The organism is Mesorhizobium sp. M0802, assembly GCF_040320115.1.
In the GTDB taxonomy this organism is placed as follows: Bacteria; Pseudomonadota; Alphaproteobacteria; order Rhizobiales; family Rhizobiaceae; genus Mesorhizobium.
This window is the reverse complement of record NZ_JAMYOY010000004.1, coordinates 282068-330264: the sequence shown is the minus strand read 5'-3', so window position 1 is coordinate 330264 and position 48197 is coordinate 282068. Positions and strand designations below refer to the sequence as shown.

The 48197-nt window shown below is 63.2% G+C and carries 53 protein-coding genes and 1 tRNA gene (1 of these 54 cut by a window edge); 22 read left to right on the top strand and 32 right to left on the bottom strand.

The features are described 5' to 3' along the window. Positions 1 to 148: 148 nt before the first annotated feature. The gene (gene xylF, locus NKI10_RS09715) at positions 149 to 1189 is read right to left on the bottom strand and encodes a D-xylose ABC transporter substrate-binding protein (protein WP_023670106.1); all 1041 of its coding nucleotides are present in this window, start codon (positions 1187 to 1189) and stop codon (positions 149 to 151) included. A 265-nt stretch (positions 1190 to 1454) separates the two neighbouring features. Here xylF and NKI10_RS09710 point away from each other — a divergent pair, with 265 nt between their 5' ends. After that, a complete protein-coding gene (locus tag NKI10_RS09710) occupies positions 1455 to 2690 on the top strand; it encodes an ROK family protein (RefSeq protein WP_352859661.1) in 1236 nt (411 codons plus the stop codon). 30 nt (positions 2691 to 2720) lie between these two features. Here the strand turns inward: NKI10_RS09710 and phoB are convergent, their stop codons facing one another. The 7 genes from phoB to NKI10_RS09675 form a co-directional block, all read right to left on the bottom strand. Beyond that, a complete protein-coding gene (phoB, locus tag NKI10_RS09705) occupies positions 2721 to 3410 on the bottom strand; it encodes a phosphate regulon transcriptional regulator PhoB (RefSeq protein ID WP_023822590.1) in 690 nt (229 codons plus the stop codon). Between the two features lie 16 nt (positions 3411 to 3426). Continuing rightward, positions 3427 to 4131, bottom strand: coding sequence for a phosphate signaling complex protein PhoU (gene phoU, locus NKI10_RS09700; RefSeq protein WP_352859659.1), 705 nt, complete (start codon positions 4129 to 4131; stop codon positions 3427 to 3429). Between the two features lie 41 nt (positions 4132 to 4172). Beyond that, positions 4173 to 4997, bottom strand: coding sequence for a phosphate ABC transporter ATP-binding protein PstB (gene pstB, locus NKI10_RS09695; protein ID WP_352656901.1), 825 nt, complete (start codon positions 4995 to 4997; stop codon positions 4173 to 4175). Positions 4998 to 5014: 17 nt separating this feature from the next. Next, the gene (gene pstA / locus NKI10_RS09690) at positions 5015 to 6331 is read right to left on the bottom strand and encodes a phosphate ABC transporter permease PstA (protein ID WP_352859657.1); all 1317 of its coding nucleotides are present in this window, start codon (positions 6329 to 6331) and stop codon (positions 5015 to 5017) included. After that, positions 6328 to 7788 (bottom strand): phosphate ABC transporter permease subunit PstC, encoded by a 1461-nt coding sequence (gene pstC / locus NKI10_RS09685; RefSeq protein WP_352859655.1) that lies wholly within the window; start codon positions 7786 to 7788, stop codon positions 6328 to 6330. Before pstC ends, pstA begins: the two co-directional genes overlap by 4 nt. 96 nt (positions 7789 to 7884) lie before the next feature. Beyond that, positions 7885 to 8913 (bottom strand): substrate-binding domain-containing protein, encoded by a 1029-nt coding sequence (locus NKI10_RS09680; protein ID WP_023670113.1) that lies wholly within the window; start codon positions 8911 to 8913, stop codon positions 7885 to 7887. 497 nt (positions 8914 to 9410) lie between these two features. Further along, on the bottom strand, positions 9411 to 13973 hold the full coding sequence (locus NKI10_RS09675; protein ID WP_196814123.1) for a PAS domain-containing protein: 4563 nt from the start codon (positions 13971 to 13973) through the stop codon (positions 9411 to 9413). Between the two features lie 188 nt (positions 13974 to 14161). On the opposite strand from NKI10_RS09675, the gene NKI10_RS09670 reads away from it, so the two are divergent. Beyond that, positions 14162 to 14518 (top strand): hypothetical protein, encoded by a 357-nt coding sequence (locus NKI10_RS09670; RefSeq protein ID WP_023693676.1) that lies wholly within the window; start codon positions 14162 to 14164, stop codon positions 14516 to 14518. Between the two features lie 118 nt (positions 14519 to 14636). Here NKI10_RS09670 and NKI10_RS09665 read toward each other — a convergent pair whose 3' ends face one another. Continuing rightward, complete coding sequence (locus NKI10_RS09665; RefSeq protein ID WP_352859653.1) at positions 14637 to 15395, bottom strand: DUF2865 domain-containing protein; 759 nt, start codon at positions 15393 to 15395, stop codon at positions 14637 to 14639. Between the two features lie 441 nt (positions 15396 to 15836). Here NKI10_RS09665 and NKI10_RS09660 point away from each other — a divergent pair, with 441 nt between their 5' ends. Further along, the gene (locus NKI10_RS09660) at positions 15837 to 16052 is read left to right on the top strand and encodes a hypothetical protein (protein WP_023690098.1); all 216 of its coding nucleotides are present in this window, start codon (positions 15837 to 15839) and stop codon (positions 16050 to 16052) included. 133 nt (positions 16053 to 16185) lie between these two features. On the opposite strand, the gene tolA is transcribed toward NKI10_RS09660, so the two are convergent. The 6 genes from tolA to NKI10_RS09630 form a co-directional block, all read right to left on the bottom strand. Next, the gene (gene tolA, locus NKI10_RS09655; protein ID WP_023690097.1) at positions 16186 to 16554 is read right to left on the bottom strand and encodes a cell envelope integrity protein TolA; all 369 of its coding nucleotides are present in this window, start codon (positions 16552 to 16554) and stop codon (positions 16186 to 16188) included. Between the two features lie 226 nt (positions 16555 to 16780). Then, a complete protein-coding gene (locus NKI10_RS09650; protein ID WP_023670119.1) occupies positions 16781 to 17656 on the bottom strand; it encodes a glutathione S-transferase family protein in 876 nt (291 codons plus the stop codon). Between the two features lie 25 nt (positions 17657 to 17681). Beyond that, positions 17682 to 18263 carry a VOC family protein gene (locus NKI10_RS09645; RefSeq protein ID WP_023670120.1) on the bottom strand — a complete coding sequence of 194 codons (582 nt, stop codon included), beginning with the start codon at positions 18261 to 18263 and terminating at the stop codon, positions 17682 to 17684. Between the two features lie 595 nt (positions 18264 to 18858). Then, positions 18859 to 18933: transfer RNA gene (locus NKI10_RS09640), tRNA-Glu, on the bottom strand. Positions 18934 to 19025: 92 nt separating this feature from the next. Next, entirely contained in the window at positions 19026 to 19433 is a 408-nt protein-coding gene (locus tag NKI10_RS09635; protein ID WP_023693672.1) for a VOC family protein, read from the bottom strand. A 13-nt stretch (positions 19434 to 19446) separates the two neighbouring features. Then, on the bottom strand, positions 19447 to 19827 hold the full coding sequence (locus NKI10_RS09630) for a fimbrial protein (protein WP_352859650.1): 381 nt from the start codon (positions 19825 to 19827) through the stop codon (positions 19447 to 19449). Positions 19828 to 19852: 25 nt separating this feature from the next. Here NKI10_RS09630 and NKI10_RS09625 point away from each other — a divergent pair, with 25 nt between their 5' ends. Further along, a complete protein-coding gene (locus tag NKI10_RS09625) occupies positions 19853 to 20911 on the top strand; it encodes an RluA family pseudouridine synthase (protein WP_352859648.1) in 1059 nt (352 codons plus the stop codon). A 244-nt stretch (positions 20912 to 21155) separates the two neighbouring features. Next, the gene (rpoH, locus tag NKI10_RS09620; RefSeq protein ID WP_023670124.1) at positions 21156 to 22067 is read left to right on the top strand and encodes an RNA polymerase sigma factor RpoH; all 912 of its coding nucleotides are present in this window, start codon (positions 21156 to 21158) and stop codon (positions 22065 to 22067) included. A gap of 152 nt (positions 22068 to 22219) precedes the next feature. Here rpoH and NKI10_RS09615 read toward each other — a convergent pair whose 3' ends face one another. From NKI10_RS09615 to NKI10_RS09600, 4 genes are all read right to left on the bottom strand, one after another. After that, the gene (locus NKI10_RS09615; protein WP_352859646.1) at positions 22220 to 23092 is read right to left on the bottom strand and encodes an MBL fold metallo-hydrolase; all 873 of its coding nucleotides are present in this window, start codon (positions 23090 to 23092) and stop codon (positions 22220 to 22222) included. 145 nt (positions 23093 to 23237) lie between these two features. Beyond that, positions 23238 to 23897 (bottom strand): peroxiredoxin, encoded by a 660-nt coding sequence (locus NKI10_RS09610; RefSeq protein ID WP_352538611.1) that lies wholly within the window; start codon positions 23895 to 23897, stop codon positions 23238 to 23240. A 190-nt stretch (positions 23898 to 24087) separates the two neighbouring features. After that, entirely contained in the window at positions 24088 to 24453 is a 366-nt protein-coding gene (locus NKI10_RS09605; protein ID WP_023670127.1) for a cell division protein ZapA, read from the bottom strand. Between the two features lie 12 nt (positions 24454 to 24465). Further along, on the bottom strand, positions 24466 to 24738 hold the full coding sequence (locus NKI10_RS09600) for a DUF4164 domain-containing protein (protein WP_023670128.1): 273 nt from the start codon (positions 24736 to 24738) through the stop codon (positions 24466 to 24468). Between the two features lie 273 nt (positions 24739 to 25011). Between NKI10_RS09600 and tkt the strand changes: the two genes are divergently transcribed. The 8 genes from tkt (at position 25012) to NKI10_RS09560 (ending at position 34796) form a co-directional block, all read left to right on the top strand. Continuing rightward, positions 25012 to 27003: a transketolase gene (tkt, locus tag NKI10_RS09595; protein WP_023832011.1), complete on the top strand. Its 1992-nt coding sequence runs from the start codon at positions 25012 to 25014 to the stop codon at positions 27001 to 27003. A gap of 155 nt (positions 27004 to 27158) precedes the next feature. Further along, the gene (gene gap / locus NKI10_RS09590) at positions 27159 to 28169 is read left to right on the top strand and encodes a type I glyceraldehyde-3-phosphate dehydrogenase (RefSeq protein ID WP_023683984.1); all 1011 of its coding nucleotides are present in this window, start codon (positions 27159 to 27161) and stop codon (positions 28167 to 28169) included. 210 nt (positions 28170 to 28379) lie between these two features. Then, a complete protein-coding gene (locus NKI10_RS09585) occupies positions 28380 to 30266 on the top strand; it encodes a potassium/proton antiporter (RefSeq protein ID WP_352597609.1) in 1887 nt (628 codons plus the stop codon). A 143-nt stretch (positions 30267 to 30409) separates the two neighbouring features. After that, complete coding sequence (locus tag NKI10_RS09580; protein WP_352597608.1) at positions 30410 to 31612, top strand: phosphoglycerate kinase; 1203 nt, start codon at positions 30410 to 30412, stop codon at positions 31610 to 31612. 121 nt (positions 31613 to 31733) lie between these two features. Continuing rightward, positions 31734 to 32759 carry a class I fructose-bisphosphate aldolase gene (locus NKI10_RS09575; RefSeq protein ID WP_023727302.1) on the top strand — a complete coding sequence of 342 codons (1026 nt, stop codon included), beginning with the start codon at positions 31734 to 31736 and terminating at the stop codon, positions 32757 to 32759. Between the two features lie 174 nt (positions 32760 to 32933). After that, entirely contained in the window at positions 32934 to 33674 is a 741-nt protein-coding gene (locus NKI10_RS09570; protein WP_023752897.1) for a DUF899 domain-containing protein, read from the top strand. 62 nt (positions 33675 to 33736) lie between these two features. Next, complete coding sequence (locus NKI10_RS09565; RefSeq protein WP_023683989.1) at positions 33737 to 34450, top strand: SGNH/GDSL hydrolase family protein; 714 nt, start codon at positions 33737 to 33739, stop codon at positions 34448 to 34450. Positions 34451 to 34475: 25 nt separating this feature from the next. Further along, a complete protein-coding gene (locus NKI10_RS09560) occupies positions 34476 to 34796 on the top strand; it encodes a hypothetical protein (protein ID WP_155924185.1) in 321 nt (106 codons plus the stop codon). A gap of 9 nt (positions 34797 to 34805) precedes the next feature. On the opposite strand, the gene NKI10_RS09555 is transcribed toward NKI10_RS09560, so the two are convergent. After that, positions 34806 to 34967 carry a hypothetical protein gene (locus tag NKI10_RS09555; protein ID WP_023683991.1) on the bottom strand — a complete coding sequence of 54 codons (162 nt, stop codon included), beginning with the start codon at positions 34965 to 34967 and terminating at the stop codon, positions 34806 to 34808. 204 nt (positions 34968 to 35171) lie between these two features. Between NKI10_RS09555 and NKI10_RS09550 the strand changes: the two genes are divergently transcribed. From NKI10_RS09550 to NKI10_RS09540, 3 genes are all read left to right on the top strand, one after another. After that, entirely contained in the window at positions 35172 to 35342 is a 171-nt protein-coding gene (locus NKI10_RS09550; protein WP_023670139.1) for a hypothetical protein, read from the top strand. A 182-nt stretch (positions 35343 to 35524) separates the two neighbouring features. Continuing rightward, positions 35525 to 35935, top strand: coding sequence for a hypothetical protein (locus NKI10_RS09545; RefSeq protein WP_031199867.1), 411 nt, complete (start codon positions 35525 to 35527; stop codon positions 35933 to 35935). Positions 35936 to 36061: 126 nt separating this feature from the next. Beyond that, on the top strand, positions 36062 to 36781 hold the full coding sequence (locus NKI10_RS09540) for a helix-turn-helix transcriptional regulator (RefSeq protein ID WP_023683994.1): 720 nt from the start codon (positions 36062 to 36064) through the stop codon (positions 36779 to 36781). Positions 36782 to 36844: 63 nt separating this feature from the next. Here NKI10_RS09540 and NKI10_RS09535 read toward each other — a convergent pair whose 3' ends face one another. From NKI10_RS09535 to NKI10_RS09525, 3 genes are all read right to left on the bottom strand, one after another. Beyond that, the gene (locus NKI10_RS09535; protein WP_023670142.1) at positions 36845 to 37537 is read right to left on the bottom strand and encodes a DUF1013 domain-containing protein; all 693 of its coding nucleotides are present in this window, start codon (positions 37535 to 37537) and stop codon (positions 36845 to 36847) included. A 326-nt stretch (positions 37538 to 37863) separates the two neighbouring features. Then, positions 37864 to 38004: a DUF1127 domain-containing protein gene (locus NKI10_RS09530; RefSeq protein ID WP_023670143.1), complete on the bottom strand. Its 141-nt coding sequence runs from the start codon at positions 38002 to 38004 to the stop codon at positions 37864 to 37866. Between the two features lie 325 nt (positions 38005 to 38329). Continuing rightward, positions 38330 to 39340: an NAD(P)H-quinone oxidoreductase gene (locus NKI10_RS09525; protein WP_032893124.1), complete on the bottom strand. Its 1011-nt coding sequence runs from the start codon at positions 39338 to 39340 to the stop codon at positions 38330 to 38332. A gap of 136 nt (positions 39341 to 39476) precedes the next feature. On the opposite strand from NKI10_RS09525, the gene NKI10_RS09520 reads away from it, so the two are divergent. The 3 genes from NKI10_RS09520 (at position 39477) to NKI10_RS09510 (ending at position 41302) form a co-directional block, all read left to right on the top strand. Next, complete coding sequence (locus tag NKI10_RS09520; RefSeq protein ID WP_023670145.1) at positions 39477 to 39671, top strand: DUF1192 domain-containing protein; 195 nt, start codon at positions 39477 to 39479, stop codon at positions 39669 to 39671. Positions 39672 to 39767: 96 nt separating this feature from the next. Then, positions 39768 to 41006: an MFS transporter gene (locus NKI10_RS09515; protein ID WP_023683997.1), complete on the top strand. Its 1239-nt coding sequence runs from the start codon at positions 39768 to 39770 to the stop codon at positions 41004 to 41006. A gap of 32 nt (positions 41007 to 41038) precedes the next feature. Next, positions 41039 to 41302 carry an ArsR/SmtB family transcription factor gene (locus NKI10_RS09510; protein ID WP_023822283.1) on the top strand — a complete coding sequence of 88 codons (264 nt, stop codon included), beginning with the start codon at positions 41039 to 41041 and terminating at the stop codon, positions 41300 to 41302. Positions 41303 to 41331: 29 nt separating this feature from the next. On the opposite strand, the gene NKI10_RS09505 is transcribed toward NKI10_RS09510, so the two are convergent. The 5 genes from NKI10_RS09505 to NKI10_RS09485 all read right to left on the bottom strand — a co-directional run bounded on the left by NKI10_RS09505 (position 41332) and on the right by NKI10_RS09485 (position 44149). Next, positions 41332 to 41796: an SRPBCC family protein gene (locus tag NKI10_RS09505; RefSeq protein ID WP_023670148.1), complete on the bottom strand. Its 465-nt coding sequence runs from the start codon at positions 41794 to 41796 to the stop codon at positions 41332 to 41334. Positions 41797 to 41812: 16 nt separating this feature from the next. Further along, a complete protein-coding gene (locus NKI10_RS09500; RefSeq protein WP_032893136.1) occupies positions 41813 to 42187 on the bottom strand; it encodes a nuclear transport factor 2 family protein in 375 nt (124 codons plus the stop codon). A gap of 23 nt (positions 42188 to 42210) precedes the next feature. Continuing rightward, positions 42211 to 42537, bottom strand: a complete 327-nt coding sequence (locus tag NKI10_RS09495) for an ArsR/SmtB family transcription factor (RefSeq protein WP_352859640.1) — start codon at positions 42535 to 42537, stop codon at positions 42211 to 42213. A 5-nt stretch (positions 42538 to 42542) separates the two neighbouring features. Continuing rightward, a complete protein-coding gene (locus NKI10_RS09490; protein WP_023683999.1) occupies positions 42543 to 43199 on the bottom strand; it encodes a glutathione S-transferase family protein in 657 nt (218 codons plus the stop codon). A 116-nt stretch (positions 43200 to 43315) separates the two neighbouring features. Then, positions 43316 to 44149, bottom strand: a complete 834-nt coding sequence (locus tag NKI10_RS09485; RefSeq protein ID WP_023727309.1) for an alpha/beta fold hydrolase — start codon at positions 44147 to 44149, stop codon at positions 43316 to 43318. Positions 44150 to 44264: 115 nt separating this feature from the next. Here NKI10_RS09485 and NKI10_RS09480 point away from each other — a divergent pair, with 115 nt between their 5' ends. From NKI10_RS09480 to NKI10_RS09470, 3 genes are all read left to right on the top strand, one after another. After that, positions 44265 to 44792 (top strand): winged helix-turn-helix transcriptional regulator, encoded by a 528-nt coding sequence (locus tag NKI10_RS09480; protein WP_023684001.1) that lies wholly within the window; start codon positions 44265 to 44267, stop codon positions 44790 to 44792. Between the two features lie 79 nt (positions 44793 to 44871). After that, positions 44872 to 45105 (top strand): hypothetical protein, encoded by a 234-nt coding sequence (locus tag NKI10_RS09475; RefSeq protein WP_023684002.1) that lies wholly within the window; start codon positions 44872 to 44874, stop codon positions 45103 to 45105. A gap of 175 nt (positions 45106 to 45280) precedes the next feature. After that, a complete protein-coding gene (locus NKI10_RS09470; protein ID WP_023690074.1) occupies positions 45281 to 45712 on the top strand; it encodes a GlcG/HbpS family heme-binding protein in 432 nt (143 codons plus the stop codon). Positions 45713 to 45834: 122 nt separating this feature from the next. Here the strand turns inward: NKI10_RS09470 and NKI10_RS09465 are convergent, their stop codons facing one another. From NKI10_RS09465 to NKI10_RS09450, 4 genes are all read right to left on the bottom strand, one after another. Then, the gene (locus NKI10_RS09465; protein ID WP_023670154.1) at positions 45835 to 46236 is read right to left on the bottom strand and encodes a hypothetical protein; all 402 of its coding nucleotides are present in this window, start codon (positions 46234 to 46236) and stop codon (positions 45835 to 45837) included. A gap of 193 nt (positions 46237 to 46429) precedes the next feature. Beyond that, on the bottom strand, positions 46430 to 47377 hold the full coding sequence (locus NKI10_RS09460; RefSeq protein WP_023693659.1) for an agmatinase: 948 nt from the start codon (positions 47375 to 47377) through the stop codon (positions 46430 to 46432). Positions 47378 to 47575: 198 nt separating this feature from the next. Further along, entirely contained in the window at positions 47576 to 47758 is a 183-nt protein-coding gene (gene rpmF, locus NKI10_RS09455) for a 50S ribosomal protein L32 (protein WP_008834724.1), read from the bottom strand. A 153-nt stretch (positions 47759 to 47911) separates the two neighbouring features. After that, positions 47912 to 48197, bottom strand: partial view of a biosynthetic peptidoglycan transglycosylase gene (locus NKI10_RS09450; RefSeq protein ID WP_050587122.1) — the 3' portion only. 422 nt of this gene lie beyond the right edge of the window; 286 of the gene's 708 nt are visible here — the last part of the coding sequence; the start codon falls outside the window, past its right edge; it ends in the stop codon at positions 47912 to 47914.

The window sequence follows — 48197 nt, the reverse complement described above, 5'->3', positions numbered from 1 at the left end:
TCTTGTTGCCCCCCGGGGGGGTGGTGGGGGGGGGGTTTCCCGCCCAACCCCATAAATTTGTCCCGCCGTGGGGTAAAACAAAAATTTTTCTTTAAAAAACGGCGGGGGTGGCCCCCCGGCGGCGCCTCATTTCTTCAAGTCGTCGAGATCAGTTGCAAGCCGCGACGCTGCCGGCGGCGACGCCCGTGCAGACTTCGTCCTTCTTGATCCAGCCGGCGTCGATGACGACGTTGAGGTTGTCCTTGGTGATCGCGACGGGGGTCAGGAACAGCGACTTGACGGTGTTGCCGCCAGGCGTGGTGAAGTCCTTGGCGCCGGCAATGTCGCCCGTCTTCTTGCCATCGGCAAGCTGCGAGGCGATCTCGGCGGCGTTCTTGCCGAGTTCGCGCGCGTCCTTCCACACCGACACCGTCTGCGTGCCGAGTGCGATGCGGTTCAGGGCGGCATGGTCGCCGTCCTGGCCCGAGACCGGAACCGTTCCGGCAAGGCCCTGCGCCGTCAGCGCGGCGACAACGCCGCCGGCGGTGCCGTCATTGGCCGCAACCACGGCATCGACCTTGTTGTCATTGGCGGTCAGGAACTGTTCCATGTTCTTTTGCGCGTTGGCCGGCAGCCAGCCATCGGTATAGGCCTCGCCGACATTCTTGATCTTGCCCGAGTCGATGGCTTCCTTGAGCACTTCCATCGAGCCCGAGAACAGGAAATCGGCATTCGGATCCGAGCCAGAGCCCTTGATGAAGACATAGTTGCCCTCGGGCTTCGCCTTGAACACTTCGCGGGCCTGCATGCGGCCGACTTCCTTGTTGTCGAAGGTCAGGTAGAAGACGTCCTTGTTCTCGATCAGGCGGTCATAGCCGACGACCGGAATGCCTTCGTCCAGCGCCTTCTGCACCGCCGGGCCGATGGCCGAGGCGTCCTGCGCCAGGATGATCAGCGAGTTGGCGCCCTGCGAGATCAGGCTTTCGACGTCGGTCAGCTGCTTGCCGGGATTGGACTGCGCGTCGGCGGAAATGTACTTGTCGCCGGCAGCCTCGATCGCCGTTTTCATCGCCGCCTCGTCGGTCTTCCAGCGCTCTTCCTGGAAGTTCGACCACGACACGCCGATGACCTTGTCCTTCGCCTGCGCGACCGAGACCAGCGCCAGCGACATGGCGACGCCCGCCAGCATGGCGGCTGCAAATCTGTTCATTATAACCCTCCCTGCGCCGCGCACGGCGCGACAAAACCGGCCCGAGGGCCGGCACACAGAGGCTCCATTTTTTCGAGCCTCGAAAAAATACTGGTTCAATGATAAGGCGCTGTCAACATCGATTCTGATGGATTCTGACGGCCTTGCCGGATTTTTTCGAGCTCCGCAATAAACAATGACAGGGCTGCCGGCGTCTGCCAATATTTGGCTGGTGCCGTCGAACGCCTTCACTATCATGAGGCGCGAGGAGGCCGGGAGGAAACAAATGTCGGTTGGAATCCGCCACGACGATCTGCGCCGTCGCAACCGTGCGATGGTGATTTCAGCCGTGCGCCGGGCCGGCCAGCCGTCGCGGACCGAGATTGCGGCGACCACCGGCCTCAGCCACTCGACCATATCGGCAATCTCGTCTGATCTGATTCAAGAAGGCATCCTGATTGAAGGCAAACCTGGCGAGACCGGCGCACTGAAACGCGGCCGGCCGCAGGTCGGCCTTGGCCTCAATCCGGAAGCGGCGGCGGTGATGACCGTGGTGCTGTCGCTGAACTTCCTCTCCGTCACCGTCATCGACTATGCCGGCCAGGTGGTCGCGGAAGAACAGCGCCGGCTCGACACGCTGACCATGCCGCGCGACGAACTGATCGGCGAATGCGTAGCAATCGTCCGGCGGCGTCTCGAGGACCCGGACCTGGACGTCCAGAGCATCGCCCGCATTGCCATGGGCATCCAGGGCATCACCGATTCGCAGGCGCGGGCCATGCTGTGGTCGCCAATCACGCCACTGACCGACATTGCCTTCGCCGACATGTTGGAAGCGGAATTCGGCATTCCGGCCACCATGGAGAACGACTGCAATATGATGGCGGTGGCGCTGCAATGGCGCCAGCCCGAGCGCTACCGCGACAATTTTATCGCCATCCTCTTGTCGCACGGCATCGGCATGGGACTGGTGCTGAAAGGCGAACTGTTCACCGGCACCCATTCCTCGGGCGGCGAGTTCGGCCACATGATCCACCGTCCGGGCGGCGCGCTCTGCCGCTGCGGGCGGCGCGGCTGCGTCGAGGCCTATGCCGGAAACTACGCCATCTGGCGCAGCGCCAAAATGATGGGCGAGGATGCCGAGCCGGTCGATATCGGCGACGTTGATATGCGCGCACTCGCCGCGCGCGCCCGCGAAACCGACGGCCCGGAGCGCGAAGCCTATCGCAAGGCCGGCGAGGCGCTCGGCTTCGGCCTCGGCAGCCTGTTTGCGCTGATCGATCCGGCACCCGTCGCCATGGTCGGCGTCAGCGCCGCCGCCTTCGACTTGATCGAACCGGCATTGCGCGAAGCGATCGCCCAGACCGCCGGCGGCCAGCACTCGAAATCGATCTCCTTCGACACCGAGCCCAACGAGCTGCCGCTGATCCGCGAAGGCTGTGCCATGCGCGCGCTCGGCTTCGTCGATCAGGAGATTTTCGCGCCGGGCATTCAGGCCAAATCCGGCAAGCATGTCGCCTGAATGGCCGGCAACGGCGCGACGCGCAGCATCCTAGTCTTCCCTGATCGCGTAGCCGGCGCCGCGAATGGTACGGATGACATCCGGCATGCGGCCGTTGTTGACCGCTTTGCGTAAGCGCCCGACATGGACGTCGACGGTTCGCTCGTCGATATAGATCGTCTCGCCCCAGACATTGTCGAGCAGTTGGCTGCGCGAGAACACGCGGCCGGGATGGCGCATCATGAATTCGAGCAGCCGGAACTCGGTCGGTCCGAGCCTGATCTCGCTCTTCTTGCGGTAGACACGGTGCGACTCGCGGTCGAGCACGATGTCGCCGACCTTGAGCACGCTGGACAGCACTTCCGGCTTGGCCCGGCGCAGCAGCGCCTTCACGCGCGCCATGAACTCCGGCGTCGAGAATGGCTTGACCAGATAGTCGTCGGCGCCGGTGGACAGGCCGCGCACGCGATCGCTTTCCTCACCGCGCGCGGTCAGCATGATGATCGGCAGCCGCTCGGTTTCGGGCCGCACTCTAAGCCGCCGGCAGAGCTCGATGCCGGAGACAGCCGGCACCATCCAGTCGAGCACCAGGAGATCGGGCACGTTTTCCTGCAGGCGGATCTCGGCCTCGTCCCCGCGTGTCACCACCTCGACCTGATAGCCTTCGGATTCGAGGTTGTAGCGGAGGAGCACGCCTAGCGGCTCCTCGTCCTCCACGACCATGATGCGTGGCGCGATCATAGGCAGTTCACCCTCATCAGGCCGGCGTGGCCATCGCCGTCTCGTCCTGCTTCGGACGATTGGCGGGCAATTGCTGGCCCGTCAGCACATAATACGCATTTTCGGCGATGTTGGTGACATGATCGCCGATGCGCTCAAGATTCTTGGCGCAGAACAAGAGATGCGTGCAGGCGGTGATGTTGCGAGGGTCTTCCATCATGTAGGTCAAAAGCTCACGAAACACGGACGTGTATTTGACGTCGATGCGCTCGTCGTCATTCCTGAGTTTTGCAAGAGCTGCCGCATGGGTGGCGGCATATTCCTCGACGACGCCTTGCACCTGGATCAGCACCAGTTGCGCCATGGCATCGATGGAGTGCGAGAGGTCGCGCGGCGTGACGCTCAAGCCCACGGTGCCGACGCGTTTGGCGATGTTCTTGGCGAGATCGCCGATGCGCTCGAGGTCGCCCGCCATGCGGATCGAGCCGACCACGGCGCGCAGATCGTTGGCCATCGGCTGGCGCTTGGCGATCAGCGTGATGGCGCGGTCGTCCAGTTCGCGCTGGCGCGCATCCATGATGGCGTCGTCGGAAACGACACGCTGTGCCAGCGCATTGTCCGAATTGAGCAGCGCCCTGGTCGAGCCGCTGACCATCGAGCCGGCCAGATCGCCCATGTCGCGGATCAGCTTACTGATCTGCCCGAGCTCTTCATCGAAGGAGGCGACGGTATGTTCACCCATGATCTTGGTCCTCGTGCCTGAAAATTCACCCGCCGGACGGCTCAGCCGAAGCGGCCGGTAATGTAGTCCTGGGTGCGCTTGTCGTCGGGGTTGGTGAACATCTTGTCGGTGGCGCCCTCCTCGACGAGATAGCCGAGATGGAACATCGCCGTGCGCTGCGAGACGCGCGCCGCCTGCTGCATCGAATGGGTGACGATGACGATCGTGTAGTTCTGGCGCAGCTCGTCTATCAGCTCCTCGACACGGGCGGTGGCGATCGGATCGAGCGCCGAGCAGGGCTCGTCCATCAGGATCACCTCCGGCGACACGGCGATGGCGCGCGCGATGCACAGGCGCTGCTGCTGGCCGCCGGACAGGCCGGTGCCGGGCTCCTGCAGGCGGTCCTTGACCTCGTTCCAGATCGCCGCCTTCTTCAGGCTCTGCTCGACGATCTGGTCCATGTCGGACTTGCGCTTGGCCAGCCCATGGATGCGCGGGCCGTAGGCGACGTTCTCGTAGATGGACTTCGGGAACGGGTTGGGTTTCTGGAACACCATGCCGACGCGTGCGCGCAGTTCGACGACATCGATGTTCTTGTCGTAGATGTCGTCTTCATCGAGCGTGATCTTGCCGGTCACCCGCGCCGAATCGATGGTGTCGTTCATGCGGTTGAGGCAGCGCAAGAAGGTCGACTTGCCGCAGCCGGAGGGGCCGATCAGCGCCGTCACCTGGTTCTGGCGGACGTCGAGATTGACGTCGAACAACGCCTGCTTGTCGCCGTAGAACACGCCGACCTTGTCGCCGCGCATCTTGATGACTTCGTTCGACTTGGCGTTCATTTTGTCGCCCACTGCATTTTCAAGGGACTGTTCGGTCATGATGTTCATACCAAATTGCCTTTTTTCTACCAGCGCCGCTCGAACCGGCGCCGGAGCACGATCGCGGTGATGTTCATGGCCATGAGGAAGACGAGCAGGATGATGATGGCGCCGGACATGCGCTCGACAAAAGCGCGCTCAGCCTCGTTTGCCCACATATAGATCTGAACCGGCAGCGCGGTCGCCGGATCGAAAGGCGTCGTCGGATAATCGGCGACGAAAGCGACCATGCCGATCAAGAGCAGCGGTGCTGTCTCGCCGAGCGCACGCGCCAGGCCGATGATGGTGCCGGTAAGGATGCCTGGGGCGGCAAGCGGCAGGATGTGATGGAACACCATCTGCATCTTGGAGGCGCCGAGACCTAGGGCCGCCGAGCGGATCGACGGCGGCACCGCGGCGAGGGCGGCGCGCGTGGCGATGATTATGGTCGGCAATGTCATCAAGGTCAGCACCAGGCCGCCGACGAAGGAAGCCGAGCGCGGCATGCCGAGGAAGTTGATGAACACGGCAAGGCCAAGCAGACCGAAGACGATCGACGGCACCGCCGCGAGATTGTTGATGTTGACTTCGATCAGGTCCGTAAAGCGGTTCTTCTTGGCGAATTCCTCGAGATAGATCGAGGCGGCGACGCCGATCGGCAGCGCCAGCAACAGCACGATCACCATCATGTAGAACGAGCCGATGATGGCCACGCCCATGCCCGACGTTTCGGGCCGGCTGGAGGCGCCATAGGTGAACAGGCCGGTGTTGAAATGCTCGGCCATCACGCCGTCGGCTTTAAGCTTGTTCATCCAGTCGATCTGCTGGTTGGACACCTTGCGGCGCGCTTCATCGACGCCGAGGTCGATCTGACCCTTGAAGGCCGAGTCGAGGTTCGCGGCAGCCAGGATGTCGACGTCACGCGTCCTGCCGATCACCGACGGATCGGCGGAGACGATGTCGCGCAGCTGGACGCGGGCGCCTTCCGACAGGAAGCCCTTGAGCTTCAGCATCATCGGCCTGTCGGCCGGATCGATGCCGAGCTTGGCCACCAGCGCGTTTTCGGCGAGCTTGGGATAGTTCGCCTTGATCAGCACGGTAGGGTCGGTGGCGCGCTTGCCGGAGGGATCGATCACCTTCTCGTCGAAGGTGACCGGCAGCGTCACCGTCGTCTGCCAGAAGGCGGTGTAGCCTTTCGAGACGATGGTGATCAGCATGATGGCCAGGAACGCCAGGCCCACCGAGATCGCAATCACGCCATAGATGCGGAACCGGCGTTCGGCGGCATAGCGCGCCTTCAGCCCGATGTCGCGGCGCGGACGCGCGACGGCACCCGCCATCGTGTCCAGGGGGATGTCGGTCATTCGTACTGCTCCCGGTACTTGCGCACGATGTAGAGGGCGACGATGTTCATCACCAGCGTCAGCGCGAACAGCGTCAGGCCGAGCGCGAAGGCGACCAGCGTCTGCGGCGAGTTGAACTCGAGATCGCCGGTCAGCTGGTTGACAATCTTGACGGTGATGGTCGTCATCGCCTCGAACGGATTGGCCGTCAGATTGGCGGCGACGCCCGCCGCCAGCACGACGATCATCGTCTCGCCGATGGCGCGCGACGCCGTCAACAGGATGGCGCCGACGATGCCGGGCAGTGCCGCCGGCAGGATCACCCGCTTGATCGTCTCGGAGCGCGTGGCACCGAGGCCGAGCGAGCCGTCACGCATTGCGCGCGGCACCGCGGTGATGATGTCGTCGGACAAAGAGGACACGACCGGGATCAGCATGACGCCCATCACCAGGCCGGCGGTGAAGATGCTCTGGCCCTGGATGAAGGGCGAGCCGCCGGTGAGTGCCGCCGACAGGTCGCGCAAGAACGGTCCGAGCGTGACCACGGCGAAGATGCCGTAGACGATGGTCGGGATGCCGGCCAGCAGTTCAAGCGCGGGCTTGACCACCGACCGGACGCTGCGCGAGGCGTATTCGGACATGTAGACCGCCGACATCAGCCCGACCGGCACTGCGACCAGAAGCGCGACGGCGGCGATGTAGAGCGTGCCGGCGAGTAGCGGGATCAGGCCGAACTGACCCTGGCTGCCGCCGGAACCGGCGGCGGCGAAACGCGGATCCCACACCGTGCCGAAGAAGAAGCTCATCGGCGATACGCTTTCGAAGAAGGTGATCGTCTGGAACAGCATCGACAGCACGATGCCGACCGTGGTCAGGATGGCGATGGTCGAGGCCGCAAGCAGCCCCCACAGCATCAACTTCTCGACATTGTTGCGCGCCCTGGCGCGCGGCGCGATCTGCCTCAGCGCATCGAAGGCGCCGGCGATCGACAGAGCGAAGGTCAGCACGGCGCCGAACAGGCCGAGCCGGTCCTGGACCTGGTTCGCCTCGACCGCGATCGGGATCATATAGTCCTGGGTGTCGCTGGCCAGTGCCACGCCCTTGGCGGCGAGCAGCGGCTGCAATTCGGCGAAAGTAGCGGGAAGTGCGGTATCGCCATCGAGCCGACGCAGGCCCTTGGCCAGGCTCTTCACCAGGCTGGCGTCGAGCGCTTCGCTGGCGACCTTTGTGTCGGCGGTGCGCTCGGGCAAAGCGGCATGGATATGCCGGTCGAGATAGAAGGAAGAGCCGATATCCCAGACGGCGAGCAAAAGGACGGCAGGCAGGACCGCGAGCAGAAAGGCCCACCAGCCATGATAATGCGCGCGCGAATGCGGCTTGACCTTGCCGGTATCCAGCGCCGCGGCGCGCTGGCGGCCGACCACAAAAGCGACCCCGCCTATGGCAATGACTATGGCGAGTACGAGCAAGGACGACATAACCCACCCCAGGGAAAATTCAGATCGCCGCCGCCGTTGCGGCAAGCGGCGAAATCAGGGCGCGGATTTGGTCCGCGCCCTGATCCGGTCGGTCGATTACATTGTCTTTCCGGCGGCGAAGGCGTCGCGCTGGCCCTGACGTTCGGCGTCGGGAGCGGAAACCAGGCCGTACTGGGCGAGCGGGCTTTCCGGGCCGATCATCTGGTCATCAAGGAAGAACTCGACATATTCCTTGAGGCCGGGAACGACGCCCAGATGCGCCTTCTTGACGTAGAAGAACAACGGCCGCGACACGGGGTACGTGCCATCGGCGATGGTCTGCGTCGAAGGCACGATGCCTTCCACGGTGGCGACCTTCAGCTTGTCGGCATTGTTCTCGTAGAAGGCGAGGCCGAACACGCCAACGCCGGTCTTGTTGGAGTCGATGCGGGCCAGCGTCTCGGTGTAGTCGCCATCGATGTCGACAGCCTTGCCGTCCTTGCGGATGGCGATGCAGGTCTTGCCGATTTCCTTGTCGTCGGCGATGCCGGCAGCCTTCAAAGCGGCCTTGTCGCAGCCGGCGTCGAGCAGCTTGGTCTCGAACACTTCACGGGTGCCGTGCTTCTCACCCGGGATATAAGCGGCGATATCCCAGTCGGGCAGCTTCGGATTCACCTGGTTCCACTTGGTGTTCGGGTTGTCGACCAGCTTGCCGTCGACCACCAGCTTGGCGGCGAGCGCCTTGTAGATGTCGGCGGGAACCAGCGCCCAGTCCGGACCCTTGATGTCGGTGGCAAAGACGATGCCGTCATAGCCGATGCGGACTTCCTGGACGTCCTTGACGCCGGCGTCGGCGCAGGACTTCAGCTCGTCCTTCTTGATCGGGCGCGAGGAGTTGGCGATGTCGATCGTGTCTTCGCCGACGCCCTTGCAGAACTCCTTGATGCCGGCGCCGCTGCCGCCGGACTCGACCACCGGGGTCTTGAAGTTGGTGAAGGTTTCGCCGAACTGCTCGGCGACGATCTTGGCGTAAGGCAGCACGGTCGACGAACCGGCGACCTGGATCTGGTCACGCGCAGCGGCGACACCGGACGATGCGGCGAACGCTACCGCCACGGCCGATGCCGTAACGAGGAATTTCTTCATGTGGCCTGCTCCTGTTCGGAAGATGGTCTCTTGGCGCCCTCTTCAAACCGGCGCCCGCTGAGGCCAATAGCCTTCGATTATTACAGTCGCATGACAGTTTCGTGTCAGCCCGGTAACGTCGCACAGACGTCTTGTGGGCCGCCCCCTTTAAGCCGGTTTGTGGGAATGGAAGTTGCCGCTGGAATCAGACGCTTGCGCGATCCGTGCTGGCATCAAGTCCCGGCACACCGCAGGCCGCGATGCCGAGAAAGAAAAACCGGACGGGAGCGCGTTGCCCGTGGCCAGAGCGAATCTTGGCCGAGCCATCGCCAAAAACAGGTCCGTTGGGGTAGATTCGACGCTGTTTCTTGTCGGCGGTCGCTTGCTCCCGCCCGTAACTGAATGAGCGGTTTCGTTGCGACCATTGTCCTGACTGGGCGCCAGCTTTGATATGGTGCGATCGCACCATATCCTTGGCTGTTGCGGCGCGGCCGAATCCCGGCCGGCGCCGCAGGTTGCTATCCAGCGTCTCGTTGGGCTTCGCTTGATATGCCGACCCAGCGCTCGACCTTTTCGAGCAGCGCCCTGGGGCTGATCGGCTTGGGCAAATAGTCATCCATGCCGGCTTCCAGGCAGCGCTCACGGTCGCCCTTCAAAGCATGCGCGGTGACGCCGACGATCGGGATATGCATACCCGTATGTTCTTCAAGCCGGCGAATTGCGGCGGTGGCCTCGAGCCCATTCATCTCCGGCATCGAGACGTCCATCAGGATCATACGCGGATTGAGCCTGCCGAAGGCGTCGAGCGCCTTGCGGCCGTTGCCGACAATTTCGAAACTATAACCGGTCTCGCCGATTATCTGGGTGAACACCATCTGGTTCACCTCATTGTCCTCGGCAACGAGGATGTCGAGCCGGCTTTCATCCCCGGCGGCCCGGGCGCGGGCGCGAACCGGCGGCGGTTGCAGCAAGGCGCGTTCCGATGCAGCGAGCGGCGGCTTTGCCGGTGACGGTCCGTTCCTGTCGTTGCCGGACCCGCTGCTTGCCGCCGGGAGCACGCGGCTCCCCGTGATATTGTGATGGTGGCGCTGGATGGTAGCGACCAGCGTTTCCAGAAGCACCGAGGAACGCGCCGGCTTGATCAGCTGGGCGTCGATGCCGAGATCGCGATAGCTGGTGTTGGCGAGCGACTGGTCGACCGAAGTCAGCATGATGATCGGCGTGTCGGCCAGCCCTGCGGTGCTGCGCACGACGCGCGCCATTTCGGCGCCGCTCATCCCCGGCATCTGATAATCGAGCACGACGCAGTCGACCGGCACGCCGTAGGCAGCCGCGGCGACCAGCACCTTGAGCCCTTCGGGTCCGCTTTCGGCGGCGCAGGAATCGAAGGTCCATGACGCCATCTGCTCGCTCAGGATCGATCGGTTGACGGCATTGTCGTCGACGATCAGCACCCGTGAGCCGGTCACGTCGACCGGCATGATCCGCCGTCCGGTCCGTTCCTCGGCCCTGGGCAATGTCACGGTGAACCAGAAGGTCGAGCCCTTGCCTTCGGCGCTCTCGACACCGATCTCGCCGCCCATCAACTCGACCAGCCGCGAGGTGATGGCGAGCCCGAGCCCTGTGCCTTCGTGGCGTCTGGTCGACGAGGTGTCGGCCTGACTGAATTTTTCGAAGACGAGCTTCAGTTTCTGCTGCGGAATGCCGATGCCGGTATCGGTGACCGAAACGGTCAGCTTTGTCCCCGTCGGCCCCCTTTGTCCCGTCACGTCGACCAGCACGTGGCCTTCGTCGGTAAACTTCACCGCGTTGCCGACCAGATTGGTGACGATCTGCCTGATGCGACCGACATCGCCGACGAACAGGCTTCCCAGGCCCGGCTCGACGCGCACGATGAGCTCGAGGTCCTTCTCCTTGGCGCGGGTCGATATCAGCGTCGCCACATCCTCGATCGCTTCGGGCAGGTTGAAGGGCGCAGGGTCGAGCACCAGCTGTCCGGCATCGATCTTGGAGAAGTCCAGTATGTCGTTGATGATGGTCAAGAGCGCGTTACCCGATTTGACGATGATGTCGGTGAACGTCTTCTGCTTGGGATCGAGGTCGGATTTGGCCAGCAACTCGGCCATGCCGAGTACGCCGTTCATCGGCGTGCGGATTTCGTGGCTCATATTGGCCAGGAATTCCGACTTGGCGCGGTCGGCCAACACGGCGCGCTGCCGCGCCTCGCGCAGTTCGGCCTCGCGCAGCTTCAGTTCGGTGATGTCGGTGGTCGACCCAATCAGATAGAGCGAACCGTCGGACGCGATCATCGCGCCCTTGCGGGCGAACTGGTGGCGCACGCTGCCGTCGGCAAGCGTCACCGTTTCCTCGATCTCCTGTGTATCGCCTGTGCGCAGCACGGCGAGATCGCTGTTGACGAAGGCTTCGCCGTCCTCGCCGAAAATCTCGATGTCCGTCTTGCCGATCGCGTCTTCCCTGCGGAGGCCGGTGAGGTCGCACCAGCCCTTGTTGACGTAGAACTGCCTGAGGTCGGAGCGCTTGGCGTAGATCGACACCGGCACGTTGTCGATGAGATTGCGGAACACCTCGTTCTCGCGCATGCTCTCTTCCAGCGCCTGCTCGCGCGCCTTGACGTCGGTGATGTCGGTGCTGGAGCCGACAAGGTGCACCGACCCATCGAGCGCCACCAGCCGGCTCTTGCGCGTCATCAATTGCCGCACCGTGCCGTCGCGATGGGTAACGGGCTCCTCGATCTCGCGGCCGCGCCCGGTGACGACGACCTCGGTGTCGTCATGGGTGTAGGTTTCGGCGTCGTCGATGCCGAAAAGCTGGAGATCGGTCCGGCCGATGACCTCCTCCTTGGGGATGCCGGTCAGCGCGCACCAGGCTTTGTTGACGAATTCCATGCTCAGATCCTGCGCCTTGATGAAGGCGGCGACCGGCAGTTCGTCCATGACGTGGCGGAACAGGTCGATCTGGCGCATGCTTTCCTGCAGCGCCTTTTCGCGGCTCTTGATCTCCGAGATGTCGACGCGCACGCCGATAAAGGTGCCGTCCTCGGTGCGCATATCGTAGACCTGATACCAGCGGCCGTCCGCATTGAGGCGCTCATAGGACGAGTTGGGCAGGCGATAGCGGGCGAGGATGGCATTGAGCCAGACATCGAGGTCGCCTTCATAGAGCCTGTCGATTTCTGGATCGCCGCTCGATCGGAAATAGCCGACCGAATGTCCAAGTTCCAGGGCCGCGCGGAAGCTGCGGCCAGGCTGCCATGCCGGTTTCAGCTCCGGCAGCGTGTCCTGCAGCTTGCGGTTTGCAAAGACGAACTTGTCGTCGCGGTCATAGATGATGACGGCCGCCGGCAGCGACTCCAGCACCGTGGTGAGGTTCTTGCGGGCGTCTTCGGCTTCGGTCTCGCGGCGCTTCATGTCGGAGATGTCGAACAGGAAACCGGCGACATAGTTGCGGCCGCTGGGCATGCCGACGCGGTTCTTGCGCACGATGCGCGAGCGGCTGGCGCCCTCGGCGTCGAAAGTCTCCTCGACCTCGTAGGGCGTGCCGGTCGCCAGCACGGCGCGTTCGCTGTCTTCGAACTGCGCGGCGTCCTTTTGCTTGAGGAAGTCGCCGCCGGGCCTGCCCAGCATCGCTTGCGGGCTCTGTCCGAACAGTGCCGAAAACGCCTCATTGACGAAGACGAAACGCAGATTGTCGTCCTTGACGAAGATCGGGTCCTTGACGCCGTTGATCACCGCCTCGGCCAGCCGCGATTTCTCCAGCGCATGGGCGAGTTCAGCCTCGCGATCCTTCATGTTGGTGACGTCGACATAGGAGATCAGCCTTTTGCCGCCGGCGAGCGGCGCCAGCGATGCAATCAGCGTACGGCCGTCATTGCGTGGCAGTTGCCTGGAGCCCACCAGGCCGGCCGAGATTTCTGCTTCGCGCTCGGCGATGTGGTCCTGCCATTCCGCATCGTCAGCACCGTACGGGTCCATATCGCGGCTGGCCTGCATCAGTTCGCGGAAGCCGCAGCCGATCCTGGCGCGTCGGGGATCGATTTCCCAGAAATCATAGAAGGCGCGGTTGATCACCTCCGCCCGCATGTCCGCATCAAGGACGAGCACGCCGATCGGCATCTGGTCGACCATCGTGCGAAGATTGGCGAAGGTCTCCGTGATTTTGGCGTTGGCACTCTCGATCTCTGCGTCGCGACGCTTGAGCTCGGAGACGTCGTAGTAGGTCAACAGCCGCTTGCCGCCGGACAATGCCGTCACCGAGAACATCATCGTCCTGCCGTTGGCATGGAGAAATTCGCGTGGCGCAACCGAGCCGGCGCTGATCTCCTCGATGCGGGTGGCTAGGTAGTGCTGCCACTGCTGTTCATCGAGATCGCCGTAGATGCCGTTGCGGCGGTTGAGTTCCATCAACAGACTGAACGGCGCGCCGACAGTGACGGCGCCATCGGGAATCCTGGAGAGCTCGCGATAGGCCTTGTTGACGATGAGTGTGCCGAGCTTTTCGTCAAGCAGCACGACGCCCATATGCATGGCATCCATCGTCCGCTCGAGATCGGCGAGGTGCTGCGTGGCCTCCCCGGCCGGCGGATCGCTCTCGTCCTGCCGCAGTTCGTCCAGCGCACCGGCCAGTGCCGTGACGTTGCGGCCGATGCCGCGATAGCCGATGAATTCGCCTTCGCCGTCGAACCGCGGGGAACCGGTGATCGAAACCCAGCGGCAGCCGGGACGGCCGCCCTTCAACTCATAAACAAAGTCGCGAAACGGCCGATGCGCCTGCAGATCCTCCAGATGCGCGGCGGCGTGTCGATTGCCGTGCACCATCTGCTTGAGGAAATCGAAGCGGAAACGGCCAAGAATGCTGGCGGGATCGATGCCGGTGGCGGCCTGGTAGTTCTCCGAAAGCCAGGAAAAGCGCAGCTCGGCGTCGGTCTCCCAGACCCAGTCGGCGCCGGCCTCGACCAGTTCGCGCAGCGCTTCGGGCGAACCCCCGACGGACGTATCCTCGCCGTTCACCACCCCTTTTCGGGAACCGCGTCCGCCGCGTGTTCCAACAGTCCCGTCAGCCATCCCGTTCCCACCCCGAAAGCCAAGGCCGAACCCCCTCAGCGGTTCGCCGGCGGAATTTGCCCGAGAAGCATTAATGATCCGCTAACCATAACCAATCCAGACTGCGGCCAGAGCCACATTGCCCTGCGGTATTCCGCCGGTTGTCGGCGGAACCCCGGCCGGGCTATAAGTCGGCGGGGGTGTTGCTGATGACGGGTTGGATCGTGCCTTGTTTCCTGTGCCTGGCGCTGCTTGCGGGCAGCGGCTGCGCACGCAGCTATGACGGCACGGTGGTGATCCCGAAGCCGCTCGATATCAGGCGGGTCTGGGATCGCGATCCGTCGCAGACTGAGGCCAGCCGGATGCAGGCGGCAGCCGGTGTGTTTCCGACGCCGCCGCCGCAGGAGCCCTACCGGCCCGCGGCACGCAGGCACACAACACAAATAGCCGCGCCAAGGCGGCACGTCAGGTCCAGCCCTCCCAGCATGGCTTCCGAACCGGCCAATCCGCTCACCTGCAAGAATGTCAGCGAACCCGGCAAACGCTACAGGATGGTTTGCGAATAGCTGGTACTAGAGCAATTCCAGGAAAAGTGTGAAACGGTTTTCCGTCCGGAATTGCGTAAAACAAAGACATAGAGCGGTTCGCCGTTTCGGTGAAACGGTGAAACGCTCTAGGCGCAGGTTACTCCGCCGGGAAGAAAGCCGGCCCGACCACCCTGACCGGCCGCGAGCCGGCCAATGGCTCGACCGACTGTCGCTGGGCGGCGCCCCTGGCCTCTGCAGCGTCTGCGCCAGGCTGGGGAATTTGCGCCACGGTGCCAAGATCCGGCTTCGCTGACGGCAAAGGAATGATCGCGTTGGCCATATTGGCTGGCGTCACCGTGCGCGCTCTCAGCTCGGCAACGCGCTGGTGATAGCGCTTGAGGTCGCAGGCCCTGAAGTTCGCATCATTGCGATATTTGAAGGCCGTCGGCAGGTCCTTGTAGGATGTGCGCGTATCGAGCGCGACCATCTCTTCGGTTTCAAGGCTTGGGTCACTGAGCATGTACAGGTCGACGCCGGCATCGTCGCAGATGTAGCGGCACTGATCGACCATCTCCTTGACATCGCCGCCTTGCAAGAACTGCGATTTCGGCGCCGGGAAGAAATAGCCGTCGGAGAGACGAACGCAAAACAGCATCGAATTGCTGCCGATCATGGCGCCAGCCGGACGCTGTCTTTGTTGCCCGGCGGCGGGCCTGCAGCCGAGCGCGACGAGCCTGGCCTGCAGTCCGGACGCATCCCGGCGCGAAATCGCGGCGCCGGCGATCTGGCGTTGCACCTGTGTGCGGCTTTTGGCGAGGTCGGCGCAAGCATTGAAGAAGCCCCCCACCGCACTTTGCGCCGTGCACCGGCGTTGCCTCTCCAGCCCCTGGATCGCCGTGGCGACGTAGCTGCGCAAGCTCGAAGCTGATCCCGCCGCTGCGGCCGGACGGTGCCAGCTGGCTCCTGAGCGCGGCGCATGGATCGGCAAGGGAAGCCGAAATGCCGAGGACGCTTGCCGCTACCGACACCAGTGCAAAGGTCACGACAAGCCACAAACGCATCATCGGCGACACCTGGTTCCTTGTACCCCTGTGGAGCCGATCGCCGCTCCAGCCGATTGAGCCTCAATGCGGGAGGTAAGTCTAATTCAAGAGACGCCAGCAACCGCCAGGTATTTTATGCCGAGTGTATTATGCCGGTTCCTGTAAATTCGCTATTACACTTTTGTTTCAAGATGAGACGAAGCCAGGCTCGGGCGAGCCAGGGCCGCCCGCAATCATCGATCCCGCGTTATCGGGCCCTTGCGGATGAAACCTTTCTCCGGTGTCTCGCGTTGTGTCGGGCAAAGGAGACGAAGATGTCTATTCACTTCACTGTCTCTGGCCTGACCAGGAACCTGTTCCACTCGCTGGGGCTGGACCACGAGCGGGCGCCGAGAGCGCTCGATCCCGAACAGAGCCTGCTGCTGGAATGCTATCTGGCCGGACAGATTCCGGAATCCGCCTGGGCCGACTACGTCTTCGAGACGCCGGAACTGCAGCGGCATGTCGATATCAGACGCCCGCACAACTGATCAGAGCAATTCAGCAAAAGTGTGAGCCGTTTTTCCGGGAAAAGCGCGTAGGGCTTTCCCTTGGGAATTGCGTCAAGACAACGAGAGAGCGGGTCGCCGTTTCTGTGAAACGGTGAAACGCTCGCCCGCTCGCCTACTGCTTGGGCGAAGCGAATTGCACGGTGAAGACATTGCCCGCGACGCCTTGCGCCAGCGTCGGCGAGAAGCTCAACGGCAAGCACTTTTGCAGGGCAGTGGTTGCGGCGTCGACGAATGATTTCCTGGTATCCGCATCGCCATCGACCTTGATCGCCGTCGGCCGCGGCGGACCGATCAGCGTGCCGTCGCGCTTGAAGCTGAAGCTCAAGGTGACGCTGGCATTTCCAACACCCGCCGGCGGCGTCCAGCACGCCTGGATGGCATCGCCGACCTCCGCCATCGTGTCGAGCGGCGCGGCATTGCACGGGTAGCCTCCGACCAACACAACACCGGCAATCGCAAACACTCTCGCTACGCCCTTCATCGCAAAGCTCCTCGTGTGTCGTCCGCCGACCATGATGGTAGGGTCGAAGCAGACGATGGCAATATGCCTGATGTCGGACTTTACAGCATGAGACGTGCCTGATGGCGCATCGGCGAAAAGCAAAAGGCCGGCATTGCGCCGACCTTTCCCTTCACCCTTGCGCCAGTACATCCGTGGTCGCGCGGTGCCTTCAATAGACAGCGTTCTGGTTAATGAATCCTTAGCTTTACGCGCTGGCCTGCGACTTCACATAGGCGATGTAGCCGCGCACGTCGCCGGCCGGCTCGGCATAGGCCTTGCCGAGTTTCTTCTCCATCGCCGCGACATACTCCTTGGCCCATTTTGGCAGCGCATAGTCGATGACGGCCAGGAACTCCAGCGTCGATGCCAGGCGTATGTCGGCGATCGACGGGTGCTTGCCGCCGATGAACGGCTTGCCGTCCCTGAAGAAGGAGTGAAACACCTCCAGCGGCTCGGCAATCGCCGCCATGGCGGCCTTCTGCGCCTCGGACTTCTTCTCCGGATGAGCGTCGCTATGGCCGACCTCGCCGGCATAGTGCGGGAAACCCAGCGCCGGATAGGTGGCGCGCGCCACATACGGGTAGAGCGTGCCGATCAGGTAGAACATGGCGCTGTCGACCATCGCCCGCTTGGCCGGTGCCTTGGGATAGAATTTCTCCAGCCCGTGCTTGTTGGCGAGATACTGCATGATGGCACAGCTCTCCCACAGCACGCCGCGCGGCAGCCCCTTGTCCTCGATCATCGGCGTCAGATGCGCCGGATTGCGCGCCATATATTCGGGCGAGCGCGTGTGGCCCCAGGCGTCGGTCTCGGCGGCGTCGAACCCGGCCGCACGGGCAAACACCCGGACGGTCATGTTGTTGACGCTCGGCTTCAGCATCGAGAGCTTCAGCGCCGGTTTTTTCGCCGCCTTGACCTTCGGCGCGGATTTCTTGGCAGCCGGCTTTGTCGCGGCTTTCGCGGCCGGCTTCGCGGCTGCCTTCGGCGCGGCCTTTACGGCCGCCTTTGCGGCCGGCTTCGCTGCCGCTTTTGCTGCTGGCTTGGCCGCTGGTTTGCCAGCGCTCTTAACTGTCTTTGCCATTATGGTCCTCCCCTTTTGCTGGCCGTCAGTATGGATTCTTCGGCGTCCGGTCGTCCGACAAGGTCGCGCGCGACCGTTCGACCAGCGTCTGGATCGCGTCGGCAAGGTGCACTTCGGCGATGTTGTAGTCGCCGCGCGCAACGCGCAGCTTGTGCGCCTGCATCAGCACATCGGCGTGGGTGAAGCCGGCCGGCGGCTCAAAGCGATAGGACGCCAGCTCGATCAAGAGGCCGAGCGGATCCTCGAAATAGATCGAATCCATGAAGCCGCGATCCTTGACGCCGCTGTGCTTGATGGCGCGCTCGTCGAGCCGGGCGACCGCCTGCAGGAAGGTCACGCGCGACACCGAGAACGCAATATGATGGACGCAGCCCGGTTCGGTGGGCGTGCGCCGCTTGACCGGCGTGCGGCTCTCGTCGGTGAAGACGGTGATCAGCCTGCCGTCGCCGGGATCGAAATAAAGATGGCTTTCGCTTGGCTTGTCGAGGTTGGGCTGCTCGAAAATGAACGGCATGCCGAGCACGCCTTCCCAGAAATCGATCGAGGTCCGGCGGCCGGCGCCGACGAGCGTGATGTGATGGACGCCCTGCGACTGCAATTTCTGCATCGGTGTCCTCCTCCCCGACCCTCGCCTATGTTCTCCGGCGTCTTGCGCGCCGCAAAGAGCCCTTTGGCTAGGCTTCGTACAATGATGCTAGTGCAATTGGCAGCGCCGCGCCAGAAGCTCGCGGAGACTGCCGGCGCTGGATGGTGAAAGAGGCTTAAGGTTGCATGACCTGAGGCTACGCAACGGCTCTGAGTTCGGCCTCCGCCAGCGTGCCCAGGCCCGCGCATTCGGCGCATGCCATGGTCTGCCCGGGACAGCCGGCCCGATGCGTACCTTGCGGGCAGCAATGCCCTTTCGACTCACGCCATTTCAAGCAATCGAAAACCTGCCCGCTGCCGTGACAGCACGGGCATATCATTTTTGCCGAATTCATGCCTGCTATGCCAAACCAAATCCGCGTTGCCGCAGATGCTATCCCCGCACCGCAAGTAACAGAGATCGCTACGCTTTCAAGCGTCGCGGCCTGACTTAAATTGGGTGTATTCGGGTGCGCGGACTTGCCGAATTTCGCTGATGCCGCCGACCCTCGCGGTCACACGCGATCCGCGCGGCTGCTGCCCGAAATTTTCGATGATGCGGAAGGAAAGTCGTTGTTTGGTACGCCCAAGGGGAATCGAACCCCTGTTCCCGCCGTGAGAGGGCGGTGTCCTGACCGCTAGACGATGGGCGCGTTCAAGAACCGGCGATATAGGCTGACGGTTTGGAAAAAGCAACTGGGCTTCGAACCGCCGGACCGCTTCTGTGCGATCTCGGTTTGCGGACTTAGCGTTTCGGCTCGATCAGGTCCCACAGATTGCCGTAGAGATCGGCGAAAACCGCCACGGTGCCGTACGGCTCATGGCGTGGCGTTTCATGGAAATCGACGCCGTTTTCCAGCATCGTCGCATGGTCCCTGGCAAAATCGTCGGTTTCGAGAAACAAAACCACGCGGCCGCCGGTCTGGTCGCCGACGCGGCTTTTCTGCACATCGTCCAACGCTTCCGCCAGAAGCAGCCGGGGGCCTTGCCCGGCCGACGGCGTTACCGTCACCCAGCGCTTGCCGTCACCGAGATCGATGTTGTCGCAGAGCGCAAAGCCAAGCTTGCCGACATACCAGGCAATCGCCTCGTCATAATCGGCGACGACGAGCGTAACGGTTGCTATGCGGCGATGGTCGGCAAACCCGGTCATTGTTTCGGCCCGCTCATTTGTTGCGGATGGCGAAGCGGCCGATGATACGGCGCTCGGCGATGTCGTAGACGAAGATGGTGCGGCTGCCGTCGCTGAGCTCGGCGTCGATCGAAATGCGATTGCCCGACAGAGCCTGGCTGATCACCTTGGCTCCGACCGGGAGCACTATGTCGGCCGCGAGCGGCTCGCCGGGCGGAACTGGAATGTCGTTGGCGAGCGGCGGGTTCGCGGGCGGCGCTTTGCGCGATTTGTAGACAATGGCCGCGATCACCACCATAAGGGCCAGCAAAAGCAGGCCGAGATTGATGGCCATGAAACGGATGAGCCTGCCGCGCACCTTTTCGATCTCGGGATCGAGCGGCTTTTCTTGTTCATCGGCAACGGGCCGGGCCATGGCAGAACTTCCGGAACTTTTTTCGATGAGCGCTCATAGCGAAGAGACCCCTGAATTGATAGAGGCTGGACAATTCATAGAGGCGGCGCCGACCGTGCTCGAAGCCGGCGCGGAAGCGGCCGGCCAGCGCCTCGACCAATGGCTGGCGAGCGCCCTCGGGCCTGACATGTCGCGCAGCCGGGTGCAGATGCTGATCCGGCAAGGTGCCGTTTCGATCGACGGCAAGCCGGTCGACGAGACCAAGCGCAAGATGAGTGCCGGCGAGCGCGTATCGGTCGTCATGCCCGAGCCCGAACCGGCCGAACCGCAAGGCGAGCCCATCGCGCTCGACGTGCTTCATGAGGACGACGAGCTGATCGTCATCAACAAGCCGGCCGGCCTCGTCGTCCATCCCGGCGCCGGCAACTGGACCGGCACGCTGGTCAATGCCCTGATCCACCACTGCGGCGACAGCCTTTCAGGCATTGGCGGCGTCAGGCGGCCGGGCATCGTCCATCGGCTGGACAAGGAAACCAGCGGCGTCATGGTGGTGGCCAAGACCGACCGCGCCCACAAGGCGCTGTCGGAGGCCTTTGCCGACCACGGCCGCACCGGCGACCTCGAACGTGCTTATTTGGCGCTGGTCTGGGGAATCCCGTCGCGGCCGACCGGAACGGTCGACGCGCCGCTTGGCCGTGCCGCCGACCGCGTGCGCCGCGCCGTCGTGCCGGAAGGCCGTGACGATGCCCGCCACGCCGTGACCCATTTCACCGTCAAGGAGCGTTTCGCCGAGGGCCAGCAGGCGTTCGCCACCGCCAGCCTGGTCGAATGCCGGCTGGAAACCGGCCGCACCCACCAGATCCGCGTTCACATGGCTCATATCGGCCATCCCGTCATCGGTGACCCCGATTACGGCCAAGCCTTCCGCACCAAGGCCAACCGGCTGCCCGAACTGCTGAAGGGTCAGGTCAAGGCATTTTCCAGGCAAGCTTTGCATGCCTGGCTTCTTGCATTTCGGCACCCGGCTACCCATTTATCGATGAGGTTCGAGGCGCCGATACCGGGGGACATGGAGGAACTCGTCGGCGGCTTCCGCAAACTCTGAACCCGAGCAATTCCAGGAAAAGTGTGAAACGGTTTTCCGTCCGGAATTGCGTCTAAACAAGCCAGCTAAAACCTGAGCGGCATTGTTCACTTCAGCGTGACACACTGTTTCGTGTTGAACAAATGCCTGTCTTTTCTGGTTTTGTTCCTATATAAATCAGTTGCCGCGGGCGAGCCTTTTGGTGCTCGCGTCACATGCCCGCCGCGTTTCGGGGGCATCACTCCAATAGAGAGGGGGCGCAATCATGGCCCAGTCACTACCCAGTATTGTTTCCGGCGAAGGCGGCCTCAGCCGCTACCTGGAAGAAATCCGCCGCTTTCCGATGCTTCAGCCGCAGGAAGAGTACATGCTCGCCAAGCGCTACGCCGAGCATGAAGACACCAGCGCTGCGCACAAGCTCGTCACCAGCCATCTTCGGCTCGTCGCCAAGATCGCCATGGGCTATCGCGGCTACGGCCTGCCGATCGGCGAAGTGATCTCGGAAGGCAATGTCGGCCTGATGCAGGCCGTCAAGAAATTCGAACCCGAGCGTGGCTTCCGCCTCGCGACCTACGCCATGTGGTGGATCAAGGCCTCGATCCAGGAGTACATCCTGCGCTCGTGGAGCCTGGTCAAGATGGGCACGACCGCCAATCAAAAGCGCCTGTTCTTCAACCTGCGCAAGGTGAAGGGCAAGATCCAGGCGCTGGACGATGGCGACCTCAAGCCCGACCAGATCACCGAGATCGCCACCCGGCTGAACGTGTCGGAAGCCGAAGTCGTGTCGATGAACCGCCGCCTGTCGGGCGACGCGTCGCTGAACGCGCCGATCCGCGCCAGCGAAGGTGAATCCGGCGAATGGCAGGACTGGCTGGTCGATGACCACGAAAGCCAGGAAGACATGCTGATCGAGCAGGACGAGCTGGAAAACCGCCGCGGCATGCTGTCGGGCGCTCTGGCCGTGCTCAACGATCGTGAGCGGCGCATCTTCGAGGCCCGCCGCCTCGCCGAGGAGCCGCTGACGCTGGAAGAACTGTCGTCCGAGTTCGACATCAGCCGCGAGCGCGTGCGCCAGATCGAGGTGCGCGCCTTCGAGAAGGTGCAGGACGCGGTCAAGGCCGCCGCCAAGCGCCAGATGCAGGCCCTGCGCACGATCGAGGCGCAGCCGGCGGCGTAAAGCCGGGTTCGGCTAAGGAACAGAAGGCGGCGTCGGGAAACCGGCGCCGCCTTTTTTTATGTCTTACGCTTACGCTGGCGATTGGCGAAAGCATTCTTGACATCCAATCTCCCCCCTTGCGGGGGAGATCGGCAGCTTCGCCAACTGCCCTCTCAAAGCCCATCAAGCGGAAACTTCAGATACCGCCTTCCATTGGCCTCCGGTTCCGGCAGCCGTCCACCATTCATGTTGACCTGCAGCGCATGCAGGATCAGCCGCGGCATCGGCAGTGTCTTGTCGCGCGCTTCGCGCAAGTCGACGAACTCGGCTTCGCTGCGCGCCGCAACGAGGTGGATATTCTTTGCCCTCTGCTCGGCGACCGTGCTCTCCCAGCACGGCTCGCGGCCGCCGGCCTGATAGTCGTGGCCGACAAACACCCGCGCTTCGTCCGGCAGCGCCAGAATGCCCTGGATCGAATGCCACAGCCGCGCGGCACTGCCGCCGGGAAAGTCCGTCCTTGCCGAGCCGCTGTCGGGCATGAACAGCGTGTCGTGGACGAAGGCTGCGTCGCCGATGACATAGGTGATCGAGGCGAGCGTGTGGCCGGGCGAGAACAGCACCTTGACCGGCAGGTTGCCGATCATGAACGTTTCGCCTTCCCCAAACAGCCGGTCCCACTGCGAGCCGTCTGCGGGGAAATCCGGCCAGTTGTAGATCGCCTTCCACAGCGCCTGGACTTCGACGATCCTGTCGCCGATCGCCGTCGGCGCGCCGGTCTTTTCCCGGAGATAGTGCGCCGCCGAGAAATGATCGGCATGCGGATGGGTGTCCAGGATCCACTCGAGCTCCAGCCCGTTTTCGCGGATAAAATCCAGCAAGGCGTCGGCATTCTTCGTCGCCGTCGCGCCGGATTTTTCGTCGAAATCGAGGATCGGGTCGATGACGGCGCAGCGTCTCGTCACCGGGTCGGTGACGACATACTGGATGGCGCCGGTCGGCTTGTCGTAGAAGCCGGCGACCTCAGGTTTGGCCGAAGCGATGTCCAATGTCCGGCCCCCCTGCCCCTTGCCCGACAGGAACCGTTTTCTCCGTCGGGTTGAACAAGAGCATGGTCATCTGGCAAAGCGCGCCGGTCAAGCACGCCTTGCCACAAATAGGACTGAAGCCCCAAATAGCTCCGACGGAGAAAACCTAGGCTGACGGCTGCTTGGTCTTCCTGAGATAGGGCAGGATCGTCTCGAAAGCGCCAAAACGCTTGACCGCATCTTCGTTCGAAACCGCGGCGGTGATGATCACATCCTCGCCCTGCTTCCAGTTGGCCGGCGTCGCCACCTGGTGCTTGGCTGTCAGCTGCATGGAATCGACCGCGCGCAGGATCTCGTCGAAGTTGCGGCCCGTCGTCATTGGGTAAGTCAGCACCAGCTTGATCTTCTTGTCCGGCCCGATGACATAGACCGAGCGCACCGTGGCGTTGTCGGCCGGCGTGCGGCCTTCCGACGTCTCGCCGGCGCCCGCCGGCAGCATGTCATAAAGCTTGGCCACCTTGAGGTCCTTGTCGCCGATCAGCGGGTAGTTCACCGTCTGGCCGGTCGCCGTCTTGATGTCGGCCTGCCACTTGTCGTGGCTCGCAACGGGATCGACGGAAATGCCGATGACCTTGACGTTGCGCTTCTTGAACTCGCCTTCGAGCCCCGCCATCGTGCCCAACTCGGTGGTGCAGACCGGGGTGAAATTCTTCGGATGGCTGAACAGGATCGCCCAGCCGTCGCCGATCCAGTCATGAAACTTGATCGGCCCTTGCGTGGTCGCGGCGGTGAAGTCAGGCGCGATGTCGTTGATACGAAGGCTCATGGCATTATTTCCCCAGCAACAGATTTCGTCAGGAGCGGCCGTGGACGGCGTCAACGCTCCGGCATTCCCGCATCTTAGCGCAAAAATTGCGGCTGCAGGACAATAGGAAACTATTATTGGCGACGGAACGAGCACTTTCGTTCTACGGACCGACGTTGGGCCGACAATCTTTCGTTTGTGCGGGGAAGGCTCAGGCCTTGTTGACCGCCAGCGACGTGGCCAGGTCTTCCATGCGCTGGGCGAGCGCGCCGAGCGCGCTGGTCAGCACGGTGTCGTTCTTGTCGGCCTTGGTCAGCGCTTCGTCGCGAGTCTTGCGCAGCGTCTGCACTTCGGTCTCCATGCCCTTGACCCGCTTCTGCAGCTCCGAAAGCTCGTCCATCACCATGATGCCGGCCATCACCGTCAGCCGCTGGTCGCCGATCTCGCCGAACGAATCCTTCAGATGCGAGACATAACGGTCGAACCGCTCGGCGAGGTCGATCAGGTGCTCTTCCTGACCCTCGTCGCAAGCCATGCGATACTGCTTGCCGTCGATGGAAACCGTGACCTGTGCCATGGCCTGCAGCTCCTACCTGTCCAGCACCGCGCGGATGGTTTCCATGGCGGTCACCAAGCGGCGCGACACTTCCTTGTTGGCATCTTCCAGCCGTTCGGCGCGGGCTTCGGAATTGTCGAGTTCCTGCGCCAGCCGTGAACGGTCGGCGTTCATGCGCTGCACCTCAGCCTCGGCTTCGGAATAGTCGCGCTCGTGCTCGAGCTTGGCCGCGACGGCGTTTTCCAGCCCCTCGATGGCCTTGCCCAGCCTGTGGATGACTTCCTTGAGTGTGGTTTCGCCGGTCATGGCCTTCGTCCTGTGCCCTGCCCATCACCGAATCGCTTCGCGTTCAGAACGCGTTAACAAGGAAACATTAGGCACCGGGTGAAGGCAACGTCAACAAAGCTCTCGCGACTGTCCCCCGCTAACGCTAATGTAGGTCGCCCCATAAGGTCTCAAAGCCATCACAAGACCGGCAAATGTGCAGCCGATTTGTTGACTAAAAGCCCGTGGCTGCTATGTGTCGCGCACTCTTTCCTGGGCTCTGCCAAGCCCACAAATCCCCACCCCGGAGGTACCATGACGTCGCGTGAACAACATGACCGGATGGCCAATGCGATCCGTTTTCTCTCCATGGACGCCGTCGAGAAGTCCCAGTCCGGCCATCCCGGCCTGCCCATGGGCTGCGCCGACATCGCCACAGTGCTGTTCACCCGCTTTCTGAAATATGATCCGAAGAACCCCCATTGGCCGGACCGAGACCGCTTCATCCTGTCGGCCGGCCACGGTTCTATGCTGCTCTACTCGCTGCTGCATCTGACCGGTTACGAGGACATGACCCTCGACCAGATCAAGCATTTCCGCCAGCTGGGTTCCAAGACTGCCGGCCATCCCGAATACGGCCATGCCACCGGCATCGAGACGACGACCGGCCCGCTCGGCCAGGGTCTCGCCAATTCGGTCGGCTTCGCGCTCGGCGAGCGCATCATGAACGCCGCCTTCGGCAACGACCTCGTCGACCACTACACCTATGTGCTGGCCGGCGACGGCTGCCTGATGGAAGGTGTTTCCCAGGAAGCCATCGCGCTGGCCGGCCACCTCAAGCTCAACAAGCTGATCGTCTTCTGGGACAACAACAACATCTCAATCGACGGTCCGGTTTCGCTTGCAGACAACACCGACCAGGTCGCCCGCTTCCAGGCCTCGGGCTGGAACGCCAGCCACATTGACGGCACCGACCCCGAGGCGATCGCCTACGCCATCGAAGCCGCCCGCCATTCCGACAAGCCGACGATGATCGCCTGCAAGACGACCATCGGCTTCGGCGCCCCGACCAAGGCCGGCACCAACAAGGCGCACGGTTCGCCGCTCGGCGCCGACGAGATCGCAGGCGCGCGGAAATTCTTCAACTGGGACTCGCCGCCCTTCGAAATTCCGGCCGACATTCTCGACTCCTGGCGCACCGCCGGCAAGGCCGGCGTCAAGCCGCGCACCGACTGGGAAGGCCGGCTCGCCAAGGCCAAGCCCGAGCTGAAGGCCGAGTTCGAGCGCCGCCTCGCCGGCAAGCTGCCGTCGAATTTCGATGCCGTCATTGCCGACTACAAGAAGAAGCTGTCGGCCGACAAGCCGAAGGTCGCCACCCGCAAATCGTCGGAAATGGCGCTGGAAGTCATCAACGGCGCGGTGCCGGAAACCATCGGCGGCTCTGCCGACCTGACGGGCTCCAACAACACCAAGACCAGCCAGACCAAGAACATCACGCCGGACGATTACGGCCAGCGCTATGTCCACTACGGCATCCGCGAGCATGGCATGGCGGCCGCCCTCAACGGCCTGACGCTGCATGGCGGCCTCATCGCCTACGGTGGCACCTTCATGTGCTTCTCCGACTATGCCCGTCCGTCGATGCGGCTGGCGTCGCTGATGGGCATCCGCTCGATCTTCGTCATGACCCATGATTCGATCGGTTTGGGCGAAGACGGCCCGACCCACCAGCCGGTCGAGCACCTGGCGGCGCTCCGCGCCATCCCCAACCACAATGTCTTCCGTCCGGCCGACGCGGTGGAAACCGCCGAATGCTGGCAGATTGCCATTGAATCGGAAAAGACCCCGTCCACCCTGGCGCTGACCCGCCAGAACCTGCCGACGGTGCGCACCGAGCACTCGGCCAGGAACCTCTCGAGCCAGGGCGCCTATGAACTGGCCGCGGCGAGCGGCGAAGCGGCGGTGACGATCTTCGCGACCGGCTCCGAGGTCGAGATCGCGCTCGGCGCCCGTGATTTGCTTGAAAAGCATGGGCACCCGACCCGCGTCGTCTCGGTGCCTTGCTTCGAACTGTTCGACCAGCAGAGCGACGCCTATCGCAAGGAGACGATCGGCAACGCGCCGATCAAGATGGCGATCGAGGCCGGCATCCGTCAGGGCTGGGATCACCTGATCGGCTCCGACGGCATCTTCATCGGCATGACCGGCTTCGGCGCTTCCGGCACCATCGAGCAGCTCTACCCGCATTTCGGCATCACCGCCGAAGCCGCGGCCAAGGCGGCGGAAGCCCGCCTGCACGGCAAGTAAGATCAGGGTCAGTCCCGCGCACCTCCAAGGCGGATTCGCGGGGCTGGACCAACCTAATCGATTTAAATTCGGCCTTCTGCGGCTGGATTCTTGTGCCATCCGCCGCTATGAAGCTGCGGACCCATCTGCCGCCTCCAGCTCCCAGGGAGAGTAAAATGACCGTCAGAGTTGCCATCAACGGATTTGGCCGCATCGGCCGCAACATCCTGCGCGCCATCCATGAATCCGGCCGCAAGGACATCGACGTCGTCGCCGTCAACGACCTCGGCCCGGTCGAGACCAACGCGCATCTGCTGCGCTATGACAGCGTGCACGGCCGCTTCCCGCACGAAGTGTCGGTCTCGGGCGACCAGATCACCGTCGGCAAGGAGACCTTCAAGGTCACCGCGATCAAGGACCCGGCGCAGCTGCCGTGGAAGGAGCTCGGCATCGACATCGCGCTCGAATGCACCGGCATCTTCACCGCCCGCGACAAGGCTGCCGCGCACTTGACCGCCGGCGCCAAGCGCGTCGTCGTCTCCGCGCCTGCCGAAGGTGCTGACCTCACCGTCGTCTACGGCATCAACCACGACAAGCTGACCAAGGACCACATCGTCATCTCGAATGCGTCCTGCACCACCAACTGCCTGGCGCCGCTGGCCGCAGTGCTGCACGAGACCGTCGGCATCGAAAAGGGCATGATGACGACGATCCACTCCTACACCGGCGACCAGCCGACGCTGGACACCATGCACAAGGATCTCTACCGCGGCCGCGCGGCTGCCCTGTCGCAGATCCCGACCTCGACCGGTGCGGCCAAGGCGATCGGCCTGGTGCTGCCCGACCTCAAGGGCAAGCTCGACGGCATCTCGATCCGCGTGCCGACCCCCAACGTCTCGGTCGTCGACTTCAAGTTCATCGCCAAGCGCGCCACCACCGTGCAGGAGATAAACGAAGCGGTGATCGCTGCCTCCAACGGCAAGCTGAAGGGCATTCTCGGCGTCACCCATCATCCGAATGTGTCGATCGACTTCAACCACGATCCGCGCTCGTCGATCCTGGCGCTCGACCAGACCAAGGTCATGGACGGCAACTTCGTTTCGGTGCTGTCCTGGTACGACAATGAGTGGGGCTTCTCCAACCGCATGGCCGACACCTCGGTCGCCTTCGGCAAGACCATCGCCTGATCTGAAGGCATCGTCTCGCAGCTTCGAACGCCCGGCTTTGCCCGGGCGTTTTTCGTCAGTCAGCGCGCCGGGCAAGGCGCGCCGAGCCGCCAAACGCCGGAAAATCAGCGGCATAAGGCAAAAAGCCATCCTTGCGCCTTGCACCGGCCATGCCTTCGCCCCACTCTCCCGTGAATCGGTAGAAAGAGGAATTCGAGGGGCAAATCACCGATGGAGCATGCGATCTATCTCGTCACGCTGGTCGGCACAGCGCTAGTCGTCGCCGCAGCGTTCTCGAGCCTGATCGCCTTCCGCTTCGGCGCCCCTTTGCTGCTGCTCTTCCTCTGCATCGGCCTCGCCAGCGGCGTCGATGGTCTCGGTATCGAATTCGACAATGCGCGCGTGGCATATTTTGCCGGCTCACTGGCGCTGGCGGTCATCCTGTTCGATTCCGGTTTCGGCACGCCGCTCAACGCGCTGCGCCAGGCGGCCGGACCGGCGGTGTCGCTGGCGACCTTCGGCGTAATCCTGACCACTGGCCTGTTCGGCGCCGCCGCCTATTACCTGCTCGACCTCAGCTGGCTGGAATCCTTCCTGCTCGGCGCCGCGGTCGCCTCGACCGATGCGGCGGCCGTCTTCTTCCTGCTACGCGCCGGCGAGATCAATCTGCGCGAACGCGTGCGCGCGACACTGGAAGTCGAATCCGGCACCAACGACCCGATCGCCATCTTCCTGACCATCACGCTGGTCGAGATCATCGCCGCCCACGCCAATCCCGAGACCCATGTGCTGGTCACCGACCTGATCCTCGGCTTCCTGCTCAATATGGGGCTCGGCGCCGTCGTCGGCGTGCTTGGCGGGCTCGGCATCGTGCGCCTCGTCGACCGGCTCAACCTTGACCATGGCTTGCTGCCGATCTTCGTGCTGACCCTGTCACTGATGGTGTTCGCCGCGGCCGGCGCCATTGGCGGCTCGGGCTTCCTGGCGGTCTATCTCGCCGGGCTCATTGCCGGCAACTCCGACATCCGCGCCGTCACCATCCTGAAGCGCTTCCAGGACGGCATGTCGTGGCTGGCACAGATCATCATGTTCCTGATCCTCGGCCTGTTCGCGACACCCTCGCAGTTTCCGGCGATCATGGTGCCGGCGGTGCTGCTCGGCCTATTCCTGATGTTTGTCGCGCGCCCTGTCGCCGTCTGGCTCTGCCTTATCCCGTTCCGCCTGCCGCGTCCCGAGATCGCCTTCGTCTCCTGGGTCGGCCTGCGCGGCGCCGTGTCCATCCTGCTTGCCATCACCCCGCTGCTCGGCGGACTGGAGAACGGCCGCACCATCTTCAACGTCGCCTTCATCATCGTGCTGGTATCGCTGGTGGTGCAGGGCTGGTCGGTCGGTCCGCTGGCGCGCCGGCTCGGCCTGATCGTGCCGGCGAGGCTCGGGCCGCTCGACAAGGTCGAACTCGAACTGCCGGGCTCCGCCCATCACGAACTGCTCGCCTACCGCGTGGCGCCCGGCAGCCCGGTGGCGCGCGGCGAGCGTATCCCGCGCTGGGCACGGCCCTCGTTGGTGCTGCGCGACGGCCGCTCGATGCGTTTCCAGGACATGGGCCGGCTCGCGGCCGGCGACCAGGTTTATATCTTCGTGCCCGACCGCTATCCGCGCCTGCTTGACAAGCTGTTTGCCAGCCGCGCCGTAGTCGACCCCGAGGATGCCGACTTCTTCGGCGCCTTCGCCGTCGATCCCGCCCGCTCGGCCGCAGAGCTCGAGGCCGCATACACACCGGGATTGAGCGAAGCCGAGCAGAAGCTCACCGTCGGCGCGCTGGTGACGGCAAGGCTTGGCGGCCATGCCGAATATGCCGACCGGGTGCTGATCGGCCCGATCGAATTGATCGTCCGCGACGTCGACGACAAGGGCAAGATCACCGGTCTCGGCCTCTCCTTCGAGCCGACCGCGCCGGTGGCGCGGGTTCCGGTGTTCCTGAGCGCCGGCGAGATCGGCGATCGTGTCTCCGCCTTCATCCGCAACTGGCGCAAGCCGACCGAGACGCAGACTGCAGAGGCGGCAGCCAATGAGAAGGCCCTTGAGCCGACGGTGGAAAAGATAACGACCGAAGGCTGACAAGCGATCGGTTCACGCTGACGTCCCGCATCATCACGACAGCCTTCGCCTTGATCTCAAAATTTAGCTCGCACCCCGGCTCAAGCCTTGCATCGTGATCGATGCGAGGTATGGTCCCGGCGATTTTCACGAAAGGTATCAGCATGGCCGCCTTCAAGACACTCGACGATATCGGCAATATCAGCGGCAAGCGCGTGCTGGTGCGCGTCGACCTCAACGTGCCCGTCGCCGACGGCAAGGTCACCGACGCCACCCGCATCGAACGCATCGCACCGACCATCGCCGAGCTGTCCGGCAAGGGCGCCAAGGTCATACTGCTCGCGCATTTCGGCCGCCCGAAGGATGGTCCCTCGCCCGAATTTTCGCTGGAGCCGATCGCCAAGGCTACCGCGGAGGTGCTTGGCCGCCCGGTCGGCTTTGCCGGCGATTGCGTCGGCGACACGGCGGGCAGTGCGGTCGCCGCCATGAACAAGGGCGATGTGCTGCTGCTGGAAAACACCCGCTTCCACAAGACCGAGGAGAAGAACGACCCTGATTTCACAGAGCGGCTCGCCGCCAATGGCGATATCTTCGTCAACGACGCCTTTTCCGCCGCCCACCGGGCGCACTCCTCGACCGAAGGCCTGGCGCGGCTGTTGCCGTCCTATGCCGGCCGCACCATGCAGGCCGAGCTCGAGGCGCTGGAGAAGGGGCTCGGCAATCCGATCCGCCCTGTCGTCGCCATTGTCGGCGGCGCCAAGGTTTCGACCAAGATCGACCTGTTGATGAACCTGGTGAAGAAGGTCGACGCGCTGGTGATCGGCGGCGGCATGGCCAACACTTTTCTCGCCGCGCGTGGCACCGCTGTCGGCAAGTCGCTGTGCGAGCATGACCTTGCCGCGACCGCCAAGCAGATCATGATCGAGGCCGCCGAAGCCGGCTGCGCCATCATCCTGCCTGTCGACGGTGTCGTCGCCAAGGAATTCAAGGCGGGTGCGGCCAGCGAGACCGTTGCCATTTCGGATGTCCCGGCTGACGGCATGATCCTCGATGTCGGCGAAAAGACCGTGAAGACGATCGGTGAATGGATCGACCGCGCCGCGACGCTGGTCTGGAACGGCCCGCTCGGCGCCTTCGAGATCGAGCCTTTCGACCACGCCACGGTGGCGGCGGCCAGGCACGCGGCGGCCCGCACCAGGGCCGGCAAGCTGGTCTCGGTCGCCGGTGGCGGCGATACGGTGGCCGCCCTCAACCATGCCGGCGTCGCCGACGACTTCACCTATGTCTCGACCGCCGGCGGCGCTTTCCTCGAATGGATGGAAGGCAAGCCGCTGCCCGGCGTCGACGTGCTGAAGAAACAAGCCTGACCGGATCGGGGGCGCAAAAACGGACGCCAGGAACTTTCAATTCGATTCGAGCTTTCCGATCCCATTCCTTTGGCGGTAGACTTCCGTTACGCGCGGAACGTACCCCCTTAGGAGAAGAAAAATGAGCGAACGTCTCGAAGACATTGCCGCCGCGATGGTGGCCGGCGGCAAGGGCCTGCTGGCCGCCGATGAGAGCTCCGGCACCATCAAGAAGCGCTTCGACGTTATCGGCGTCGAATCGACCGCCGATAGCCGCCGCGACTACCGCGAGATGATGTTCCGCGCCACGGACGCGATGACGAAGTACATCTCCGGCGTCATTCTCTACGACGAGACCATCCGTCAGAAGGCTGCCGACGGCACGCCTCTGGTCGACATCATCAAGGCGGCGGGCGCCATCCCCGGCATCAAGGTCGACGCCGGCGCCAAGCCGCTGGCCGGCTTTCCCGGCGATACCGTTACCGAAGGCCTCGACGGCCTGCGCGAACGGCTCGCGGATTATTACAAGCTCGGCGCCCGCTTCGCCAAATGGCGCGCGGTGATCGACATCGACACCGGCAAGGGCGTGCCCTCGGTCAATTCGATTGGCTCCAACGCCCATGCGCTGGCCCGCTATGCCGCACTGTGCCAGGAGGCCGGCATCGTGCCGATCGTCGAGCCGGAAGTGCTGATGGACGGCGCGCACGACATCGACACCTGCTACGACATCTCGAAGGCAACGCTGATCAAGCTCTATGACGAGCTGCATGCGGCGCGCGTTGTGCTGGAAGGCACCATCCTGAAGCCGAACATGGTGCTGGCCGGCAGGAAGTCGGGCAAGGTGAGCAGCCCCGAAGAGGTCGCGGAAAAGACCATAAAACTGTTCCGCGAAACCGTACCGGCAGCGGTGCCGGGCATCGCCTTCCTTTCGGGCGGGCAGTCGGACGAGGAGGCGACCGCCAACCTCAACGCCATCAACGCCATCGGGCCGCATCCGTGGAAGCTGACCTTCTCCTATGGCCGCGCCTTGCAGGCCGCCCCACAAAAGGCCTGGAGCGGCAAGGCATCGAACGTCGCCTCCGGCCAGGCCGCCTTCACCCATCGTGCCCACATGAACCATCTGGCGGCGCTGGGACGATGGACGGCGAGCCTCGAACAGGCCGCCTGAGCGCAGTCCTCCCGTTGTCATACAACCCGGGCCGATGCGCCCGGGTTTTGTTTATGACAAGGCGGGCTTGGGACGGAGTTCGCCCATCCTTATCTCCTTTTCGGCAAAAGCTGACGGCGATGTCGGTTTCTGCCCACCCCAAACGTCCTTGGGTGAACAGACAGGGAGAACTTCATGACTCGCAAGAAGGTGGTTTCGCGTGAAGACTGGTTTGAGGCGCACAAGGCGCATCTGGCGCGCGAGAAGGAATTGACACGGTTGCGTGAGCGCATCGCCGCCGAGCGGCGTGAACTGCCCTGGATGAAAATCCGCAAGGACTATGTCTTCGAGACCGAGCAGGGTCCGAAGAACCTGGCCGGACTGTTCGGCGCCAACAGCCAACTGATCGTCTACCACTTCATGATGACGCCAGGATCGAACCACCGCTGCGAAGGCTGCTCCTTCCTTGCCGACCATATAGACGGCGCCGATCAGCATCTCAGGCGCCACGACGTGTCGCTGGTGGTGGTTGCGCGCGCGCCGCTGGCGGAACTGCTGCCTTACAAGCAGCGTATGGGCTGGAAATTCGACTGGGTGTCGTCCTACGCCTCGGATTTCAACTTCGACATGCAGGTCTCCTTCACCGACAAGCAGATCGCGGCCGGCGACACCACCTACAATTTCGAGACGCGTCCGCGCACGTCAAAGGACCTTCCCGGCACCAGTGTTTTCTACAAGGACGAGAACGGCGACATCTTTCTCACCTTTATGTCGCGCGCCCGCGGCGGCGAGGCGCAGATCGGCACCTATGACTATCTCGATATGACGCCGAAGGGCCGCGGCGAAAATGGCCCTTATCAAAGCCTGATGGACTGGGTGCGGCTGCATGACGAATATCAGGAAAAGCAGGCGGCTAAGGAAAACTGCTGCGACTAGAAGCGCGTTCACCTGCGCCCAAACATGCGCTAAGGCTGCCGTTAACCTCTAACGGTATTGCCATGCGCTTCCCGGCCCTTCTTACCTGGCTCGCCTACCCCGTCTATGTCTGGCAGGGCCTCGGCGTGCGCCGCCGCACCACCCGCATGCTGCCGGCACAAGGGCCGGTCATGCACGAAATATCGGGCAAGGCGCCGGCCATCTCGCTGCTGGTGCTGGGCGATTCCTCGGCCGCTTCCGTCGGCATCGGCAATTCCGAGAACGGGCTTGCCGCGCAGCTTGCCGTCATGATCGCGCAGCGAACCGGCCTTGCCGTGCGCTGGCGCGCCGCCGGCTTCAACTCGGCAACGTCGGGCCAGATCCGCGACCATGTGCTGCCCAATCTGTCGGCCGATCGGTGGACGCATATAGTGCTGGCCATCGGCACCAACGACACCAAGAATTTCCACTCGGTGCCGCGCTTCAAGAAAGAGTTCGGCGGCCTGCTTTACGCGCTGCGCGCCAAATGGCCGGAGGCCCGCGTCGTCTGGTCGCCGGTGCTGGAATTCACCCGTGCGCCGGCCATGCCGCCGCTGCTCGGCAAGATACTCGAAATCCGCGCTACCGCAATGAACCGCATGGGCGAGCGCCTCTGTTTCGAGCGCGGCGCCGTGCCGGCGCCACGGCTGCCGATCACCAACCCTGAGGCCGGCTTTGCCTCCGATGGCTTTCATGCCTCGGAAGCCGGTTACCGCGCCTGGGCCGAACATCTGGTCGGATGGGTGCTCGCCGATTGACCTGAGGGGGCACAAGCTCGGACTGGTGGGCTTCAGAGAACTGACGCGAGTATTTCCAAATACTGTTGATTGCAGCCTGCTTCCAATGGATCTGAGCCAGAATATCATCCAGCAGCAATGGACGAGCTACGGCCTGGATTCCGAAACCGGCAACGACACCTGCACGCTGACCGGCAACCGCGCCGAATCGAGCAAGCATGTCATTCCGGCCGGCCCGGCCAACGCCACGCCTTTTATTGCGGCGAACCTGCCGGAATTCATGACGACGCGCGGTGGCGATTACTTCTTCGTGCCCAGCCTCAACGCCATCCGGATGATTGCCATGGGAACGGTGGACCCGACCTGACCCTCAAGGCTATGCCCAGTGCCCCAGCGCACCCGCCAGCGCGATGGCCGCCATGGCGATCAGGGCCAGCTTCCAGAAATCGCCGCGCCGCTTCAGGCCCGGCCAGCCGAGCGGCTTGATCAGCTGAATGGCCATCATGCCGATGATGACGAGCGCGAGGAGTTTCGACATGCCCGCCTTTGAGCAGCATCGCGACAGGCTGTCAAAGCGGTTCTTGCATGGTCTCGGTCGACTTGGCCATTCCTGACAAAAGGCTCGTTTCCGAACCGACCGCCAAGCACCTCGCAGCTTTCTTCAACGAGCTGACATGCTCCTGACAGACTGCTGTCAGGAGGGGTATGCGATAGTGTCTCCATCAGAGAAGAGGAGATGGTCATGAACAGCTTTGGTATTTTGAACAGCGTACAGCACTATGTCGGCAAGATCCGCACGATGCGCAATGAAGTCCGTACCCAGCGCTTCCTGAACTCCTTGCCGGCGGACATCCGCAAGGACATTGGCTGGCCGGATATGTATGAGGGTCACAGCCGCATTCGCGAGATCTGAGGCGTTTTACATGACAATGCTTGGATGCGGACCCCGCAACGCCCGGATCATTGACATGGACCCCCGGGCGGCGACGCCTTGGGCTGGCGCAAAGACTTTTGGCGCCTGCTACGGACAATGCTGAAGGCTCCTGACAGAATGCTGTCAGGAGCACCATGCCATAAACGTGTCAGGAGACATGAATGGTGAAAAGCTGGAACGACAGGCTGAACACGCCGGGCGTCAACGGCGTGAAGCCGACGCCACGCACAATGGGCGACGTCGTCGAGGGCCAGCCGATGCTGGTGCCGACGGCCCGTCAGGTCGATGATTTCATCCGCACGATCCCCAACGGCCTCGAGATGGATGTACGCGCCTTGCGCACCGCGCTCGCCATCGAGCATGGGGCGCAAGTGACATGTCCGGTCACCATCGGCTATCATCTGCGAACCGTCGCCGAAGCCGCCAATGAGGATCTCGAACGCGGCATGACGCTGAACGATATCACGCCGTACTGGCGTGTGCTCGACGTGAACACGCCGACAACGAAGAAGTTGTCCTTCGGCGCGGAATTCGTCGCCGTGCAGCGCAAGCGCGAAGGACTTAAACCATAATGCGTGTCGCCCAAAAGTGCGCAGCGGTTTTTGGGAGAACGACAAGCATAAAACAGGACATGGATGTCACCCGGAACCGGTTTTGGCCCCATGACATTCATAGACAAGCAGCCGAGGGACCATACGATGCGACGTGCCGACAGGCTCTTTCAGATCGTGCAGCACCTGCGTGGCGGCCGGCTGGTCACCGCCCAGAAGCTCGGCACATGGCTCGAGGTTTCCGAGCGGACCATCTACCGCGATATCGCCGATTTGCAGTCGACCGGAGTGCCGATCGACGGCGAGGCCGGCGTCGGCTACATGATGAGGGAGGGTTTCGACCTTCCGCCGCTGATGTTCACGCGTGACGAAATCGTCGCGCTGGTCGCCGGCGCCCGCATGGTGCGGGCCTTTGGCGGCGCGGCCATGGCGCGTGCGGCCGACGAGGCGCTGGTCAAGATCGGCGCCGTCCTGCCCGACGCCGAGAAGGACCGCATCGCCCGCACCGAGATCCACACGCCGATGTGGGTGGTGAGCGACGCCGCGCGTGAGGCGATCGACGTGATCGAGCGCGCTGTCGAGAAGCGACAGGTGCTGACCATCGACTACCGCGACGAGGCCGGCCGCGGCACCGGGCGTGACATCCGTCCGCTCGGTCTGTGGTTCTGGGGCAAGGTATGGACGCTGGTTGCCTGGTGCGAGATGCGCGACGATTTCCGCGCCTTCCGCATCGACCGCATCGCCTCGGTGGTCATCGCCGGCCGCATCTTCAAGCCTGAGCGAGGCAAGCAGCTTGCCGACTTCTACCGCGCCGTCGAACGCTCGGAGGACTATGGCATGACGCCGGACCGGGCGGCGCGCAGCTGAGACTTCGATAATCAATGAAAAAGCCCGCTCGAAGCGGGCTTTTTTGATGAACTGTCGCAAACCTTACTCGTCGTCCGCATCTTCCTTCTTGGACTTGAGCGCCGAGAGCTTGGCGAACACGGCGTTTGCGTCGAGCTCGGCATCCTCGTCCTTCGGCTTCTCCGGCGCCGGCACCAGGCGCTCGGTCACGGCAGCCGGCAGCAGCGTGTCGCCGACAGGCTGCGCCTGCTCGCGGCCGCGCGAGGCGCGGTTGACTTCCATGTCGAGGTCGATCTGCGAAGCGAGACCCAGCGTCACCGGGTCCATCGGCTGCAGATTGGCCGAATTCCAGTGCTTGCGCTCGCGGATCTGTTCGATCGTCGACTTGGTCGTGCCGACCAGGCGCGAAATCTGCGCGTCCTTCAATTCCGGATGGTTGCGGACCAGCCACAGGATGGCGTTGGGCCGGTCCTGGCGCTTCGACAGCGGTGTGTAGCGGGGACCCTTGCGCTTGGATTCCGGCACCCGCACCTTGGGGTCGGACAGTTTCAGGCGCTGGTTCGGATCCTTCTCGGCGCGCGCGATCTCGTCGCGGGTCAGCTGTCCGGTCATGATCGGATCCATGCCCTTGATGCCCTGCGCCGATTCGCCGTCGGCGATCGCCTTGACCTCGAGCGGATGCAACCCGCAGAACTGCGCGATCTGCTCGAAGGAAAGCGCGGTGTTGTCGACCAGCCAGACGGCGGTCGCCTTGGGCATCAGCAGCGTATTGGCCATTTCAAAAATCCTTCTCGTTCGCCCGCGTTCCCGCGCGGGCGGTGGTTTAGAGCCACCAAAATGGGAAATTCGCGGCCTGTATAACCGCTCCGCTGCCGTTTCGCAATGTTTTTGGCGCAGGGCGCAGCCGTCGGACACCGGACAGCGGGGGAGGCCAGGAGGACCTCGGCTCCGGCGATCATTGATGCCGAGTTGTACAGGGGGTCCAAGACGACAAAACCCGCCGGACAGGGTCCAGCGGGCTCGGAACCGGCGACGGGATACCGTCTGCGGCGGCTCTTGCTTCTGCCGCGTGGTCAGGCCTCACTGGCCGACCATGCTTCGAATTAGATGGCCTTGCGGGCAATCCTCTCGATGTCGCCGCGGCTGATGCCGAGGTCGCTGAGCTGACGGGCGTTGAGCTTGTTCAGCTCGCGCACGGTTTCGTTGTACATACGCCAGTTACGGAAAGCGCGGATCGGGTTCATGGTTGTCCTCCAGTTGTTGGATCAAATCGTTTCGATGACGCTTAGATAGGCAGTGCTGCCCACGAATTGAACAGACGTCTTTGCATAGCCGCAATGCAAATGCTGCATTGCAGCATTAAGCTTCTGTTCATCTTGCCGACAGGCTGAGCGCGGAGCATGGGGCGAGATTCAGGCCAGGCCGAGCCGAGAATGGCGGCTCCCGAGAACCGGCCTACGCCAGCCGTAGCCTTAACTGCCGCAACCCTCATGAGGGCTTCGGCCGGCGAAGGCCGGAAGCGCAGGGAGCCGCCATTCGCAGGCCGGCCTCACCTGAATCTCGCCCCATCTAGCCGACGTCGAGAACGATCTTGCCTATATGCTCGCCCTCTTCCAGGCGCTCATGCGCCCGCCAGGCGTCGGTCAGCGGGAAGATCATGTCCATCACCGGCGCTACCTTCCGGGTGCCGAGCAGCGGCCACACCTGTGCTTCCAGTGCGGCGGCGAGCGCCGCCTTGAACTCGACCGTGCGAGGCCGCAGGGTCGAGCCGGTGTGGGTCAGCCGCTTGACCATGATTTTCGAGAAATCGGCGCTCGCCACCGCGCCGGCCTGGACGGCGATCTGGACGATCCTGCCCTCGACCGCGGCGGCCTCGTAGTTGCGCGCGATATAGTCGCCGCCGACCATGTCGAGAATGACGTCGGCCCCCTTGCCGCCGGTCGCATCCTTGACCGCCGCGACGAAATCCTCCTCGCGGTAGTTGATCGCCCGGTCGGCGCCGAGCTTCAGGCAGGCGTCGCATTTTTCCTTGCTGCCGGCGGTGGTGACGACATAGGCGCCGAAGGCCGACGCCAGCTGGATCGCCGTGGTGCCGATGCCCGATGAGCCGCCATGGACCAGCAGCGTCTCACCCTTTTTCAGGCCGCCGCGCTCGAACACATTGTGCCAGACGGTGAAATAGTTTTCCGGAACCGCGGCCGCCTCCGTGTGGGTGAAGCCGGCGGGCAGCGGCAGCACGCTGCCGGCATGAACCTTGACATATTCGGCATAACCGCCCCCCGGCGTCAGCGCGCAGACCCGGTCGCCGATGCGCCAGCGCGATATCTCGTCGCCAAGGGCGGCCACTTCGCCCGATGCCTCGAGACCGGGCAGGTCGGAAGCGCCGGGCGGCGCCGGATAGGCGCCCTTGCGCTGCTGCACGTCGGGGCGGTTGACGCCGGCCGCACGCACCCGGATCAGGATTTCGCCGGGACCAGGCACCGGCACGTCGCGCGTTTCCGGTTTCAGCACCCGCGGCCCGCCCGGTTGCGAGATTGCAATGGCCGTCATCGTGGCTGGAATTTTATGTCCGCTCGCCATGAAATTTCCCGTCTCGGTCCGCCGGCTGCCAGCTTCTTGCCGGCTGTTTGCATCTACGCCCCTGCCCTATGTATGCTGATTGCCGGATCAGGCAAATGGCCAAATCAGCCCCAATACTGAATAGGGAGGAGCGACGATGGCGATCTTCGACGACGAACCCAAGAAGAAAGCCCGCCCGCATGAGATCGGACAGGATCTGTCGCTGCTTTCGGTCGGTGACCTGACCGAACGGATCAGCATCCTGCGCGAGGAGATTGCCCGGCTCGAAGCCGAGCTCCAGACCAAGGGCAGCACCAAATCGGCGGCCGAAGCCCTGTTTCGCCGCGGCTAGTTTTCGCGTTAGTTTCGGCGTTGAGCATCCGCCGCCGAAAAGCCCGAATGCGCCTGTCTTCAGACCCCGCCACCGAATCTCCAGACGGATCAAACAATGTTTGCAAGCTACAGGCCGATCCTCTCGCTGCTTCGCGGCACCGCTTTCCTGCTCGCGGCTTCGGGATTGCACGGCCTGTTGTTGCCGTTGCGCGGCCAGCTCGAAGGGTTTTCGACCGCATCGCTCGGCCTGATGGGCACGGCCTGGGCCGGTGGCTTCGTCACCGGCTGCTTCTTCGCACCGCGCCTGGTGCGCCGCGCCGGCCACGTCCGGGCGTTCGGCGCCTTTGCCGCTTCGGGCGCCATCGTGGCGTTGCTTACCGGCCTGATCATCGACGAATATGTCTGGATCCTGCTGCGCGCCTTCACCGGCTTCACCATGGCCGGAGCCTTCATGGTCATCGAAAGCTGGCTGAACGAGAAGGCCACCAACGAGAACCGCGGCACCGTCTTCGGCCTCTACATGATGGTCACCTATGCCTCGATCATGGGCGGCCAGATGATCGTTGCCGGCGGCGACGTCAGATCGGCATCGCTGTTCATGATCACCGGCATATTGTTCTGCCTGTCGCTGATCCCGACCGCGGTGTCGTCGGCTTCGTCTCCCAAGCCTTTGCAGGACGTCAAGCTCGACGTCAAAGGTCTCTACGCCAACTCGCCGGTGTCGGCGATCGCCTGCCTGTTGGTCGGCATCGCCAATGGCGCCTGGGGCACGCTTGGCGCCGTCTACGGCGCCCGTATCGGCATCTCCACCGCCCAGATCGCACTGATGATGAGCCTTGTCGTTATTGCCGGCGCGGCCATGCAGCTTCCGGCCGGACGCCTCTCCGACAAGACCGACCGCCGTTTCGTGCTGGCGGGCGCGGCTTTCGGCGCCGCACTGTTCGCCATCCTGATCTTCCTGTTCGAACCGCGTTCCGCCGTCCTCGTCATTGTCTTCGCCGCCGCCTACGGCGCCTTTGCCTACACGCTCTATTCGATCGCCGTGGCGCATGCCAACGACCACGCCCGATCGGAGGATTTCGTCAAGGTCTCGGGCGGCCTGCTGCTTCTGTATGGCTTCGGAACCATGATCGGGCCCTTGCTGGCTGCCGCCCTGATGGGCTGGCTCCGCCCCGAAGGCCTGTTCCTGGCCACCGCGCTGGCGCATCTCAGCCTCGCCGCCTACACGCTGCTGCGCATCAGCCGCCGCGCGCCGGTGCCTATCGAAGACCGCGACGCCTTCAAGACCCAGCCGGCCGATCGCTCGGTCACCCCTGAAGCACTGCGGCTCAGAAAAGCGGAAGCCGACGGTTGAGATTTGAAAAGCTTTGCCCCACAAGTATAGGCATGATGTTTTCTGACGCCTTCATGGCGATTGCCGACCCCAACCGGCGCTATCTTCTGGAAGAGCTCCGGCGTGGCCCGAAAACCGTCAACGAACTGGCTTCGGGCCTGCCAGTCTCCCGCCCGGCCGTGTCCCAGCATTTGAAAGTGTTGCTGGACGCCGGTCTGGTTCAGGCCAAGGCCGAGGGCACGAGGCGGGTCTATACAGTCAGCAGTGGCGGCTTCCTCAAGCTCAATATTTGGCTTGATCAGTTCTGGGAAGCATAGGCCGCGATTCCAGCTCGCCTCCCTGGCTTTCAAGTGTCCGTTGCCAGCGCCTTGCCCAGCGCATCGAGCAGGAATCCGGTACCATGCTCGCGCGATGACGGTGTGTCGTGCCCATCGAGAAACGCGCCCTGCTCGGTGAGCACCAGACGCGTGCCCGTGCCTTCCGGGCGAAGCTCAATTGTCGCCAGCGAAACCGAGATTCTGACATCACCGAACAGCATGTCGTAGCTGTAGACGATGCGCTGGTTGGGCACGATGTCCTGATAGGTGGCGGTATAGGTGTGGATCGGCCCGTCCTTCGGCCCGCCGGCATTGACCTCCTGGCCGCCGACGCAAAAATCCATTTCGTGCCTGTGGGTCATCGGGTTGTCGGGGTCGGCGAACCAGCGCCGCTTGGCGGCCGGATCGCTGAGCGCGAAATAGACTTTCGCCGGCGCAACTGGATAGAGGCGCTCGAGGACGAAGGTGGAGTGGACGACGGATCGTTCGGCCATGGTCGGGTCCTCTTGGTCAGCTTGATGGTTTCTGCGCGACGAAGACGCCGTCGCGATAGGACGCGCCGAAATAGACTTCGACGGCGCGCAACCTGTCGCCATGGAACAGATGCAGTTCGGTGTTGCGGAAGGTCTTTCCGTCCGCCGTCTCGCAGCGATAGAGGACAAAGGCGGCGTCCTCGTCCTCGCATATCCGCTCGATGACGATCGAGCTGAAGGCCGGGCTGTCCGGCCAGCAGCGCTCGAAATAGGTCGCACGGTCGATGGCGTCGTCATAGGGGCTGGTGAAGGTGAAATCGTCGGCGAGCACCGCCGCGACGGCAGCCTTGTTATTCGCCTGGTAGGCGGAAAAATAGCCGCGGATCAACTCCGCTCTGCTTTTGCCGGGCATGGTCATTTCTCCTCTGCTTCAGGTCATTCGGTCCCGGCGAGAAAATCGCCGAGCCGGTCGAGCCGACGCTCCCATGTCAGCCGCCGTTCGTTGATCCAGTGTTCTGCGCTGCGCAGCGCCTGCGGCGCGATCTGGCAGGTGCGCACGCGGCCGAGCTTTTCCGAGCGCACCAGCCCGCTTGCTTCGAGCACGTTGAGATGCTGGACGACGGCCGACAGCGACATCGCCAGCGGTTCGGCCAACTGGCTGACCGAGGCCGGCCCACGCGACAGCCGTTCGACCATGCTGCGCCTGGCCGGGTCTGAGAGCGCCTGGAACATCAGGTCGAGCTGGGCGGGATCGTGCAGCATCGCGATCAGCCGTTATTGTAGGGAAAGAACTTGAAGTAGGGCTGCGCCTCCTCGACCACCCGGGCGAAGGACGGCCGCTTGAGCAGGCGGTCGTGGTAGTGTTTCACGGCCGGATAGCTGTCGCCGAACGGCTCGACCTTGTTGGCGTAGAACAGCGCCGGCGAGGCCGCGCAGTCGGCCATGGTGAAGGTGGGGCCGGCCGCCCAGATTTTCGAACGCATCTCCTCCTCGATGATCGCATAGGCGTTGCGCAGTTGCGCGCGCGCTTCCTCGACCCCGAACGGATCGGTCTTGTCCTGCGGGCGCAACCTGTCGCCGACGATCTTCTGCATCGGAGCCTGCACGTAGAAATCGTAGAAACGGTCGGCCTGGCGGACCTGGAGAGCAAGGTCGGCCTCGGCCGGGATGAGCTCGACCGGCCCGGGATAATGCGCGGCCAGATATTCGATGACGATGGTCGATTCCAGCACCGTGCGATTGCGTGCATCGTCACGCAGCGCCGGCATCTTGCCGGTCGGCGACACCTTCAGGAATGCTGCCCGCGACTGCTCGTCGCCGAGGTCGACGATAACCGGCGTGAAGGGCGTGTCGTTCTCGTAGAACGCAATCAGCGGTTTCCAGCAGAACGATGCCAGCGGATGGAAATGGAAGGTCAGGGACATTTTTTGCTCGTCTGTTTGTGGTTCGCCGATGCTGGAGCGGTGCCAGCCTGCGCCGACACTGAAGCAATTACTTAACTATTTCCGTGAGGCGAATGTGTCAAGGTTCCAGACTGCCTTCAGGGTTTGGTATGCGTGACGATGGCGGCAACGATCGTGCCCCAGTCGTCGGGATGCAGTTCGTGGCCACCGCCTTCGACGCGGACAAGCCGCCCGCCGGCAACAGCGTCGGCAAGGGCTGCGCCATGCTCGACCGGAAAGATCGGATCCGATGTCCCGTGAATGACGAGCAGCGGAACCTTGATCTCGCGCAGGCGTCCTTTCAGATCCTCGCAGCTCTTCAGCATGAAATGGTTAGTCGCGCTCAGGAAGCCGCCGGATCGGTCGTAGTCCCGTTCGACGAACGCCCGCATCGCCTTCTCGTCGAAGGGATGCGCGGTGCTGGCGATCGCACGCGCATCCTTGACGACGAAGCCGACCACCTGGTCGCGGTTCGACCAGTCGACTCTGGCGCCATCGGCCGAGTGCTCCATATAGGCTTCGGTCGTTCCCGGCAGCTGCGATGTGTCGATCCCCACCGGCGAACTGCTGATTACGGTCAGCGAGATGACACGCAAGGGATGTTTCAACACCAGTCGTTGCGCGATCATGCCGCCCATCGACATCCCGATCACATGCGCCTTGCCGATGCCGCAACTGTCGAGGACGCGCACCGCATCGTCCGCCATGTCGTCGAACGTATACGGCGGCTCGCCCGGCGTATATTTGGTCGACAGGCCGGTGTCACGATTGTCGTAGCGGATCACGAAGTGGCCTTCGCCGGCGAGCTTTTTGCAGAGCGCCTCCGGCCACCAGAGCATCGAGGCCATGGCGCCCATGATCAGCAGAATGGCTGGATCTCCGGGATCGCCAAACGTCTGGGAGACGATTTCGGGTGCTGCGGCCCTTGTCATGGGACTCTCCTCCTATCGGCCAATCAAAGGCCAATCAAACTGGTTGCATTTTGCAATCGGTTGCACGATAATAAAACTGATACGATAATGCAACCGGTTTTTTGAGGAGAGTCGGATGAAAACCGAACACCGCTCGGGATGCCCTATCAATCTGTCGCTGGAAGTGTTCGGCGATCGCTGGAGCCTGATCATCCTGCGCGACATGATTTTTGGCGGCAAACGCCACTTTCGCGAACTGCTCAACGGCTCGATCGAGGGCATCGCTTCCAATATCCTGGCCGACCGGATGAAGCGGCTGATGGAACTCGGCATGCTGACCAAGGCCGACGACCCCTCGCACAAGCAGAAGGCGATCTACAGCCTGACCGAGATGGCCATCACGCTGGTGCCGATCATGGCGCATCTCGGCGCTTGGGGCCGCGTCTGGCTGCCGGTGAGCGAGGAGCTTTCGATCCGCGCCGAGCTGCTGGAGAAAGGCGGGCCGCCAATGTGGGAGCAGTTCATGGACGAGTTGCGCCACGACCATCTGGGCACGCCTGTCGCCACACCCGCGCAGCCTTCCGTCCGCGCTACATTGCAGGCCGGATATGAGGCGGTGGTAGCCCGCAAGGCGTCGAGCGGCATCGAGGCCCCGGCCGCTTGACCAACTTATTTCCCCATTATCAGGCCGGCTCTGCTATCAAGGGGCTGAAAAACATAATTTACGGGATTGGATAACGCTCTTGGTCGAGAACTCTAAGGATACTGCCCGCGCCAGGGCAGATATGCGTTTCAAGAAGCAGGAAGAGGCAGCCACGGTGCGGCAAAAGGCGATGGCGGAGTATGTCGCCGAGGCCGACGCCCGCCAGGCCAAGACCAACAAGCTCCGGGCATTGCGCCTTGCCAAGGAAGCGGAAGACCTCGCCAACGCCCCTGCCGTTCCGGTCAAGAAAGCGCCCCGAGCCAAGAAAAAATAGCGCGGCCTTCTTCATCGACGCCCGATCTGGATGCCGGCGGATCGTATCGGCCATGTGCCACGATCAGCAATGCCCGCCATTTCCGCTTTCCCACGCGAAGCAATTTCAACCGCAACCGGGATTTCGCATCCCGCATGTCAGGCGATGATTGACGCGTTTTGATCAGGAGACAGCCATGACCGCACTGACCCTCGAAAAAGCCAAGCACATCATCGACGCCGCCTTCGCCAAGGGCGCCGAGCTGAAGCTCAAGCCGCTCGGCGTTTCCGTGCTGGATGCCGGCGCGCATCTCGTCGCCTTCCAGCGTCAGGACGGCGCCTCGTTCCTGCGCCCGCAAATGTCGGCCGGCAAGGCCTATGGGGCGCTGGCCATCGGCATGGGCTCGCGCCGTGTCGAGGCTTTCGCCAAGGAGCGGCCGCATCTCGTCGCCGGCATTTCGGACGTTTCGGGTGGACGCGTATTGCCGGTCGTCGGCGGCGTGTTGATCCGCGACAAGGCAGGCGCCGTCATCGGCGCCGTCGGAATTTCGGGCGATACGTCGGACAATGACGAGGCCGCCGCCATCGCCGGCATCGAAGCGGCGGGCTTCACCGCCGATCCGGGCTGAGGGGGAGCTTCGTCATCCCAGGGCGAAGCAGGAGCGAAACTCCGTCGCGAAGACCCTGGGATGACGACCAGAAAGAGCAGCCACGCCAATCGCGAACGGATGCGACCATCCAACGAAGGCGGCTAGTTCAAATTTATGTCTCTACTCGCCGACCGCATCGACACCGAAAACCCGGCCAGCACATCGAACAGGGCGATCACCATCAGCGTGAAGAAGACGGAGTGCGCCGCGCCCTTCACCAGCAGGAACTCGACCAGGAACGCCACGAAGACCAGCGTCGACAACAGATGGTCCATGATCGAAGCGTTCGTGGTGCGCACCGACTTCACCATTTCGAGGAACAGGAAGATCAGCCCGATCACGACCATCAAGTCGCCGAGCGTCATCGAAAACACTCCGCCCGACATCATGCTGAACGAGAAGATCTCGGTCGCCCACGGATCGTCGCCGCTGCCGAATATTCCGAGGAGTCCGAGATTGTAGGCCACGAAGGGCACGATCAGCAGCGGGATGGCACCGAACATCAGGCGTCTCCTCTAGCAATTCCAGGAAAGCGGTTTCCCAAGGAATTGCCTAAACAATGGGGGCACCTTCTGTAGAATGCCCCGCAGGCACGCCGTCAAGATTTTTCGCTAGCGCCCGCAAACACGGAAAAAGACCGCGCGAAACAACCCTGTCAGCCACAGTTGCCCCGGCTGACCACCGACACGCCGGGATTCAGCGCTTGAACTGGCCTGTCCGCACGGCGGCGCCGATAGCGTTGAGGATGAAAAGGCCGGCGGTCATCGAGGTGATCTCGTTGACGTCGCGCGCCGGCGCGATCTCGACGATGTCGATGCCGACGACACGTCCCTTGGCGAACAGGCCCTTGATCAGTTCGATCGTCTGCCGGTAGCTGATGCCGCCAGGCGCCGGCCCTTCGACCGCCGGCATGACAGCGGGATCGAGACCGTCGGCATCGATGGTCAGGTAATAGCGGCCACGGTCCGGGATGCGCTTGAGCAGCGCCGCCGTACCGATATCCTGCCATTCATTGGCGGTGACGATGTTGGAGCCGTAGGCGCGGGCCGCCTCGACCTCCTCGAGCCGGGCGCTGCCCTGGCCGCGGATGCCGAGCTGGAAAATCCCGGCTATATGCGCCATCTCCGAAGCGCGGCGGATGGGGCTGGAATAGCCTTCCCTGACCCCGTTGACATTGTCGCGCCAGTCGAGATGGGCATCGATCTGAACCAGGGTGATCGGCCCTTCGTCGTCAAGCGCCCGCAGGATCGGGATTGGAATGCCGTGATCGCCGCCAATGGTGATCGGCAAGGCGCCGGCGACGCGGATCTTGCGGATCGCCGTTTCGGCCAACCTGTAGTGGCCGCCGGCGGCATCGCCGGGAACATCGCCGACATCGACCACCTTGACGTCCTGCCCGTCGAACAGGGTTCCGCCAATGTCGAAATCATAGCGGTCGAGCCCGAGGCTGATGCGCTGCGAGGCGCGCCGCACCGCGGTCGGCGCGTTGGTCTGGTCGTTGACCAGCTCGTCGATCGTGTAGGGACTGCCGTAAGGCATGCCGATGATGGCGACATCCGCCTTCAGCGCATCGAGGTCCTCGACCAGCGGGAAGTTCATGAAGGTCTGGAAGACATCGCGGGGTGCTGTGGTGAGCTTGGTCATGCGGTCCCTCTGAAGCCGGTCGATCATCGCGCGGAAGCGCCGCGACAAGGCATGCGGACTCAATACAGCACCGCCGCCGCAGCTTGTATCGCCACGGACGCCCGGTCTTTGGCATAGTTGGCGGCGCGGCGCACCAAACGCAAAAAAAACCGGCCAATGGCCGGTTCTTTTGGCATTCAAACCCTTCGAAAGCTGGTCTCAGCTTTCCTTGGGCGTCAGCACCTGGCGACCGCGATACATGCCGGTCTTCAGGTCGATATGGTGCGGGCGGCGCATTTCGCCGGAATTCTTGTCCTCGACATAGGTCGGGGCCTTGAGAGCGTCGGCCGAGCGGCGCATGCCGCGCTTGGACGGAGAGGTTTTTCGTTTCGGAACGGCCATGGATATGCTCCACTACATGGTCAAAATGCCCCGATAGCCCTCGTGAAAGGGCCGCGTCAGGGCCATAATCTGAGAAAGTCGGGTGCCTATACACGCCCTGCGCCGTTTTGGCCAGCACCGTGGCGATTTTTTTTGAACTGGCAGCGGTTCTACCTAATCAAGACAACCGACATACGCGCCCGAACGGCCGGCGCGGCGTTCGATCAGCGACGCCAGCCGCCGCAGACCCGGACCGGGCTTGGCCGGATTGCGGGCGATCGGATTGGGCAGCGAGACGGCCAGCAATGCCGCCTGCCGCCGCGACAGCTGTTTGGCCGAAACGCCGAAATGGTGCTGCGCCGCCGCCTCGATGCCGTAAATGCCCGGCCCCCATTCGGCGATGTTGAGGTAGATCTCCATGATCCGCCGTTTCGACATCACCGCGTCGAAATAGACGGCC

What these genes read in the sequence shown, in the direction of transcription:
- NKI10_RS09480 (WP_023684001.1), top strand. Translation starts at nt 44,265, where the DNA reads ATGAAAACCGAACACCGCTCGGGATGCCCTATCAATCTGTCGCTGGAA.
- rpmF (WP_008834724.1), bottom strand. Translation starts at nt 47,758, where the DNA reads ATGGCCGTTCCGAAACGAAAAACCTCTCCGTCCAAGCGCGGCATGCGC.
- NKI10_RS09680 (WP_023670113.1), bottom strand. Translation starts at nt 8,913, where the DNA reads ATGAAGAAATTCCTCGTTACGGCATCGGCCGTGGCGGTAGCGTTCGCC.
- NKI10_RS09585 (WP_352597609.1), top strand. Translation starts at nt 28,380, where the DNA reads ATGGAGCATGCGATCTATCTCGTCACGCTGGTCGGCACAGCGCTAGTC.
- NKI10_RS09510 (WP_023822283.1), top strand. Translation starts at nt 41,039, where the DNA reads ATGATGTTTTCTGACGCCTTCATGGCGATTGCCGACCCCAACCGGCGC.
- NKI10_RS09565 (WP_023683989.1), top strand. Translation starts at nt 33,737, where the DNA reads ATGCGCTTCCCGGCCCTTCTTACCTGGCTCGCCTACCCCGTCTATGTC.
- pstA (WP_352859657.1), bottom strand. Translation starts at nt 6,331, where the DNA reads ATGACCGACATCCCCCTGGACACGATGGCGGGTGCCGTCGCGCGTCCG.
- NKI10_RS09625 (WP_352859648.1), top strand. Translation starts at nt 19,853, where the DNA reads ATGAGCGCTCATAGCGAAGAGACCCCTGAATTGATAGAGGCTGGACAA.
- NKI10_RS09580 (WP_352597608.1), top strand. Translation starts at nt 30,410, where the DNA reads ATGGCCGCCTTCAAGACACTCGACGATATCGGCAATATCAGCGGCAAG.
- NKI10_RS09550 (WP_023670139.1), top strand. Translation starts at nt 35,172, where the DNA reads ATGAACAGCTTTGGTATTTTGAACAGCGTACAGCACTATGTCGGCAAG.
- NKI10_RS09650 (WP_023670119.1), bottom strand. Translation starts at nt 17,656, where the DNA reads ATGGCAAAGACAGTTAAGAGCGCTGGCAAACCAGCGGCCAAGCCAGCA.
- NKI10_RS09500 (WP_032893136.1), bottom strand. Translation starts at nt 42,187, where the DNA reads ATGCCCGGCAAAAGCAGAGCGGAGTTGATCCGCGGCTATTTTTCCGCC.
- NKI10_RS09535 (WP_023670142.1), bottom strand. Translation starts at nt 37,537, where the DNA reads ATGGCCAATACGCTGCTGATGCCCAAGGCGACCGCCGTCTGGCTGGTC.
- NKI10_RS09505 (WP_023670148.1), bottom strand. Translation starts at nt 41,796, where the DNA reads ATGGCCGAACGATCCGTCGTCCACTCCACCTTCGTCCTCGAGCGCCTC.
- NKI10_RS09605 (WP_023670127.1), bottom strand. Translation starts at nt 24,453, where the DNA reads ATGGCACAGGTCACGGTTTCCATCGACGGCAAGCAGTATCGCATGGCT.
- rpoH (WP_023670124.1), top strand. Translation starts at nt 21,156, where the DNA reads ATGGCCCAGTCACTACCCAGTATTGTTTCCGGCGAAGGCGGCCTCAGC.
- NKI10_RS09540 (WP_023683994.1), top strand. Translation starts at nt 36,062, where the DNA reads ATGCGACGTGCCGACAGGCTCTTTCAGATCGTGCAGCACCTGCGTGGC.
- NKI10_RS09470 (WP_023690074.1), top strand. Translation starts at nt 45,281, where the DNA reads ATGACCGCACTGACCCTCGAAAAAGCCAAGCACATCATCGACGCCGCC.
- pstB (WP_352656901.1), bottom strand. Translation starts at nt 4,997, where the DNA reads ATGAACATCATGACCGAACAGTCCCTTGAAAATGCAGTGGGCGACAAA.
- NKI10_RS09710 (WP_352859661.1), top strand. Translation starts at nt 1,455, where the DNA reads ATGTCGGTTGGAATCCGCCACGACGATCTGCGCCGTCGCAACCGTGCG.
- NKI10_RS09610 (WP_352538611.1), bottom strand. Translation starts at nt 23,897, where the DNA reads ATGAGCCTTCGTATCAACGACATCGCGCCTGACTTCACCGCCGCGACC.
- NKI10_RS09545 (WP_031199867.1), top strand. Translation starts at nt 35,525, where the DNA reads ATGGTGAAAAGCTGGAACGACAGGCTGAACACGCCGGGCGTCAACGGC.
- NKI10_RS09485 (WP_023727309.1), bottom strand. Translation starts at nt 44,149, where the DNA reads ATGACAAGGGCCGCAGCACCCGAAATCGTCTCCCAGACGTTTGGCGAT.
- NKI10_RS09570 (WP_023752897.1), top strand. Translation starts at nt 32,934, where the DNA reads ATGACTCGCAAGAAGGTGGTTTCGCGTGAAGACTGGTTTGAGGCGCAC.
- NKI10_RS09520 (WP_023670145.1), top strand. Translation starts at nt 39,477, where the DNA reads ATGGCGATCTTCGACGACGAACCCAAGAAGAAAGCCCGCCCGCATGAG.
- NKI10_RS09465 (WP_023670154.1), bottom strand. Translation starts at nt 46,236, where the DNA reads ATGTTCGGTGCCATCCCGCTGCTGATCGTGCCCTTCGTGGCCTACAAT.
- NKI10_RS09670 (WP_023693676.1), top strand. Translation starts at nt 14,162, where the DNA reads ATGACGGGTTGGATCGTGCCTTGTTTCCTGTGCCTGGCGCTGCTTGCG.
- NKI10_RS09630 (WP_352859650.1), bottom strand. Translation starts at nt 19,827, where the DNA reads ATGGCCCGGCCCGTTGCCGATGAACAAGAAAAGCCGCTCGATCCCGAG.
- phoU (WP_352859659.1), bottom strand. Translation starts at nt 4,131, where the DNA reads ATGGGTGAACATACCGTCGCCTCCTTCGATGAAGAGCTCGGGCAGATC.
- NKI10_RS09515 (WP_023683997.1), top strand. Translation starts at nt 39,768, where the DNA reads ATGTTTGCAAGCTACAGGCCGATCCTCTCGCTGCTTCGCGGCACCGCT.
- NKI10_RS09575 (WP_023727302.1), top strand. Translation starts at nt 31,734, where the DNA reads ATGAGCGAACGTCTCGAAGACATTGCCGCCGCGATGGTGGCCGGCGGC.
- NKI10_RS09600 (WP_023670128.1), bottom strand. Translation starts at nt 24,738, where the DNA reads ATGACCGGCGAAACCACACTCAAGGAAGTCATCCACAGGCTGGGCAAG.
- NKI10_RS09460 (WP_023693659.1), bottom strand. Translation starts at nt 47,377, where the DNA reads ATGACCAAGCTCACCACAGCACCCCGCGATGTCTTCCAGACCTTCATG.
- NKI10_RS09525 (WP_032893124.1), bottom strand. Translation starts at nt 39,340, where the DNA reads ATGGCGAGCGGACATAAAATTCCAGCCACGATGACGGCCATTGCAATC.
- pstC (WP_352859655.1), bottom strand. Translation starts at nt 7,788, where the DNA reads ATGTCGTCCTTGCTCGTACTCGCCATAGTCATTGCCATAGGCGGGGTC.
- tkt (WP_023832011.1), top strand. Translation starts at nt 25,012, where the DNA reads ATGACGTCGCGTGAACAACATGACCGGATGGCCAATGCGATCCGTTTT.
- xylF (WP_023670106.1), bottom strand. Translation starts at nt 1,189, where the DNA reads ATGAACAGATTTGCAGCCGCCATGCTGGCGGGCGTCGCCATGTCGCTG.
- NKI10_RS09660 (WP_023690098.1), top strand. Translation starts at nt 15,837, where the DNA reads ATGTCTATTCACTTCACTGTCTCTGGCCTGACCAGGAACCTGTTCCAC.
- NKI10_RS09675 (WP_196814123.1), bottom strand. Translation starts at nt 13,973, where the DNA reads ATGGCTGACGGGACTGTTGGAACACGCGGCGGACGCGGTTCCCGAAAA.
- NKI10_RS09490 (WP_023683999.1), bottom strand. Translation starts at nt 43,199, where the DNA reads ATGTCCCTGACCTTCCATTTCCATCCGCTGGCATCGTTCTGCTGGAAA.
- NKI10_RS09530 (WP_023670143.1), bottom strand. Translation starts at nt 38,004, where the DNA reads ATGAACCCGATCCGCGCTTTCCGTAACTGGCGTATGTACAACGAAACC.
- NKI10_RS09555 (WP_023683991.1), bottom strand. Translation starts at nt 34,967, where the DNA reads ATGTCGAAACTCCTCGCGCTCGTCATCATCGGCATGATGGCCATTCAG.
- tolA (WP_023690097.1), bottom strand. Translation starts at nt 16,554, where the DNA reads ATGAAGGGCGTAGCGAGAGTGTTTGCGATTGCCGGTGTTGTGTTGGTC.
- NKI10_RS09635 (WP_023693672.1), bottom strand. Translation starts at nt 19,433, where the DNA reads ATGACCGGGTTTGCCGACCATCGCCGCATAGCAACCGTTACGCTCGTC.
- gap (WP_023683984.1), top strand. Translation starts at nt 27,159, where the DNA reads ATGACCGTCAGAGTTGCCATCAACGGATTTGGCCGCATCGGCCGCAAC.
- NKI10_RS09645 (WP_023670120.1), bottom strand. Translation starts at nt 18,263, where the DNA reads ATGCAGAAATTGCAGTCGCAGGGCGTCCATCACATCACGCTCGTCGGC.
- phoB (WP_023822590.1), bottom strand. Translation starts at nt 3,410, where the DNA reads ATGATCGCGCCACGCATCATGGTCGTGGAGGACGAGGAGCCGCTAGGC.
- NKI10_RS09495 (WP_352859640.1), bottom strand. Translation starts at nt 42,537, where the DNA reads ATGCTGCACGATCCCGCCCAGCTCGACCTGATGTTCCAGGCGCTCTCA.